Source organism: Streptomyces ovatisporus, from assembly GCF_042653885.1.
GTDB classification, from domain to species: domain Bacteria; phylum Actinomycetota; class Actinomycetes; order Streptomycetales; family Streptomycetaceae; genus Streptomyces; species Streptomyces ovatisporus.
The window spans coordinates 1-55,193 of record NZ_JBHSFH010000015.1; the positions used below are offsets into that span (position 1 = coordinate 1).

The 55,193-nt window shown below is 70.9% G+C and carries 56 protein-coding genes and 1 riboswitch (1 of these 57 running past the window's edge); of the genes, 25 read left to right on the top strand and 31 right to left on the bottom strand.

Annotation, left to right across the window (positions count from 1 at the left end; genetic code table 11):
• Positions 1-237 precede the first annotated feature (237 nt).
• Positions 238-933 (bottom strand): DNA-3-methyladenine glycosylase, encoded by a 696-nt coding sequence (locus tag ACFPA8_RS24070; protein ID WP_386451769.1) that lies wholly within the window; start codon positions 931-933, stop codon positions 238-240.
• 176 nt (positions 934-1,109) lie between these two features.
• Between ACFPA8_RS24070 and ACFPA8_RS24075 the strand changes: the two genes are divergently transcribed.
• Positions 1,110-1,892 (top strand): sporulation protein, encoded by a 783-nt coding sequence (locus ACFPA8_RS24075; protein ID WP_386451771.1) that lies wholly within the window; start codon positions 1,110-1,112, stop codon positions 1,890-1,892.
• A gap of 47 nt (positions 1,893-1,939) precedes the next feature.
• On the opposite strand, the gene ACFPA8_RS24080 is transcribed toward ACFPA8_RS24075, so the two are convergent.
• Entirely contained in the window at positions 1,940-2,380 is a 441-nt protein-coding gene (locus ACFPA8_RS24080) for a barstar family protein (protein WP_386451773.1), read from the bottom strand.
• Positions 2,381-2,492: 112 nt separating this feature from the next.
• Here ACFPA8_RS24080 and ACFPA8_RS24085 point away from each other — a divergent pair, with 112 nt between their 5' ends.
• Positions 2,493-3,032: a YbhB/YbcL family Raf kinase inhibitor-like protein gene (locus tag ACFPA8_RS24085; protein ID WP_386451775.1), complete on the top strand. Its 540-nt coding sequence runs from the start codon at positions 2,493-2,495 to the stop codon at positions 3,030-3,032.
• Positions 3,033-3,504: 472 nt separating this feature from the next.
• Positions 3,505-4,044, top strand: coding sequence for an HNH endonuclease (locus tag ACFPA8_RS24090; protein WP_386451777.1), 540 nt, complete (start codon positions 3,505-3,507; stop codon positions 4,042-4,044).
• Between the two features lie 34 nt (positions 4,045-4,078).
• Here the strand turns inward: ACFPA8_RS24090 and ACFPA8_RS24095 are convergent, their stop codons facing one another.
• The 4 genes from ACFPA8_RS24095 to ACFPA8_RS24110 form a co-directional block, all read right to left on the bottom strand.
• Positions 4,079-4,846 (bottom strand): sulfite exporter TauE/SafE family protein, encoded by a 768-nt coding sequence (locus ACFPA8_RS24095; RefSeq protein ID WP_386451779.1) that lies wholly within the window; start codon positions 4,844-4,846, stop codon positions 4,079-4,081.
• Positions 4,847-4,949: 103 nt separating this feature from the next.
• Entirely contained in the window at positions 4,950-5,906 is a 957-nt protein-coding gene (locus ACFPA8_RS24100; protein WP_386451781.1) for an SPFH domain-containing protein, read from the bottom strand.
• Between the two features lie 107 nt (positions 5,907-6,013).
• Entirely contained in the window at positions 6,014-6,439 is a 426-nt protein-coding gene (locus tag ACFPA8_RS24105; RefSeq protein ID WP_386451783.1) for an NfeD family protein, read from the bottom strand.
• Between the two features lie 21 nt (positions 6,440-6,460).
• Complete coding sequence (locus ACFPA8_RS24110) at positions 6,461-7,252, bottom strand: ABC transporter ATP-binding protein (protein WP_386451785.1); 792 nt, start codon at positions 7,250-7,252, stop codon at positions 6,461-6,463.
• Positions 7,253-7,359: 107 nt separating this feature from the next.
• On the opposite strand from ACFPA8_RS24110, the gene ACFPA8_RS24115 reads away from it, so the two are divergent.
• Positions 7,360-8,226: a hypothetical protein gene (locus ACFPA8_RS24115; RefSeq protein ID WP_386451787.1), complete on the top strand. Its 867-nt coding sequence runs from the start codon at positions 7,360-7,362 to the stop codon at positions 8,224-8,226.
• A gap of 61 nt (positions 8,227-8,287) precedes the next feature.
• Here ACFPA8_RS24115 and ACFPA8_RS24120 read toward each other — a convergent pair whose 3' ends face one another.
• Both ACFPA8_RS24120 and ACFPA8_RS24125 read right to left on the bottom strand, forming a co-directional pair.
• The gene (locus ACFPA8_RS24120) at positions 8,288-8,926 is read right to left on the bottom strand and encodes a response regulator (protein ID WP_386451789.1); all 639 of its coding nucleotides are present in this window, start codon (positions 8,924-8,926) and stop codon (positions 8,288-8,290) included.
• Positions 8,919-10,091: a GAF domain-containing sensor histidine kinase gene (locus tag ACFPA8_RS24125; RefSeq protein ID WP_386451791.1), complete on the bottom strand. Its 1,173-nt coding sequence runs from the start codon at positions 10,089-10,091 to the stop codon at positions 8,919-8,921. Before ACFPA8_RS24125 ends, ACFPA8_RS24120 begins: the two co-directional genes overlap by 8 nt.
• A gap of 369 nt (positions 10,092-10,460) precedes the next feature.
• Here ACFPA8_RS24125 and ACFPA8_RS24130 point away from each other — a divergent pair, with 369 nt between their 5' ends.
• Complete coding sequence (locus ACFPA8_RS24130) at positions 10,461-11,159, top strand: aggregation-promoting factor C-terminal-like domain-containing protein (RefSeq protein ID WP_386451793.1); 699 nt, start codon at positions 10,461-10,463, stop codon at positions 11,157-11,159.
• Positions 11,160-11,289: 130 nt separating this feature from the next.
• Here the strand turns inward: ACFPA8_RS24130 and ACFPA8_RS24135 are convergent, their stop codons facing one another.
• Complete coding sequence (locus ACFPA8_RS24135) at positions 11,290-14,013, bottom strand: ABC transporter ATP-binding protein/permease (RefSeq protein ID WP_465270242.1); 2,724 nt, start codon at positions 14,011-14,013, stop codon at positions 11,290-11,292.
• Between the two features lie 260 nt (positions 14,014-14,273).
• On the opposite strand from ACFPA8_RS24135, the gene serB reads away from it, so the two are divergent.
• The gene (gene serB, locus ACFPA8_RS24140; RefSeq protein WP_386451795.1) at positions 14,274-15,611 is read left to right on the top strand and encodes a phosphoserine phosphatase SerB; all 1,338 of its coding nucleotides are present in this window, start codon (positions 14,274-14,276) and stop codon (positions 15,609-15,611) included.
• A 121-nt stretch (positions 15,612-15,732) separates the two neighbouring features.
• On the opposite strand, the gene ACFPA8_RS24145 is transcribed toward serB, so the two are convergent.
• From ACFPA8_RS24145 to ACFPA8_RS24160, 4 genes are all read right to left on the bottom strand, one after another.
• Positions 15,733-16,260: a SixA phosphatase family protein gene (locus tag ACFPA8_RS24145; RefSeq protein WP_386451796.1), complete on the bottom strand. Its 528-nt coding sequence runs from the start codon at positions 16,258-16,260 to the stop codon at positions 15,733-15,735.
• A gap of 77 nt (positions 16,261-16,337) precedes the next feature.
• Complete coding sequence (locus tag ACFPA8_RS24150) at positions 16,338-16,586, bottom strand: hypothetical protein (RefSeq protein WP_386451798.1); 249 nt, start codon at positions 16,584-16,586, stop codon at positions 16,338-16,340.
• Between the two features lie 183 nt (positions 16,587-16,769).
• Positions 16,770-16,886: an SGM_5486 family transporter-associated protein gene (locus ACFPA8_RS24155; protein ID WP_386451799.1), complete on the bottom strand. Its 117-nt coding sequence runs from the start codon at positions 16,884-16,886 to the stop codon at positions 16,770-16,772.
• A 17-nt stretch (positions 16,887-16,903) separates the two neighbouring features.
• The gene (locus ACFPA8_RS24160) at positions 16,904-18,367 is read right to left on the bottom strand and encodes a CynX/NimT family MFS transporter (protein ID WP_386451801.1); all 1,464 of its coding nucleotides are present in this window, start codon (positions 18,365-18,367) and stop codon (positions 16,904-16,906) included.
• A gap of 101 nt (positions 18,368-18,468) precedes the next feature.
• Here ACFPA8_RS24160 and ACFPA8_RS24165 point away from each other — a divergent pair, with 101 nt between their 5' ends.
• Positions 18,469-19,161 (top strand): FadR/GntR family transcriptional regulator, encoded by a 693-nt coding sequence (locus tag ACFPA8_RS24165; protein ID WP_386452331.1) that lies wholly within the window; start codon positions 18,469-18,471, stop codon positions 19,159-19,161.
• Positions 19,162-19,336: 175 nt separating this feature from the next.
• Here ACFPA8_RS24165 and fabI read toward each other — a convergent pair whose 3' ends face one another.
• Both fabI and fabG read right to left on the bottom strand, forming a co-directional pair.
• Positions 19,337-20,107: an enoyl-ACP reductase FabI gene (gene fabI, locus ACFPA8_RS24170; RefSeq protein ID WP_386451803.1), complete on the bottom strand. Its 771-nt coding sequence runs from the start codon at positions 20,105-20,107 to the stop codon at positions 19,337-19,339.
• 2 nt (positions 20,108-20,109) lie between these two features.
• On the bottom strand, positions 20,110-20,829 hold the full coding sequence (gene fabG / locus ACFPA8_RS24175; protein ID WP_386451804.1) for a 3-oxoacyl-[acyl-carrier-protein] reductase: 720 nt from the start codon (positions 20,827-20,829) through the stop codon (positions 20,110-20,112).
• 279 nt (positions 20,830-21,108) lie between these two features.
• Between fabG and tyrS the strand changes: the two genes are divergently transcribed.
• Positions 21,109-22,521, top strand: a complete 1,413-nt coding sequence (gene tyrS / locus ACFPA8_RS24180) for a tyrosine--tRNA ligase (protein ID WP_386451806.1) — start codon at positions 21,109-21,111, stop codon at positions 22,519-22,521.
• 174 nt (positions 22,522-22,695) lie between these two features.
• Here the strand turns inward: tyrS and ACFPA8_RS24185 are convergent, their stop codons facing one another.
• Entirely contained in the window at positions 22,696-22,977 is a 282-nt protein-coding gene (locus ACFPA8_RS24185; protein WP_386451808.1) for a GlsB/YeaQ/YmgE family stress response membrane protein, read from the bottom strand.
• A 253-nt stretch (positions 22,978-23,230) separates the two neighbouring features.
• Between ACFPA8_RS24185 and ACFPA8_RS24190 the strand changes: the two genes are divergently transcribed.
• The gene (locus tag ACFPA8_RS24190) at positions 23,231-23,587 is read left to right on the top strand and encodes a DUF3099 domain-containing protein (RefSeq protein WP_386451810.1); all 357 of its coding nucleotides are present in this window, start codon (positions 23,231-23,233) and stop codon (positions 23,585-23,587) included.
• Positions 23,588-23,791: 204 nt separating this feature from the next.
• On the top strand, positions 23,792-24,049 hold the full coding sequence (locus tag ACFPA8_RS24195) for a hypothetical protein (protein WP_386451812.1): 258 nt from the start codon (positions 23,792-23,794) through the stop codon (positions 24,047-24,049).
• Here the strand turns inward: ACFPA8_RS24195 and moaA are convergent.
• From moaA to ACFPA8_RS24210, 3 genes are all read right to left on the bottom strand, one after another.
• A complete protein-coding gene (moaA, locus tag ACFPA8_RS24200) occupies positions 24,032-25,021 on the bottom strand; it encodes a GTP 3',8-cyclase MoaA (RefSeq protein WP_386451814.1) in 990 nt (329 codons plus the stop codon). The genes ACFPA8_RS24195 and moaA overlap by 18 nt on opposite strands.
• A gap of 130 nt (positions 25,022-25,151) precedes the next feature.
• Complete coding sequence (locus ACFPA8_RS24205; protein ID WP_386451815.1) at positions 25,152-26,795, bottom strand: solute symporter family protein; 1,644 nt, start codon at positions 26,793-26,795, stop codon at positions 25,152-25,154.
• Positions 26,792-27,151, bottom strand: a complete 360-nt coding sequence (locus tag ACFPA8_RS24210; protein ID WP_386451817.1) for a DUF485 domain-containing protein — start codon at positions 27,149-27,151, stop codon at positions 26,792-26,794. The genes ACFPA8_RS24205 and ACFPA8_RS24210 overlap by 4 nt, the downstream gene beginning before the upstream one ends.
• A 242-nt stretch (positions 27,152-27,393) precedes the next feature.
• On the opposite strand from ACFPA8_RS24210, the gene ACFPA8_RS24215 reads away from it, so the two are divergent.
• A complete protein-coding gene (locus ACFPA8_RS24215) occupies positions 27,394-28,932 on the top strand; it encodes a S8 family peptidase (protein WP_386451819.1) in 1,539 nt (512 codons plus the stop codon).
• A gap of 81 nt (positions 28,933-29,013) precedes the next feature.
• On the opposite strand, the gene ACFPA8_RS24220 is transcribed toward ACFPA8_RS24215, so the two are convergent.
• A complete protein-coding gene (locus ACFPA8_RS24220) occupies positions 29,014-29,928 on the bottom strand; it encodes a sterol desaturase family protein (RefSeq protein WP_386451821.1) in 915 nt (304 codons plus the stop codon).
• A gap of 278 nt (positions 29,929-30,206) precedes the next feature.
• Between ACFPA8_RS24220 and ACFPA8_RS24225 the strand changes: the two genes are divergently transcribed.
• The 3 genes from ACFPA8_RS24225 to ACFPA8_RS24235 all read left to right on the top strand — a co-directional run bounded on the left by ACFPA8_RS24225 (position 30,207) and on the right by ACFPA8_RS24235 (position 33,168).
• Complete coding sequence (locus ACFPA8_RS24225) at positions 30,207-31,352, top strand: DEDDh family exonuclease (RefSeq protein ID WP_386452333.1); 1,146 nt, start codon at positions 30,207-30,209, stop codon at positions 31,350-31,352.
• A gap of 18 nt (positions 31,353-31,370) precedes the next feature.
• Entirely contained in the window at positions 31,371-32,345 is a 975-nt protein-coding gene (locus tag ACFPA8_RS24230; RefSeq protein ID WP_386451823.1) for an SURF1 family cytochrome oxidase biogenesis protein, read from the top strand.
• A gap of 61 nt (positions 32,346-32,406) precedes the next feature.
• On the top strand, positions 32,407-33,168 hold the full coding sequence (locus ACFPA8_RS24235) for an SDR family oxidoreductase (protein WP_386451825.1): 762 nt from the start codon (positions 32,407-32,409) through the stop codon (positions 33,166-33,168).
• A 6-nt stretch (positions 33,169-33,174) separates the two neighbouring features.
• On the opposite strand, the gene amaP is transcribed toward ACFPA8_RS24235, so the two are convergent.
• From amaP to ACFPA8_RS24260, 5 genes are all read right to left on the bottom strand, one after another.
• A complete protein-coding gene (gene amaP / locus ACFPA8_RS24240; RefSeq protein ID WP_386451827.1) occupies positions 33,175-33,780 on the bottom strand; it encodes an alkaline shock response membrane anchor protein AmaP in 606 nt (201 codons plus the stop codon).
• Between the two features lie 5 nt (positions 33,781-33,785).
• Positions 33,786-34,469, bottom strand: coding sequence for a DUF6286 domain-containing protein (locus ACFPA8_RS24245; protein ID WP_386451829.1), 684 nt, complete (start codon positions 34,467-34,469; stop codon positions 33,786-33,788).
• Positions 34,466-34,834 carry an Asp23/Gls24 family envelope stress response protein gene (locus ACFPA8_RS24250; protein WP_386451831.1) on the bottom strand — a complete coding sequence of 123 codons (369 nt, stop codon included), beginning with the start codon at positions 34,832-34,834 and terminating at the stop codon, positions 34,466-34,468. The genes ACFPA8_RS24245 and ACFPA8_RS24250 overlap by 4 nt, the downstream gene beginning before the upstream one ends.
• Before the next feature lie 12 nt (positions 34,835-34,846).
• Positions 34,847-35,035 (bottom strand): hypothetical protein, encoded by a 189-nt coding sequence (locus tag ACFPA8_RS24255; RefSeq protein WP_045864332.1) that lies wholly within the window; start codon positions 35,033-35,035, stop codon positions 34,847-34,849.
• Positions 35,036-35,101: 66 nt separating this feature from the next.
• On the bottom strand, positions 35,102-35,599 hold the full coding sequence (locus ACFPA8_RS24260) for an Asp23/Gls24 family envelope stress response protein (protein ID WP_386451833.1): 498 nt from the start codon (positions 35,597-35,599) through the stop codon (positions 35,102-35,104).
• A 185-nt stretch (positions 35,600-35,784) separates the two neighbouring features.
• Here ACFPA8_RS24260 and ACFPA8_RS24265 point away from each other — a divergent pair, with 185 nt between their 5' ends.
• Positions 35,785-36,660, top strand: a complete 876-nt coding sequence (locus ACFPA8_RS24265) for a nucleopolyhedrovirus P10 family protein (protein ID WP_386451834.1) — start codon at positions 35,785-35,787, stop codon at positions 36,658-36,660.
• Between the two features lie 65 nt (positions 36,661-36,725).
• Here ACFPA8_RS24265 and ACFPA8_RS24270 read toward each other — a convergent pair whose 3' ends face one another.
• From ACFPA8_RS24270 to ACFPA8_RS24280, 3 genes are all read right to left on the bottom strand, one after another.
• On the bottom strand, positions 36,726-37,505 hold the full coding sequence (locus ACFPA8_RS24270; RefSeq protein ID WP_386452335.1) for an enoyl-CoA hydratase/isomerase family protein: 780 nt from the start codon (positions 37,503-37,505) through the stop codon (positions 36,726-36,728).
• A gap of 75 nt (positions 37,506-37,580) precedes the next feature.
• On the bottom strand, positions 37,581-37,802 hold the full coding sequence (locus ACFPA8_RS24275) for a helix-turn-helix domain-containing protein (protein WP_045864328.1): 222 nt from the start codon (positions 37,800-37,802) through the stop codon (positions 37,581-37,583).
• 366 nt (positions 37,803-38,168) lie between these two features.
• A complete protein-coding gene (locus ACFPA8_RS24280) occupies positions 38,169-39,767 on the bottom strand; it encodes an ABC-F family ATP-binding cassette domain-containing protein (protein WP_386451836.1) in 1,599 nt (532 codons plus the stop codon).
• Between the two features lie 207 nt (positions 39,768-39,974).
• Here ACFPA8_RS24280 and ACFPA8_RS24285 point away from each other — a divergent pair, with 207 nt between their 5' ends.
• Positions 39,975-40,376 carry a VOC family protein gene (locus ACFPA8_RS24285; protein ID WP_386451837.1) on the top strand — a complete coding sequence of 134 codons (402 nt, stop codon included), beginning with the start codon at positions 39,975-39,977 and terminating at the stop codon, positions 40,374-40,376.
• Positions 40,377-40,433: 57 nt separating this feature from the next.
• On the opposite strand, the gene ACFPA8_RS24290 is transcribed toward ACFPA8_RS24285, so the two are convergent.
• From ACFPA8_RS24290 to ACFPA8_RS24300, 3 genes are all read right to left on the bottom strand, one after another.
• Positions 40,434-41,942 carry a hypothetical protein gene (locus ACFPA8_RS24290; protein WP_386451839.1) on the bottom strand — a complete coding sequence of 503 codons (1,509 nt, stop codon included), beginning with the start codon at positions 41,940-41,942 and terminating at the stop codon, positions 40,434-40,436.
• A gap of 204 nt (positions 41,943-42,146) precedes the next feature.
• Complete coding sequence (locus ACFPA8_RS24295; RefSeq protein WP_386451840.1) at positions 42,147-43,343, bottom strand: alpha/beta hydrolase; 1,197 nt, start codon at positions 43,341-43,343, stop codon at positions 42,147-42,149.
• A 208-nt stretch (positions 43,344-43,551) separates the two neighbouring features.
• Positions 43,552-44,193: a class II aldolase/adducin family protein gene (locus tag ACFPA8_RS24300; protein ID WP_386451842.1), complete on the bottom strand. Its 642-nt coding sequence runs from the start codon at positions 44,191-44,193 to the stop codon at positions 43,552-43,554.
• Between the two features lie 242 nt (positions 44,194-44,435).
• Between ACFPA8_RS24300 and ACFPA8_RS24305 the strand changes: the two genes are divergently transcribed.
• The 9 genes from ACFPA8_RS24305 to ACFPA8_RS24345 form a co-directional block, all read left to right on the top strand.
• Positions 44,436-45,743, top strand: a complete 1,308-nt coding sequence (locus ACFPA8_RS24305) for an inorganic phosphate transporter (protein ID WP_386451844.1) — start codon at positions 44,436-44,438, stop codon at positions 45,741-45,743.
• A 125-nt stretch (positions 45,744-45,868) separates the two neighbouring features.
• Positions 45,869-46,087 carry a hypothetical protein gene (locus ACFPA8_RS24310; protein ID WP_386451845.1) on the top strand — a complete coding sequence of 73 codons (219 nt, stop codon included), beginning with the start codon at positions 45,869-45,871 and terminating at the stop codon, positions 46,085-46,087.
• A 174-nt stretch (positions 46,088-46,261) separates the two neighbouring features.
• Positions 46,262-46,393, top strand: a riboswitch (cobalamin riboswitch).
• A gap of 198 nt (positions 46,394-46,591) precedes the next feature.
• Positions 46,592-47,572 (top strand): cobalamin biosynthesis protein, encoded by a 981-nt coding sequence (locus ACFPA8_RS24315; RefSeq protein ID WP_386451847.1) that lies wholly within the window; start codon positions 46,592-46,594, stop codon positions 47,570-47,572.
• On the top strand, positions 47,569-49,254 hold the full coding sequence (locus tag ACFPA8_RS24320) for a cobyric acid synthase (protein WP_386451849.1): 1,686 nt from the start codon (positions 47,569-47,571) through the stop codon (positions 49,252-49,254). Before ACFPA8_RS24315 ends, ACFPA8_RS24320 begins: the two co-directional genes overlap by 4 nt.
• Positions 49,255-49,259: 5 nt before the next feature.
• On the top strand, positions 49,260-51,551 hold the full coding sequence (locus ACFPA8_RS24325; protein ID WP_386452337.1) for a magnesium chelatase subunit D family protein: 2,292 nt from the start codon (positions 49,260-49,262) through the stop codon (positions 51,549-51,551).
• Positions 51,551-52,150, top strand: coding sequence for a cob(I)yrinic acid a,c-diamide adenosyltransferase (gene cobO, locus ACFPA8_RS24330; RefSeq protein WP_386451851.1), 600 nt, complete (start codon positions 51,551-51,553; stop codon positions 52,148-52,150). The genes ACFPA8_RS24325 and cobO overlap by 1 nt, the downstream gene beginning before the upstream one ends.
• Before the next feature lie 166 nt (positions 52,151-52,316).
• On the top strand, positions 52,317-53,747 hold the full coding sequence (locus ACFPA8_RS24335; RefSeq protein ID WP_386451853.1) for a cobyrinate a,c-diamide synthase: 1,431 nt from the start codon (positions 52,317-52,319) through the stop codon (positions 53,745-53,747).
• Positions 53,744-54,340 (top strand): cobalamin biosynthesis protein, encoded by a 597-nt coding sequence (locus ACFPA8_RS24340; protein ID WP_386451854.1) that lies wholly within the window; start codon positions 53,744-53,746, stop codon positions 54,338-54,340. The genes ACFPA8_RS24335 and ACFPA8_RS24340 overlap by 4 nt, the downstream gene beginning before the upstream one ends.
• Positions 54,337-55,193 carry the 5' portion of a sirohydrochlorin chelatase gene (locus ACFPA8_RS24345; RefSeq protein ID WP_386451856.1) on the top strand. It continues 55 nt past the right edge of the window, so the window shows 857 of its 912 coding nt (coding positions 1-857); its start codon is at positions 54,337-54,339; its stop codon lies off the right edge, out of view. The genes ACFPA8_RS24340 and ACFPA8_RS24345 overlap by 4 nt, the downstream gene beginning before the upstream one ends.

Below are 55,193 nucleotides of genomic sequence, written 5' to 3' on the forward strand. Positions count from 1 at the left end.
AAGAACGAACGCTTCCATCACGACCCTTTCACAGGCCACTCCGGGCGCTTCCCTCTCGGTGTCACTACTTTAGCGGATTTCCTTCTCGACTCCTAATCGGAGTCTTCCCAGTCGTTTTGGCATGCCAATTAACGACCCGTTTGGGAAATCGTAGGTAGTGTTTGGCCGCTTCCGGATGCATCCGCCCGGCTTGAGAGCCTGATGACGACCTGCCCGGTTTCAGCGACTCGGTCAACGTTAGACCTTGGGGCCATCAGAGTCAAGTGACCTTTGGCGTCGCCTGGATTGGTGAGGGCGGTAGGGGCTGACTGTGGGGTCGCCGTCGGCCCAGTAGCGCCACGGATGAACCGCCCCGGCGCCGCCCACGCCCGTTCGCGGACCGCTGCGCACGGCCTCGTGAAGCACAGGTTCGCCGGTCAGGATCCCGAGCGGGGCACGCTCGTCGTCGCCGCAGAGATCGCTTCCGTTGAGAGCCTTGTCCACGTCCAGCGCCGTGGCGAGACGGGCGGGTCCCTTGGCCAGCTCCGCGTCCTTGCGCGATTTCGGGCGGCGCTTGCGGGCCAGGTCGGCGCCGGACAGGATCTCGCCGGCACGCAGCAGGACACCGCTCGCGTGACCCTCCGGACCGCACACGAGGTTCAGGCTGAACCACATGCCGTAGATGAAGTAGACGTACGCGTGGCCGGGCGGTCCGAACATCGATGCGTTGCGCCGGGTGCGGCCGCGGAAGGCGTGCGATCCCGGGTCGGCCTCCCCCGCGTATGCCTCCACCTCGGTGAGGCGCAGGACGATGCTGCCCTCGGCGCTCGTACGGACCAGGTAGCGGCCCAGCAGCTGCGGGGCGACCTCCAGTACCGGGCGGTCGAAGAAGGAACGGGGCAGCGGTGTGTGGCTGTCGTCGTTCCTTCGCGTACGGTCTCGGCCAGCGATCATGCCGCCCGAGGGTAACCGAACCGGCGCACGGGCTTCCGCCGCACCAGGAGCGTGACAAGAGGGGCGGTATCCGGAGCAGGACGGAACCGTCGGCCGTCGTCGGGCGTACTGGTAGCGAGAGCACGCACGAGTGATCGGCGATGACACACAGGCAGCGCCTGGGAGGGACTGGAGAGATGGGTTTCAAAAAGCTGTTCGCGAGTCTGGGCGTAGGCAGTGCGTCTGTGGACACCGTTCTGCACGAGCCGAACGTGGTGCCGGGCGGGGTGGTCCAGGGTGAGGTGCACATCGAGGCGGGCTCCGTCGACCAGCAGATCCAGGGGCTGTCCGTCGGTCTCATGGCGAAGGTCGAGGTCGAGACGAACGACGGGGAGATGAAGCAGAACATCGAGTTCGGCCGTCAGCAGCTCGGCGGTGCGCTCGAACTGAAGGAGGGCGCCAAGCACACGGTGCCGTTCCAGCTGGAGGTGCCCTGGGAGACGCCCGTCACGATGTTCATGGGGCAGCAGCTGACGGGCATGAGCATCGGCGTCTCCACCGAGCTCGCGATCGCCCAGGCAGTCGATTCGACCGACATCGACCCGGTCAACGTGCACGCCCTCCCCGCTCAGCAGGCGATCCTCGACTCCTTCGGGTCGCTCGGCTTCCGCTTCAAGTCGGCGGACATGGAGAAGGGGCGCATCCGCGGCACGCGTCAGCAGCTGCCCTTCTACCAGGAGATCGAGTTCCTGGCGCCGCAGCAGTACCGGGGGCTCTCGCAGGTGGAGCTCTCCTTCGTCGCCGACGGCAGGGAGATGGACGTCGTCATGGAGATGGACAAGGCGCCCGGTCTCTTCACGGGCGGCAGCGACTCCTACCGGGCGTTCCAGGTGAGTCTGACCGACTTCCACCAGACGGACTGGACCGCGTTCATCAACCAGTGGCTGACGGAGGTCGGGGGCCGGCGCAACTGGTTCTGATCCTTCGTTCCGGGGGCGGTGGGCGTCTTTCCTGCCGCCCCCGCCGCTCAGCCCAGCAGCACGGTGAGGGGTGCGCTCCGCACCGTCCAGTAGCCGACCGCGGCGGTGAAGACGTTGACGGCGGTGGCGGCGGCGGCGGGATCGGCCTCCTCGAAGCCCGGCCAGCCCGCCGTCATCAGCATGTAACCGTTCGTCTCACCCCACCAGGACAGGTCGGTGAGGGAATCGGCCAGGGCGTCCCAGTTGCGTCCGAACCAGTCGGGAAGCTCCAGGCCCGTGACGCAGCGGTCCATGAACTCGGCCTTGGTGGTCACGTCGCTGAGGTCGATGACCGCGCCGATCCAGTTGGCGGCCTCCGCCTGCATGAGGACGTCGGGTCCCACGGAGTCGCAGCGGTACACACCGGGCGGGACGGTGCCCTCGAAGAGGCCCGGCAGCCCTTCGCCGGGCAGTTCGGGGAGTTCGGGCAGGTCCACGGGACTGGTCATCGTCGCACCACCGCTTTGCAGGTCTCGTCGTGGGTCCCATGGTGACAAAGTCCGGGACATTGGCTCGTTAGGCTGGCCGGTGCAGCGATTCGCGCCATCAGGAGGTTCCCACGTGACCGAGCAGAAGCAACCGCCGCTCCCCCACGACTTCCACCCGCCCGTGGCCTCGTTCGAGGTGGTGAGCGGCGACGTCTCCGAGGGCGGACGGCTTCGCCCGGAACAGCAGTACGCGAAGGGCAACGTCTCGCCGCATCTGCGCTGGGACGGCTTCCCGCCGGAGACCCGGAGCTTCGCCGTGACGTGCTTCGACCCGGACGCGCCGACAGGCAGCGGTTTCTGGCACTGGGTGGTGTTCGACATCCCCGTGGCCGTGACCGAGCTGCCCGCCGGGGCCGGTACGGGTGAGATGGCAGGGCTGCCCGAGGGGGCCGTGCACGTGCGGAACGACTTCGGGACGCGCGACTTCGGCGGTGCCGCACCGCCCCCCGGTGACGGTCCGCACCGCTACGTCTTCACCGTCTACGCCGTGCAGGAGGAGAAGCTGGGCCCGGACGCCGACGCCACTCCTGCTTTCGTCGGGTTCAACCTGCGCTTCAAGACCATCGGGCGCGCCCAGCTGATCGGCCTCCATGAGGAGCCCGCGGGCAGCTGAGGCCGGGCCGTTCCGCGCGGGTGCGCGGAAAAATCCTTTGCGCCTCGTCGTCCCCGAAAGCACAGTTGTCGCCGGGCAGTCGGCACCGCAGTGCGGGGACGGCGAGGCGCTCGTGTCTGCGCCAGCTGTCCGTCGGAGGCCGGCCGGGGGCCGGGCGACCGCGTCGGCTGCCCCTGTTCTTCGTACGGCGTGCTGCGTTCGGTCCGCGGATGGCTTCCCCGCATGTTCCGGCGCCAGGCCGACCTTGGCTTTGCTGGCTTTCCTGGCTTCCTGGTTTCTTGGCTTCCTGGCTTTCCTGCCGCATTCGTCCCCCCTGGTGCTCTGTTCTCCATTCCCCTGCTGTCTTCGCCGTTGCGGAATGCGGCAGCCATCTCCCGTACGCCGCGCGGTAATTGCGTTGTTCCCGTACCCGGGCAACGGCACAGTGGAGCCACCGCCACCGGGGCGGAAGGGAATCGGGGAGGTGGAGGGGATGCGGGAGACGCTGATCCTCAATGCGAGCTTCGAGCCGCTTTCGACGGTTTCGCTGCGGCGGGCCGTGGTGCTGGTCATGCAGGACAAGGCCGTCGTCGAGCAGTCGCACCCCGGTCTCCGCGTGCGCGCGGCGAACATCGACCTCCCGGTGCCGCAGGTCGTCAGGCTCCGCAGATACGTCCGGGTCCCGTTCCGACAACGGGCACCGTGGTCGCGGCGCGGCGTCCTCGTACGGGACCGGCACCGGTGCGCGTACTGCGGGCGCCGAGCGACCACGGTGGATCACGTCGTACCGCGGTCCCGGGGCGGTACGGACACCTGGCTCAACACGGTGGCGGCGTGTGCGGCGGACAACCACCGCAAGGCTGACCGGACGCCCGCGCAGGCAGGCATGGCTCTGCTGGTGAAGCCGTTCGAGCCCACGCCCGCCGACGCGCTGCTCCTGGCTCTGGGCCGCACGGACGGTGCGGCGCTGCCGGAGTGGCTGACGGTCTCCCGTGCCGCGGGCTCCGCGGCGGAGCTGCCTGCCACGGCGTGACGGGAGTCGGGGTTTCCGGGCTCGACTCCCCGCGTCAGCGGACCAGTTGATGGACGAGCGCCGCGACTCCCACCGTCACGATGATGACGCGGAGGGTGGTGGGCCGCAGCTTGCGGCCCACCACGGCGCCGAACACGCCGCCGACCGCTGAGCCTCCGGCGATCAGGAGGACGGCCGTCCAGTCGAAGTCCGCGACGAAGAGGAAGAACACCGCTGCGGCGCCGTTGACCAAGGCGCCGAGCACGTTCTTCACGGCGTTGATCCGCTGCAGGTTCTCATCGAGCAGCAGCCCCATCAGGGCGAGGTAGATGATGCCTTGCGCCGCACCGAAGTAGCCGCCGTACGCGCTGGCGAAGAGCAGACCGCCCGGCAGCAGGACACCACCGTGAGGACGCGCGGCGGCCCCCTTCCGCTCACGGCGCCGCTGGACGGCCCGCGCAAGCCAGGGCTGGAAGGCGACGAGCAGCAGTGCCACACCGATGAGCACGGGCACGATCGTGTCGAAGGCACTGGACGGCAGGACGACCAGCAGCGCCGCGCCGGTGAGGGCGCCGACCAGTGCCACGCCGCCGAGCAGCAGTACGCGCCGCAACTGCCCGCGCAGCTCACGCCTGTAGCCGATGGCCCCGCTGACGGAACCGGGTACGAGCCCCAGGGCGTTGGAGACGTTGGCCGTCACGGGCGGCAGGCCGACGGCGAGCAGTACCGGGAAGGTCAGCAGGGTGCCCGAGCCGACGATGGTGTTGATGGCGCCTGCGCCGACACCGGCGACGCAGACGGCCACTGCCTCCCAGATGGTCACTCGAAGCCCCCAGCTGATCAGTGCCGTACACACTGATCATGCCCGAGCGGCATTCGGCGTGCGTATCCGGGTCCCGTTCGGTCCCGGTCGGTCCCGCTCCGTCTCAGTCGATCTTCGGGCTGTCCCGCCGGGGGGGCTTGACCATGCTCGCGGCGTCGCCGGCGCTGCCGCTGTTTCCGCCGCCGCCGGGCCGGAAGCCGTCCAGGGCGCCGCCGAGGCCCTTGAGGGCGTCGCCGATCTCGCTGGGGACGATCCAGAGCTTGTTGGCGTCGCCCTCGGCGATCTTCGGAAGCATCTGGAGGTACTGGTACGACAGGAGCTTCTGGTCCGGGTCACCGGCGTGGATCGACTCGAAGACCGTACGGATGGCCTGCGCCTCGCCCTCTGCGCGGAGGGCCGCCGAGCGGGCTTCACCTTCCGCGCGCAGGATGGAGGACTGCTTCTCGCCCTCGGCGGTGAGGATCGCCGACTGCCGTACGCCCTCGGCCTGCAGGATTGCCGCGCGCTTGTCGCGGTCGGCCCGCATCTGCTTCTCCATCGAGTCCTGGATGGACGTCGGCGGCTCGATGGCCTTCAGCTCGACGCGGTTGACGCGGATGCCCCACTTGCCGGTGGCCTCGTCGAGCACGCCGCGCAGTGCCGCGTTGATCTCCTCGCGGGAGGTCAGCGTCCGCTCCAGGTCCATGCCGCCGATGATGTTGCGCAGCGTGGTCACCGTGAGCTGCTCGATCGCCTGGATGTAGCTGGCGACTTCGTACGTGGCGGCGCGGGCGTCCGTCACCTGGTAGTAGATGACGGTGTCGATGTTGACGACGAGGTTGTCCTGCGTGATGACCGGCTGCGGCGGGAACGGGACGACCTGTTCACGCAGGTCGACCCGGTTGCGGACGGTGTCGATGAAGGGCACCACGATGTTCAGGCCCGCGTTGAGGGTGCGGGTGTACCGGCCGAAGCGCTCGACGATGGCGGCGCTCGCCTGCGGAATCACCTGAATCGTCTTGATGAGTGCGATGAAGACAAGCACCACCAGGATGATCAGGACAATGATGATGGCGTCCATCGCCGTCCCCCTGCACGTATGTCACTGGATTGACGTCTGTCAGACGGGAGAAGTAACCCCGGCGCAAGCAACTCGCCCTGCACACAAGGCTGTTACCCGCCTCGTGGCTATCCCATCACGACCGCGGTGGCTCCGTCGATCTCCACCACGTCGACCTGGCTGCCCGGTTCGTAGGCTGCGTCCGTGTCGAGAGCGCGGGCCGACCAGACCTCGCCCGCCAGCTTGATCCTGCCGCCCTGCCCGTCGACCCGCTCCAGCACCGTCGCCTGGCGTCCCCGCAGGGCGTCCACGCCGCTGCTCATGGCGGGTGCCTGGCTCCTCGAACGGCGTGCGATCGGCTGCACGACGATGATCAGCGCGGTCGAGACGACTGCGAAGACGAGGACCTGCGCGACCATTCCCCCGCCGAGACCGGCCGTGACGGCTCCGGCCACACCCCCTACCGCCAGCATTCCGAACTCGGGCATCGCCGTGAGGACGAGTGGAATCCCGAGCCCCACCGCGGCTATCAACCACCACACCCATGCATCCACACGGCCATGGTAGGCCCGCGATCAGCCGAGCGGCAGCCCTTGAGCGGTCCAGCGGTCGCCGCGTTCCTCCACCACGAGCGGAAGTCCGAAGCAGCGGGAGAGATTTCGGGAGGTCAGCTCGGTCTCGAGAGGGCCGGCCGCGAGCACCTGCCCCTGACGGATCATCAGCACGTGCGTGAATCCCGGTGCGATCTCCTCGACATGGTGTGTCACCATGATCATCGAGGGGGCGTACGGATCGCGTGCGAGGCGGCCGAGTCTGCGCACCAGGTCCTCGCGGCCGCCGAGGTCGAGTCCTGCCGCCGGCTCGTCCAGCAGCAGCAGTTCGGGGTCGGTCATCATGGCGCGCGCGATCAGGGTGCGCTTGCGTTCTCCCTCGGAGAGGGTGCCGAACCTGCGGTCCAGATAGTCGCTCATGCCGAGGCGGTCGAGGAAGGCGCGGGCCCGCTCCTCGTCGATCGCCTCGTACTCCTCCTGCCAGTGCGCCGTCATGCCGTACGCGGCGGTGAGCACCGTCTGCAGGACGGTCTGGGAGCGGGGCAGCTTCTCGGCCATGGCGATGCCGGCGATGCCGATGCGGGGACGGAGCTCGAAGACGTCGACGGCGCCGAGACGTTCACCGAGGACGGTGGCGGAGCCCGAGCTCGGGAAGAGGTAGCTGGAGGCCATGTTCAGCAGGGTGGTCTTGCCGGCACCGTTCGGCCCGAGGATGACCCAGCGCTCGCCCTCCTTGACCGACCAGGAGACGTCGTCCAGCAGAGCGTGGCCCTCGCGGACCACTGATACGTCCACCAGCTCCAGTACTTCGCTCATGAGCGCGTTGTCTCCCATAGCAGTCGCCGTTTCCCGTGCCTTGTGAGCACAGTCCCCAGTCAAAACCTACGCCACGCGTTCGACGGCCCGTTCCTTAGGCTGTGCACATGCTCGAAGAACCTCGTTCAGGGCGGATGGCCGCCTGGGGAAATGCACTCTTTGCCGGGCTGATCTCGCCCGACGAGGCCGCGGAGCGGATCGTCGGCGAGGACGCCGTCCACCGCGTGGCGCGGCTGCCGTCGTCCACGGCTCCCGGCGCGGAGCCCGAGCCCGGTCACGTGGGGCTCACTCTCGCACTGGGCCGGCTGCGGTCGCTGGGCACGGCCGGTCTGCGGGTGGCGCTCCCCGCACCCGGGCATCCGCTGGGTCTGAGCGGGCCGCCCGAGCTCAACTCCCGTGCCCTGGACGCGGGCGAGGCCGTGCTGGCACCGGGGGCGGGTCTCGGTCTCGTGCCGGAGCTGTTCGAGGCGGGGCCGGAGGGTGACGTACACGTCGAGGTGACGTGGCACTGCCTGCCGATGCGGGAGGGCCCGCCCGCGGACGTGCCTTCCCTGAGCGAGGCGGAACGGGAACTGGCGGAGGCGATGCGGGACGCCACCGTCGTGCTCACGAAACTGGACGTGGCCGGTTCGGGCCCCGTGGCGGACGCGGCGCTCGAGGCGTACAGGGCACGGATGGAGGCGGGCAGGCAGCTCCTGGCACCGGGCTATCCGCCGCGTGCGGTGCGCGTGCTGGAGCTGGCTCAGCGGGTGCGGGCGCTGGTGGGCATCGCGCACGGGGACGGGCCCGGCACCGGCGGGACGAGTACCGGCGGGACAGGCGCCGGCGACGGCCGGGAGCACGGCGGCGCCGTGAGCTCGTCCGAGATCGCCGCCCGGTCCGAGGCGCTGCGGCCGGTGGAGCGCACGGCGAGACGAGCGCAGGTCGCGGCCTACAACGCCTACGCGGAGGAGCTCGAGCGCAAGGGGATGTGATCCGTCCGGGTCCGCCTGCCGACGGGCGGGCCGCTCGAACCGTGCCCTGGCCGCGGGTGCTTCAGTGCGTGAGCCCGTGGCGTACGGCCCACAGCGCCGCCTGGGTGCGGTCGGCGAGGTCGAGCTTCATCAGGATGTTCGACACGTGGGTCTTCACGGTCTTCTCCGAGAGGACGAGCGTCCGGGCGATCTCCCGGTTGGACCGCCCGTCCGCTATCAGCTCCAGCACCTCGCGTTCGCGTTCGGTGAGCGTCGTGCCGCGTCCGGCACTCACACCTGTGCCCTCGGAGAGCAGCGCGCCGGCGACTTCGGGCTGCAGCAGCACGTGGCCCGCGTGTACGGAGCGGATGGCTCCTGCCAGGGCGTCGGGGTCGACGTCCTTGTAGACGTAGCCCGCAGCTCCCGCACGGAGTGCCGGGACGACGGTGCGCTGCTCGGTGAAGCTCGTGACGACGAGGACGCGTGCGGGATTGCCGAGCTGTTCGAGCTGCCTCAGCGCCTCGATCCCGTCGGTGCCGGGCATCTTCACATCCATCAGGACGATGTCCGGGCGCAGTTCCTCGGCGCGGGCCACGCCCTCGTCGCCGTCGGCCGCCTCGCCGACCACCTCGATGTCCTCCTGGATCTCCAGGAAGGTGCGCAGTCCGCGACGTACGACCTGGTGGTCGTCGACGATGAGGACACGGATCGGATCAGCCACCGGGCACCTCCAGCTCGATCACGGCACCCTTGCCGGGCTCCGACTCGACGGTCAGCCTGCCGCCCACACAGCCCGCCCTGTCGCGCATCGAGACCAGCCCCAGGTGGCGTCCCGCCTTGCGCACGGCTTTCGGGTCGAAGCCCCGGCCGTCATCGGTGACGCGCAGCCGGACGCCGGTTTCGCCGAAGGTGAGGACGACGTCGACGTGGCCGGCAGACGCATGACGGAGCGCGTTGTGCAGGGCCTCCTGAGCGACGCGCAGCAGCGCCTCCTCCTGCGCGGCGGGCAGGGCCCGGGGGCTGCCCCCGGTGGAGAAGGCGACTTCGGCCGAGTGGGCTCGGTGGAGCACCCGGGCCTGGGTTCGGAGGGTGGCGACGAGCCCGTCCTCGTCGAGTGCCGCGGGACGCAGTTCGACCACCGCGGCCCGCAGTTCCTCCGCCGCCTCGGCCGTCAGCCGGTCGATCTCGTGCAGTTCGGCCTTGGCACGGGCCGGGTCGCGGTCCACGAGGGCCGTGGCGGCCTGGGCGGTGAGCCGCAGCGAGAAGAGCTTCTGCGCGACCGCGTCGTGCAGGTCGTGGGCGATGCGGGCCCGCTCGCCGGCGATCGTCAGCTCACGGCTCCGCTCGTACAGGCGGGCGTTGGTGAGGGCGATGGCCGCGTGCTGGGCGAGGAGACGCAGCAGCCGCTCGTCCTCCTCGGAGAACGCGCAGCCGCGTGACGCGCCTGCGGACTCCTGCGCAGGGACGCGGGTGGGCGGGCAGCGCTTGTTGGCGAGGAAGAGCGCGCCGAGGACCTCCTCGCCGTCGGCGATGGGCATGCCGAGGAAGTCGGCCAGCTCGGGGTGGGCGCTGGGCCATCCCTCGAAGCGGGGGTCGGCGCGTACGTCGGCGAGACGCTGCGGTGTGGCCTCGTGGAGCATCGCCGCGAGGATGCCGTGCTGCCGGGGCAGCGGGCCGATGGCCTTCCACTGCTCGTCCGAGACGCCGTCGACCACGAACTGGGCGAAGCCGCCGTGGTCGTCGGGTACTCCGAGTGCCGCGTACTCCGCGTCCAGCAGCTCACGGGCGGAGGCGACGATCGTCTGCAGTACGTCGCGCACTTCGAGCTGCCGGTTCATGGCGAGCAACGCGGCGCTGACAGCGGCGAGCCCGGAGCTTTGGAGCATGCGGTCACGGTACCGGCGGGAGCCTGCGGCGGTATCGGACGGACGCCCGGGAGACGGGGGCCGGAGGACCTAGGACCCAGACCCAGCTGCGTGACTCTGCGTTTATAGCTTCTACACACTGCGTAAATGTAATCGGTATGCGGTGTGAGTCGCCGCATAGGACGCAGATCACGTACGAGCTTGCTTAGTAGTAGTTGCCCACAGACCGGACGTGCAGCGCAGACACGTCAAGGCCTCCGACCTTATGCCGATCCACTATCAAGGTTAGTAATGGTGATTTTTGCTCGGTGACTGACGGCAGCTGAGAATTGCTGCCGCCGTAGCGGCCACTGTCGCTGCGGTCCGCAATCTGGAAGAGGTTTCCTCCCTATGAGCGTTCCCACTCCCGAACGCCACGGCAGGCTGTCCCGTCTGCACAAGATCTCCGCGGCCACAGGTGCCGCCGCCGTCGGCGTGACGGCGATCGCGTTCAGCGTCGTGCCAGGGCAGAAGGACAGCGGAAACGAGACCGCCGGATCGGAGCCGGCAGCCAGGCCGATCGCACTGCAGACGGCCGTCGACAGCCCCGCCGCCCAGAAGGTGGACATCGACGCCCAGACCACGGCCGCCGACGGCCGGGCACGGACGGACGCCGAGGACGAGGCCCGCAAGAAGGCAGAGGCACGGGCCGAGGCACGGCAAGAGGCGGCCGAGCAGGCCAAGAAGGCCGAGCGGGAACGTCAGCGCAAGCAGGCAGCGAGCCGCTCCGCCGAGCGCAGCAAGTCCGCGTCCGCGGCGCCCTCGGGTTCTCCGAAGCAGATCGCGCGGCAGATCATCGGTTCCGAGCAGCAGTTCCAGTGCTTCTCGAACATCGTCGAGCGCGAGAGCGGCTGGGACGTCCACGCGCAGAACCCCAGCGGCGCCTACGGCCTGGTGCAGGCACTGCCGGGCTCCAAGATGGCCTCGGCCGGCCCGGACTGGCGGAACAACGCCGCCACACAGATCAAGTGGGGCCTCGGCTACATGAAGGACCGCTACGGCAGCCCGTGCGGAGCCTGGTCCTTCTGGCAGGCCAACAACTGGTACTGAGCCGGCAGTCACGGGGGGCCGGGCAGCACGAAGGATTCCCGTACAGCACGGAAGGCGGCGGCACCCGCGAAGGGTGCCGCCGCCTTCCGTTCTGCCGCAGCCGGGGCACGGACGGTGTCCGGCACCGGCGCTACTTGCGCATGACCTCCGGCTCGTGACGGCGCAGGAGGCGGGCGACGACGAAGACCAGGACGACGCCCAGTCCCAGCAGGACCGCCATGTCCAGCACGTAGATGCCGGCCGTGTGCTCCCACAGCGGGTCGGGGTTGCCCTTCTCCCACGGCAGCAGCGTGTTCATGTCGGCCGTGGCGCCCATCGCGGCGACAGCCCACCGGGACGGCATCAGCCAGGAGAACTGGCCGACCCCGGGAGTGTCGAACAGCTGGAAGAGCACGCCGGTGAAGACCACCTGGACGATGGCGAACATGACCAGCAGCGGCATGGTCTTCTCGGCCGTCTTCACGAGCGAGGAGATGATCAGGCCGAACATCATCGAGGTGAAGCCGAGCGTGATGACGGCGAGCGTCATCTCCAGGGCGGGGAGGTTCTCCGCGACGACACCCTCCGCCGGGAGTTCACGCGGGGCGAATCCGATGGCGGAGATGATCACGCCCTGCACGGCGGTGACGATGCCGAGCACGAGCACCTTGGACATCAGATAGGCCGACCGCGAGAGGCCGGTGGCCCGTTCGCGCTCGTAGATGACACGTTCCTTGATCAGTTCGCGTACGGAGTTGGCGGCTCCGGAGAAGCACATGCCCACCGCGATGATGAGCATGATCGTACTGGCGTCCCGGTTCGTCCGGCCCTTGTTCAGGGGGCCGTAGCCGAGTCCGTAGTCGCTCGGGATCAGGGTGCTGACGCCGCCGAGGACGAGGGGCAGGATCACCGTGAGCGCCAGGAAGCCCTTGTCGGAGGCGATGACGGAGACGTAGCGGCGGACCAGCGTCCAGAACTGCGAACCCCAGCTCTGCGGTTTGCGCATCCGCGTCGGCGGGGCCTGGACCTGCTGGGCCTGCTGCGGGCCGACGGAGTCGAGGTCGGCCGCGTACATCTGGTAGTGCTGCGAGCCCTGCCAGCGGCCCATCCAGTCGTAGTCGCGGTAGTTCTCGAAGGCGGAGAAGACGTCCGCCCAGGTGCTGTAGCCGAAGAAGTTCAGCGCTTCCTCGGGAGGCCCGAAGTAGGCCACGCCGCCGCCGGGCGCCATCACCAGCAGCTTGTCGCAGAGGCCGAGTTCCGCCACGGAGTGCGTGACGACCAGGACCGTACGGCCGTCGTCGGCCAGGCCGCGCAGCAGCTGCATGACGTCGCGGTCCATGCCCGGGTCGAGGCCCGAGGTGGGCTCGTCCAGGAATATCAGCGACGGCTTCGTCAGCAGCTCCAGCGCGACCGAGACGCGCTTGCGCTGCCCGCCCGAGAGCGAGGTGACCTTCTTGTCGGCGTGGATGTCGAGCTTCAGCTCGGCGAGCACCTCCTCGACACGGGCGTTGCGCTCGGCGACGGCGACGTCGCCGGGGAAGCGCAGCCGGGCCGCGTAGCGCAGTGCGGTACGGACCCTCAGCTCCTTGTGGAGGATGTCGTCCTGCGGGACGAGGCCGATGCGCTGCCGGAGCTCGGCGAAGTGCTGGTAGAGGTTGCGGTTGTCGTACAGGACTTCGCCGACGTCGGCGGGACGGTAGCCGGTCAGCGCGCGCAGCAGCGTGGACTTGCCGGAGCCGGACGGGCCGATGACGCCGATCAGCGACTTCTCCGGTACGCCGAAGGTGACGTTGTTGAGGATCACCTTGCCGTTGTCGACCTTGACCGTCAGGTGGCGGGCCGAGAAGGAGACCTCACCGGTGTCGACGAACTCCTCCAGCCGGTCGCCGACGAGGCGGAAGGTGGAGTGGCCGACGCCGACGGTGTCCTGGGGCGATATCACCGCGGAGCCGGACTTGGGCAGCAGCTGGCCGTTGACGTACGTGCCGTTGTGGCTGCCGAGGTCGTGGATCTCGAAGCGTCCGTCGGGGGAGGCGTGGAACTCCGCATGGTGCCGGGAGACCTGAAGGTCGGAGACGACCAGCTCGTTCTCCAGGGCGCGGCCGATGCGCATCACCCTGCCCAGCGCGAGCTGGTGGAAGGTCGTGGGGCTGCGGTCGCCGCCCCGGTGCGGCGCTCCCCCGGCCTGGGGCTGGAGCCGCGGAGCGCCCTGCTGGAGCCCGTGGCCCTGCTGCGACTGCGGCTGCTGGTGCGCGTACGGCTGAGCCTGAGGAGCGGCCTGCTGGGGCACGTACTGCTGCGCGCCAGGTCCGGCCGGATAGGCCTGACCGCCGTCCTGCTGGGGCGGGACGCCGGGCTGCTGCTGCCAGCCGGGGTGTTGCTGCGGCTGCTGTTGCTGCGGCTGCCCGCCCCAGCCCGGAGCGGCCGGGGAGCCCTGGCCGCTACCCGGACCACCGGCACCGCCCGGGTGCTGCGGCGGCGCCTGCGCGGCCCGCGCCTGAGACGGGTGGGGCGCCTGCTGCTGATGGGGCGTGGCGGCAGATGCGCTCCCGCCCCCGCCGGCGGGCGTCCCCGAGCTTGAGAGCTTCAGGTGCGGGCCGTCGGTCGCGTTGCCCAAGTGCACGCTCATGCCCGGGCCGAGCTCCATATGCTGGATGCGCTGCCCCTGGACGTACGAGCCGTTGGTGCTCCCCCGGTCCTCGATGACCCAGCTGCGTCCGCCCCACTTGATGGTGGCGTGCCGCCAGGAGACCCTGGCGTCGTCGATCACCACGTCGCCCTGCGGATCGCGTCCCAGGGCGTATGTCCTGGACGGATCGAGCGTCCAGGTTTGTCCGTTCAATTCCAGTACGAGTTCCGGCACTCCATGCCCCACAAAGTTGTCCCCCGAGTGACTCCCTTCCTGCGGGAGCCTAGGGATGGCGAACATCGTCTGGAACTATTTCAGGCCCGGTCCCCCGACAGGAAGTCGGCCCATGTCACAACCCCGATCCGTCTGTGACCGGCCGGGAACATCCGGGGCTCCGGCGGGCGCGACGTTGCCGCTCATGACCGCCCGCGACCAGCGAAAGGATCCGGACGGAGGAGAGCCCCCGGCAGGTGCCACCCGCCTCGCAGCGATACCGTAAGAACATCATGACCACATCGCCGGCCATCCCGCCTTCGTACGCCGACACCCCCACTCTCCTGGTCAAGATCTTCGGCAAGGACCGGCCCGGCATCACCGCCGGCCTGTTCGACACCCTTGCCGCCTTCACCGTGGAAGTCGTCGACATCGAACAACTCGTGACCCGTGGACGCATAACTCTGTGCGCACTGGTGACCTCGCCCGGCGCGCGCCCCGGACCGGGTTCCGGCTCCGGCCGCGACGCCGGCAGCGGCTCCGGCAGCGGCCAGGGCTCCGCCGGCGAGGGCGAGCTGCGGGCCACGGTGCACAGCTGGGCGGAGTCGATGGGCCTCGAGGCCGAGATCATCTCCGGGGTCGGCGACAACCGGCCGCGCGGCACCGGCCGTTCACACGTGACGGTGCTCGGTCAGCCGCTGACCGCTTCCTCGACCGCCGCCATCGCGGCCAGCATCACCGCGACGGGCGGCAACATCGACCGCATCTTCCGGCTCGCCAAGTACCCGGTCACCGCAGTCGAGTTCGACGTCTCGGGCACCGGGACCCAGACGCTGCGCACGTCCCTCGCGCTGGAGGCGGCGAAGCACGGCGTGGACATCGCCGTCGTCGCCTCCGGGCTGCAGCGCCGTGCACAGCGGCTGGTGGTGATGGACGTCGACTCCACCCTCATTCAGGACGAGGTGATCGAGCTCTTCGCGGCCTATGCGGACTGTGAGGCGGAGGTGGCCGAGGTCACCGCCCGTGCGATGCGCGGGGAGCTGGATTTCGAGCAGTCGCTGCACGCGCGGGTGGCCCTGCTGAAGGGGCTGGACGCGTCTGTCGTGGACAAGGTGCGCAAGGACGTACGGCTCACGCCCGGCGCGCGCACGCTCGTACGTACCCTCAAACGCCTCGGCTACCAAGTCGGCGTCGTCTCCGGGGGCTTCACCCAGATCACGGACGCGCTCAAGGTGGAACTGGGACTCGACTTCGCGGCGGCCAACACACTGGAGGTCGTCGACGGCAAGCTCACCGGTCGCGTGACCGGCGACATCGTCGACCGGGAGGGCAAGACGCGGCTGCTGCGCCGCTTCGCGTCCGAGGCGGGCGTTCCGCTGCTGCAGACCGTCGCGATCGGGGACGGCGCCAACGACCTGGGGATGCTCAACGCGGCAGGTCTGGGGGTGGCGTTCAACGCGAAACCCGTCGTACGGGAGGCGGCGCACACCGCCGTCAACGTGCCCTTCCTGGACACGGTCCTCTATCTGCTCGGAGTGACGCGGGAAGAGGTCGAGACCGCCGACGGCTCGGCCGGGGACGACGACCACGACGCGGACGGCGAACGACTGTTGGGCGCCCCGGCCTCCTGAGCGGGGGTACGCGGCCCGTCGGCGCGCGCTCACCCGCGCGCTCACCGGTGGCCCGCACCCAGGAGCTGTGCGGGCCACCGGTGAGGCTCAGCGGTTCAAGAGTCTTCGGGCTGCCGGGCGTTCACTCGTGCGGCTCGTGCGGCGCCCAGTAGTCGGTCAGTGTGGCCGAGCCCGGCTCGACGGACTTCCACGACCCGTCGAAACGCAGCACCGCGACCGCCGAGGTCGGGAAGCCGTTGCGCTGCATCCGCTCCAGGGCGTCGCCCTCGGTACCACCGGTGAGGGCCTCGGCGACTCCCTGCAGTCCGGGGTTGTGTGCGACGACCAGCAAGTCCTGGACGTCCTCGGACACATCGTTGATCACTGCGATGATCTCGCCGGGAGAGGCGTCGTACAGCCGCTCCTCGTACACGGTCTTGGGGCGCTGCGGAAGGTGGGGTGCGGTCAGCTTCCAGGTCTCACGGGTGCGGACAGCTGTCGAGCAGAGGGTCAGTCCGGGGGCGATGCCGTGGGCTGCAAGCCACTCACCGACGGCCGGGGCGTCCTTGCGGCCCCGGTCCGCGAGGGGACGCTCGTGGTCTGCCACTTCCGGCCAGTCGGCCTTCGCGTGCCGGACAAGGACGATACTGCGGGGCACATCGACGCTCATGCCTCCCAGCTTCGCACGAAACCCTGTGCCGGGCGGAGGGTGTTGACAGTGCACAGAGGGCTGACGTCTCCCGTTCGTCAGCCCAGCAACGCCTGCGCCACGCGCTCCAGGATCGCCGCGAGGAACTCCGTACCGGGCTGATGCGCCGCCGCGTTCGCGTCTCCTCCGCCGAGCAGCAGGCTCAGCAGCAGTGCGAAGGCGAGGACGGGGAGGACCGCCGCCCACCAGGGCAGCAGCGACCGGCCGGAGCGGTCGGGGGGCGGGGCCTGCCGCCGGGCGGCAGTCACGCCCGGTGAACAGTCGTCACGGGCACGGGCCGTCGTCATGGGCTCGCCTCTCCCTGCTTCCGTGGAGCGTCCGGCGGTGTACTCCGAGACGCTACGGAAGGACGGGCAGGCGTCCCATCCGGTGATCCACCCACTTACCCCTGAGCCAGACCCCCTAGGGATGGTGGGGTCAGCACCACCATCGGCCGGACGGAGGGCGCGCGTCCCGTCCCGGGGCGCTGCTCAGGGAGCGGCGATACTCGCGATCACGCCGATGACGACCATGATGCCGAAGATCGCTCCCATGATCAGGAGCAGCTTCTTCTGTCCGTTCTGCGGGGTGGGTTCGAGCACTGGCATACCGGACAGTGTCGCACTCACCGGCCGTCCTCGATCACGCGGTCCCGTCCGGCCAGTACGCCCACGGCCGTCTGCGCCAGCAGCAGCGCCGTCATCAGGATCAGGGGGACGTGCCAGCCGCCGCTGACGTCGTGCAGGACACCGACGAGGAGCGGTCCGGGGATGGACAGCAGGTAGCCCGTGCTCTGCGCGAACGCCGACAGCTGGGCGACGCCGGCGCTCGAACGGGACCGCAGGCTGATCATGGTGAGGGCGACGGGGAAGGCGCAGTTCGCGATGCCCAGCAACACCGCCCACAGCCAGGCACCGGCTCCCGGCGCGAACCACAGACCGGCGTATCCGGTGAGCCCGCACATGCCGAGCCCCACGATGAGCGGGCCCTGGTGACGCATCCGGGCCGCCGCTCTCGGAACGACGAAGGCGAGGGGCACGCCCATGCCCATGGTGACGGCGAGCATCAGACCGGCGGAGGAGGCGGGGACGCCGGCGTCCCGGAAGATCTCCGGCAGCCAGCCCAGCACGATGTAGGCGGCGGACGCCTGGAGGCCGAAGAAGCCGCCCAGTGCCCATGCCGTGCGTGAGGTGCCGATGCGGATGCGGTCGTCGCCGCGGCTGTCGCTCCGGTCATCGCCGTCGACGCGGACGTCAGGGCCCCTGTCGACGTCGCGGTGGCCGCGGACCTCCCCGCCGCAGGGCAGCGGGCGGTCCGGCGCGGGGCGCGTGCCCGGGATGCCACGCCGACGGCCGGGTCCTCTCCGCTCCGCCGCCGGCCGGGCCTGGCGCCGGGTTGCCGGATCCTTCAGCACCACGGCCCACGGAACCGTCGCAAGCACTCCCAGCAGCGCCCAGGAACCGAGTCCCGCTCGCCAACTGCCGTCCATGGCACTCGTCATGGGCACGGTGACGGCTGCCGCTCCGGCCGTGCCGAGGGCGAGACCCATCGAGTAGAGACCGGTCATGGACCCGATGCGGCCGGGGAACCACCGCTTGACGACCACGGGCATCAGGACGTTGCTGACCGCGATACCCGCGAGGGCCAGCGCGCTCGCCGCGAGAAAGACCGCCGTACCGCCGGCCAAGGGGCGCAGCGCGAGCCCCGAGGTGATCGCGACCATGCCGCCCAGCACCACCGGTGCAGGACCGCGCCGGCGGGCCAGCCGCGGCGCGAGGCTCCCGAAGACGGCGAAGCACAGTCCGGGCACCGAGGTCAGCAGCCCGGCGACCGCACCGCTCATACCGAGGTCGGCGCGCACCTCCTTGAGGAGCGGTCCGAGTGCGGAGATGGCGGGACGGAGATTCAGCGCGGCGGCGAGCAGACCCACCACGAGCAGGCGTACGACCCAGCGCGGGACGGCGGCTGCCGGAACGGCCGCGGGTACGGCAGGGCCGCCCCTGGCGCCCGCTCCGCGGCGGGCGAGCGGGGGCGGGGCGGACTCGGCGGGGAGCTCGTTGCGCTGCAGGTCGTCTTCCGTCATGGGCATGGACCCATCATAGAATCATGGGATGAATAGCTGCCAACGCGTATCCTCCCCTCCACAGAAGCCGACGGGAAGAGCCCGTGGCCGACGCATCCGGGAGAGAGATGACCCTTCCCTCGCCGCAACGCTCCGCCCTGGCAGACCAGGTGATCTCGGCGCTGCGCTCTGCCATCACCTCGGGCGAGTGGCCGGTCGGCACCCGCATCCCCACGGAGCCGGAGCTCGTGGAGCAGTTGGGAGTGGCGCGCAACACCGTCCGGGAGGCGGTACGGGCTCTCGCGCACAACGGGTTGCTGGACATCAGGCAGGGGTCCGGCACGTACGTCGTCGCGACGAGTGAGCTGGCAGGCGTGATGCACCGGCGGTTCGCCGACGCCGATCCGCGTCATGTGGCCGAGATGCGTGCCGCGTTGGAGACCTCAGGTGCACGGCTGGCAGCGCTGCGACGCACGGACAGCGACCTGACGCAGCTCGACGCGCTGCTGGAGCGGCGCGAAGCGGCGTGGGATTCGGGGGTGGTGGAGTCTTTCGTGGAGGCGGACGCGAGTCTCCACCTGGGCGTGGTCGCCGCCTCGCACAACGACGTACTGACCGCGGTCTACGCGGACTTGGGGGAAGTGATGCGCGACTTCCTCCGCTTCGACGTGGGCGGCGAGCTGCGTCCCGGGAACCACATGGACCACGCGGGGCTCATCCGGGCGATCCATGCCGGTGACGCGGAGGCCGCAGCGCGGGAGGCCGCCTCACACACGCAGGAGTGGGGCTGCGGAGTGCGCGCGGCGACGCAGGGCACCTGACGCACCTGACGTCCAGCGTACGTCACGCCACGCTGCCGCCCGGCGCCAGTGGCTCCGGCATGCCGGGGTCACTGGCACGGGCGGCGCGAACTCCGCCCCCGCGCACGTCACTTCGGGATCATGCCCGGGAGTCGGCGGGGGCGGAGGCGGGACTGCCGGGGTTCCGGGGTTCCGTTCAGGCGCCCATCATGTGCACGCCGCCGTCGACGTGGACGATCTCTCCGGTCGTCTTCGGGAAGAAGTCGGACAGCAGGCCGACGACGCCACGTCCGGCAGGGTCCGGGTCCGTCAGCTCCCAGCCGATGGGGGCCCGGTGGTTCCAGACGTCGGCCAGCTCCTCGAAGCCCGGAATGGACTTGGCGGCCATGGACTTGACCGGCCCCGCCGAGATCAGGTTGCACCGCACGTTCTTCGCGCCCAGGTCACGAGCGAGGTAGCGGTTCGTCGACTCCAGTGCCGCCTTGGCCACGCCCATCCAGTCGTACTTGGGCCAGGCGATCTGCGCGTCGAAGGTGAGGCCCACGACCGACCCGCCGCGCGGCATCAGCGGAAGGCACGCCATCGTCAGCGACTTGAGCGAATAGGCGGAGACGTGCACGGCCGTGCCGACGTCCTCCCAGCTCGCTTCGAGGAAGTTGAAGGCGCCCTGCGGGCCGAAGGCGATGGAGTGGACGATGCCGTCGAGTCCGGCTCCCTCACCCAGGTGTTCGCCGATCTTGCCGGCGAGGGAGTCCAGGTGCTCCTGGTTCGTCACGTCAAGCTCGATGACGGGTGCTTCCTTCGGGAGCCGCTTGGCGATCCGCTGGACCAGGGAGAGCCTGCCGAATCCGGTGAGTACGACCTCCGCGCCCTCCTCCTGCGCGATCTTCGCGGCGTGGAAGGCGATCGATCCCTCGGTGAGGACGCCGGTGACAAGGATGCGCTTGCCGGCCAGGATTCCGCTCATCTTCAGTGGCCCATGCCCAATCCGCCGTCGACAGGAATGACGGCTCCGGTGATGTACGCGGCTTCCTCGGAGGCGAGGAAGCGGACGGAGGCGGCGATCTCCTCCGGCTGGGCGTAACGGCCCAGCGGCACCTGCCCGACGATGTTCGCGCGCTGCTCGTCGGTGAGCGCCTTCGTCATGTCGGTGTCGACGAAGCCCGGCGCGATCACGTTGCAGGTGATGTTACGGGAGCCCAGCTCACGGGCGAGCGAACGGGCGAAGCCGACCAGCCCGGCCTTCGACGCCGCGTAGTTGGACTGCCCCGCCGAACCGAGCAGGCCGACCACGGACGAGATGAGGACGATCCGGCCCGTCCGCGCCCGCAGCATCCGCTTCGTCGCCCGCTTCACGACGCGGAAGGTCCCGGTGAGGTTGGTCTCGAGCACCGAGCTGAAGTCCTCTTCGGACATCCGCAGCAGCAACTGGTCCCGGGTCACACCGGCGTTGGCGACGAGGACCTCGACCGGGCCGTGCTTCTCCTCGATCTCCTTGTAGGCCCTCTCCACCTGTTCGTGGTCGGTGATGTCGCAACGGACTGCCAGAGCACCGCTCTTGATGAGGGACTCGGGCGGCTCGCCCGAGCGGTAGGTGAAGGCGACCTGGTCCCCTGCGTCGGCGAAGGCCCGGGCGATGGCGAGGCCGATGCCGCGGTTGCCTCCGGTGACGAGTACCGAGCGGCTCAAGGTAGGACCACCCTTTCTGCGGTCTCCGCTGTTGTCGCGTACGCGCTGCGCACAGCGAGGAAGCGGCCGATGTCTGTCCGTACGAAACTATCCGCCGGGGCCGCTCCAGCGGGGATCGGGCAGCGACAGGGGCCCGCACGAGGCACTGTGGGATCCCTACACATTCCGCGGGCCGCGAAGCCCTCCCGGAGCGACCGGCAGGACGGGCACACCGCGCCGCCCCCGCACCCGAATAGACTCTGGGGCGACCCTTGTCCGCTCCGATCTCCAGGACAGAACGTGACACGCCTCGGCGACTCCGTACAGCGCGCCAGCCAGCTGCTGGCGCAGGACCTCTCCTCCGACGAGACCGTCGAGCGGCTGCTCGCGGAGACGGGGTCGCGGCGGTATATGGATCTGAGCGACCTCCCGGCGAAGGAGCAGGCCGCACTGATCGGGGCACGTGCGGTCGAGGTGCTGCCCTCGGTGGAGAAGCTCGCCGAGGACATCGAAGCGAAGACGGCCGTCGGGAAGGGCCTGCACGTCAAGCTCGGGATCGACCCCACCGCGGCGGACGTGCACCTGGGCCACGCCGTGCAGATGATCGTCCTCAGCCGCTTCCAGCGGATGGGGCACGACGTGACGCTGATCATCGGTGACTTCACCGCGAAGATCGGCGACCCCTCCGGACGTACGGCGGAGCGCCCCGCGCTCACCGACGAGGACATCGCGGAGAACCTGGCCGGCTACCAGGACCAGGTCCGGCCGTTCTTCGACTTCGAGAACGTGAGCTTCCGGCGCAACAGCGACTGGCTCGGAAAGATCGGCTTCGCGGAGCTGATCTCCCTGCTCGCCCAGGTGCCCGCCTCGGCGCTGCTGCAGCGCGAGGACTTCCGCAACCGTCTCGCCCAGGGCTCGGGCCTGACCATGTCGGAGCTGATCTACCCCGTGGCGATGGCTCTCGACTCTGTCGAGCTGGACTGCGACATCGAACTGGGCGGCGTGGACCAGTTGTTGAACATGCAGATGGGCCGCCGTCTGATGGAGCTGCACGATCAGCGGCCGCAGATGATCGCCGCCATGCCGCTGATCGAAGGCACCGACGGCTCGGGCGCCAAGATGTCCAAGTCCAAGGACAACTACATCGGACTGACCGCCGCGGCGGACGACGTGTACGGCAAGATCATGTCCATTCCCGACCGGCTGATGGTGCCGTACCTGCGCGCCTGGACGGAGTGGACCGACGCCGAGATCGACCAGGTCACCGCCCGCTGCGAGGCGAAGACCCTGCACCCGATGGACCTGAAGAAGGTGCTGGCGGGAGAGGTCGTCGCGGCACTGCACGGAGCGGAGGCGGCGAAGGCGGCACGGGCCGGCTTCACCGCGCAGTTCAGCAAGAAGTCCTTCGGCGACGTGGGGACGCTGCCGGTCGTGGACGCGGCCGAGCACGGCGGTGAGGGCATCGCGGCGATCCTCTCGCGGGTGCTGGAGTTCACCCCGAGTGCGTCGGCGGCGCGGCGCATCGCCAAGCAGAACGGGCTGAAGCTGGTCGTCGAGACGGAGAGCGGCGATCAGCACTCCATCGTGCTGCCGGAGGCGGAGGCTCTGCGTCCGCTCGGCGAGGTCGTGACGGAGAAGCTGGCCGAGGCGGACGTGAGCGGGACGCTCTACCTCAAGGCGGGCCGCAAGATCGCGCAGATCCAGGGGCTCTGAGACGGCCGGCCCCGCCCTCACGCGTACCGTACGGACGCGCCGGACGCGGCAGGGCGGGGCCGTGGCCGGCCGCTTACCCGGCCCTTCCTGCCATGTCGCCTGCCGTGCCTGCTGGCCTGCCATGCCTGCCGGCCTGTGCCCCCACTGGCTCGCCGACTGCGGCCCCCGGGAGCTTCAGACGCGCTGGCGCCGCCGCCTCCCCCGGATCGACTCCCACAGGGGCGTGCCCAGAGCGACGATGAGTACCGCACCTCCCAGCTGAAGTCCGTGCCGGATCCAGTCGAACCCTCTGGTGACACCGACGCCCGCCCACGACGCGACGGCATTGCCCAGGATGGCGCCGAGTAGCCCGAAGACCGCCGTCAGCCACAGGGGGATGTGCTGCTTGCCGGGCATGATCGCCCGCGCGAGCACGCCCAGTACCAGCCCGACGATGATCGCCCACAACCAGTTCATCGTGCCTCCGTAGATCGTCTGTGCCCCGGAACCGGCGTCGTCGACGCCCGGGTGCACGCTGCGCCGTCAGCTTGGCGCCGGGCGTCCTACGCCGCATGGCGGACTGCTCCGTACGGGCTGCGCCGCACGGGCGCCCCGCTCCACGCCCGGGCGGCCCGGCCTCGTGGACGACCGACCGGGGGCGTACCGTGAAGAGGGCTCGCAGACCTGGTGGCGGGCCGTCGCCGACCCGGGGTGAAGGTGGTGGAGAGTGATGCGGAAGCAGCGCGAAGCCGAGGTCTTCCGGATCACGGGTGCCCGTCAGGGTCTGGCGGACGACGTGCGCGGCAGGCAGCGCCGGTATGTGATCTCGATGCTCATCAGGACGCTCTCCGTGCTGCTGACCGTCGTGCTGTGGAACGTGCAACGCCCGCTGGCCATCGTGACTCTCGTGGTGGGCGCGCTGCTCCCCTACGTCGCCGTGGTGATCGCCAACGCGGGCCGGGAGAACGCGCCTTCGGCTCCGTCGTCCTTCATCGAGCCGCCCGTCCGACCGGCGATCGGCCCGGCGGACACCGTTCCGGAACCGCGTCACAGCAGGCCCGACGGGCCTGTCGCCGACCACAGTTGACCCCTCCCGCAGTGGGCGGCACGCGACATCCTCAAGAAAAGCTCAGATCAATCATGTTGTTCCGCTGCACCTCGCACGGGTCCCCATGCCATACTTCTTAGGCGCTCCGCATCCCCCGTCGGAGCGACAAGACCGACGCCGGGCGGCTCCCCCCGTGGCTGCCCGGCGTCGTTTGTTTGTCCGGGCGGGGTGTTGGATGGGGGTGTGTTTCCCTCCGACGAGAACTCCGAGAGCACCGAGAGCCCCATCTGTTCCGCCAAGGGCTGCCGCACACCGGCGGTATGGGTGCTGGCCTGGAACAATCCCAAGCTGCATACGCCCCAGCGCCGTAAGACGTGGCTGGCCTGCGAGGAACACCGGGAGCATCTGTCGTCCTTCCTGGACATGCGCGGGTTCCTCAAGGACGTCGTCCGTCTCACCGAGTGGCAGGACGGCGCCCGCGGCTCAGCCGCCGATGGCTGACATCGGACGGTCGGGCTGCACGAAGGACGGATCGTCGATGCCCGCGCCCGCCTTCTTGCCCCACATGGCGAGCCGCCAGCGCGCGGCGATCTCGTCGTCCGACGCCCCGTCGCGCAACGCGCCCCGCAGGTCGGACTCTTCGGTGGCGAACAGGCACGTACGCACCTGACCGTCGGCCGTCAGGCGCGTACGGTCGCAGGCGCGGCAGAAGGGCCGGGTCACCGAGGCGATGACGCCGACGCGGTGCGGGCCGCCGTCCACGACCCAGCGCTCGGCGGGGGCGGAACCGCGCTCGTCCTCACCCTCCGGGGTGAGGGTGAAACGGGTGCGCAGCGACTCCAGGATGTCCCCGGCTGTGATCATCCCGTCGCGCTGCCAGCCGTGTTGGGCGTCCAGGGGCATCTGCTCGATGAAGCGGAGTTCGTAGCCGTGGGCCACGGCCCAGGCGAGCAGGCCGGGTGCCTCGTCGTCGTTGAGCCCGGGCATCAGGACGGAGTTGACCTTGACGGGAGTGAGGCCCGCGTCCTGGGCCGCGGCCAGTCCGCGAAGGACGTCCGCGTGCCGCTTCCGCCGGGTCATCCGCTGGAAGACGTCCGGACTGAGCGTGTCCAGGGAGACGTTGACCCTGTCCAGACCGGCGTCCCGCAGAGCCGGAGCGGTCCGTTCCAGGCCGATGCCGTTCGTCGTCAGCGAGAGCTTCGGCCGCTTCGGGAGGGCGGCGCAGCGCTCGACGATGCCGACGAGCCCGGGCCGGAGCAGGGGTTCGCCCCCCGTGAAGCGCACCTCCTCGACGCCGAGTTCGTCGACGGCGATGCGCACCAGGCGCACGATCTCGTCATCGGTGAGCAACTCCGGCTTGGCCAGCCACTGCAGACCCTCCTCCGGCATGCAGTAGGTGCAGCGCAGATTGCAGCGGTCGGTCAGCGATACGCGCAAGTCGGTGGCGACTCGGCCGTATGTGTCGAGCAGCATGCGGCGGCCCTCCCACGGTTGTGCCAGTTCTCGCAGCGTACGGGACGCCACCGACATTCAACAGAGCGTTGAAGTCGGTGGCGTCCCTCCGCGGGGCGGCGGAGGTGCCGCCACTCGGATCCGGTGTCCGTCAGTGCGCGCCGAAGCCCGTCATGGAGCGGACCTCCAACTCGGCGTGCTTCTTGACGGCTTCCTCCTCCTTGGCGATGACGGAACCGATCCAGCCGAGCAGGAAGCCCAGCGGGATCGAGATCAGGCCGGGGTTCTCCAGCGGGAACCAGGCGATGTCCGCCTCGGGGAACATCGAGGTGGGCTTGCTGGTGACGACCGGCGAGAAGAGCACCAGCACCACCGAGGAGATGAGTCCTCCGTAGATCGACCACAGCGCGCCCTGGGTGGTGAACCGCTTCCAGAAGAGGCTGTAGAGGATCGTCGGCAGGTTGGCGGACGCCGCGACCGCGAAGGCGAGAGCGACGAGGCCGGCCACGTTCAGCCCGCCGGCGAAGATGCCGAGACCGATCGCTACGGCGCCGATGATCACCGAGGAGATGCGCGCGGCACCGACCTCCTCCTTGTCGGTCGCCTTCCCCTTGCGGATGACGTTGGCGTACAGGTCGTGCGCGAACGACGACGAGGAGGCGAGGGTGAGCCCCGCGACCACGGCCAGGATCGTCGCGAAGGCGACGGCCGAGATCATGGCGAGGAGGATCGCCCCTCCGGTCGAGTCGGCGCCGCCGCCGATCTCCTGGGCGAGCAGTGGCGCGGCGGTGTTCCCCGCCGCGTCGGAATCGGTGATCGTCTTGGGTGAGAGCAGTGCCGCCGCGCCGAAGCCCAGCGCGATCGTCATCAGGTAGAAGCCGCCGATGATCCCGATGGCCCAGTTCACCGACTTACGGGCGGCCATGGCCGTCGGGACGGTGTAGAAGCGGATCAGGATGTGCGGGAGTCCGGCGGTTCCGAGGACGAGCGCGAGGCCCAGCGAAATGAAGTTGATCTTCGAGGTGGTGTCCACCCCGTACTTCAGGCCCGGCTCCAGGAAGGAGCTTCCCTTGCCGCTGTTCGCGGCGGCGGCGTCGAGCAGGGTGGAGAGGTTGTAGTTGAACTTGTGGAAGACCAGCGCCGTGACGACGAGCGTCCCGCCGATGAGCAGTACAGCCTTGATCATCTGCACCCACGTGGTGCCCTTCATGCCGCCGATCGTCACGTAGAGGATCATGACGACGCCGACGAGCACGACGATGAGGTTCTTCCCCGCCTCACCGGAGATGCCCAGCAGCAGGGCGACGAGGGCACCCGCTCCGACCATCTGGGCCAGCAGGTAGAAGATCGAGACGATGATCGTCGAAATACCGGCGGCCGTACGGACCGGGCGCTGGCGCATCCGGAAGGCCAGCACGTCGCCCATGGTGTAGCGGCCGGAGTTCCGCAGCGGTTCGGCGACGAGTACCAGGGCCACCAGCCAGGCCACCAGGAACCCGATGGAGTAGAGGAAGCCGTCGTATCCGGACAGGGCGATCGCACCGGCGATACCGAGGAAGGACGCGGCGGACATGTAGTCGCCGGAGATGGCGAGTCCGTTCTGGAATCCGCTGAATTCGCGTCCGCCTGCGTAGAAGTCCGTGGCGTCCTTGGTCCTGCGGCCGGCCCAGACAGTGACGCCGAGCGTGAGCAGGACGAAGACCGTGAAGAGTGTGACGATCAGAGTGCGGTGCTGACTGGCACCCTCAGCCGCGAGCTGCAGCTGCCCCGAGGCCAGTGACTGAGTGAGGCTCATGCGTCACCCTCCAGTCGGTTCTTGATGGCCGCAGCCTTGGGGTCGAACTTGGAGGCGGCGAACCGGGAGTACCACACGGCGATCAGGAAGGTGGTGAGGAACTGTGCGAGGCCCAGGACGAAGGCCACATTGATGCTCCCGACCACCTTGGTGGCCATGAACGAGGCGGCGTAGTTCGAGAGCAGGACGTACAGCAGATACCAGGCGATGAAGCCGACGGTCAGCGGAAAGGCGAATGATCGGTAGGTGCTGCGCAGCTCGCCGAACTCGGCGCTCTCCTGCACCTGGGTGTAGTCCGTGCCGTCGGAAGGGCCGGACCTCTCGCTCTCGGGTGCTGAATCTGGTGCTGAGTCCACGGGAACTCCAGTCGATGTGGTTGCGCTGTGAGGAAAATATGCAGGTAGGGGTGTACGTACTAGCTGTCCGGTGCCGCGCATCGTAGATCTTCACAAGGGCCGTGCAACAGGGGTCGGTCGTTGAATCACGAAAGAGGGATCACGGGCAAACCCGGGCCATCTTCAGGAAAGCGTTGCTGAGCTGGTCCGATCAGCGCTAAGTTCCCAGCTCTGTGGTCAATTTCAAAGAACATGGAGACCCCATGGATTCACAACCTTCCAGACGGTGGCGCAAGTTCGCGATGCCGCTGGGACTGGTTCTGACCGCCTCACTCGGCCTGGCGGGCGCCGCCGTGGCCAACGGTCAGGATGAACCCGCCTCCTCGAAGAAGGACGGCGAGACGCTGAGCTACGTCGTCAACACCGAGGCGGACGCCGGCACGATCAAGCGCGTGACGAAGGAGATAAAGAAGGCCGACGGCAAGGTCGTCACCGCGTACAAGCAGATAGGCGTCATCGTCGCCCACTCTGCGAACGCCGACTTCGGTGACAAGATGCGCGCGGTCAAGGGCGTCGACACGGCGGGCGCGACCCGTACCGCCCCCCTCAAGGCCGCAGGCACGACGGACGTGGGCAAGCCCGAGTTCGTGAAGGTGCCCAAGTCCGCGACCGGCGCGCAGGCCGTGGCGAAGGCGAAGGCCGAGGGCAAGGAGCCGCTGGAGTCCCTGCAGTGGGACAAGCGGGTCATCCGTGCCGACAAGGCCAGCAAGATCAGCGAGGGCAGCAAGGACGTCACTGTCGGTGTCATCGACACCGGTGTGGACGACACGCACCCGGACCTGCAGCCCAACTTCGCCGCCGGCCAGTCGGCCAGCTGCGTGGGCGGCAAGGCCGACACCTCGAAGGGCGCATGGCGTCCGTTCGACCCGGCGAACGACTACCACGGCACGCACGTCGCGGGCATCGTCGCCGCTCCGCGCAACGGAGTCGGCGTCGCCGGCGCCGCGCCGGGCGTGAAGGTCGCGTCGCTGAAGGTCTCCGAGGAGGAGACCTCGCTCTTCTACAGCGAGGCCGTCGTCTGTGCGATGGTCTTCGCCGCCGACAACGGCGTCGAGATCACCAACAACAGCTATTACACCGACCCCTGGCTCTTCAACTGCGCCGACCACGAGGACCAGGCGGCCATCGCCGACGCGGTGAACCGGGCCACCAAGTACGCCACGGACAAGGGCGTCACCCACGTCTCCTCCGCGGGCAACTCCTCGCACGACCTGGCCGCGAGCGAGATCGTGGACGACACGAGCCCCAACGACACGAAGCCGGTCGAGCGCACTGTCGACCCGGCCGAGTGCCCGGACCTGCCCAGCATGCTGCCCGGCGTGACCTCGGTGTCCTCGACCGGCGCGGAGGACGGCAAGTCCTACTTCTCCAACTACGGCCTCGACGAGGTCGACGTCTCCGCCCCCGGCGGTGACCGCCGTTACCAGACGCCGGAGGACCCGGCCAAGGACGGCGGCGTCCTGTCCACGATGCCCGAGGGCGACTACGCCTACCTGCAGGGCACTTCGATGGCCGGACCCCAGGTCGCGGGTGTCGCCGCGCTCATCAAGAGCAAGCACCCCGAGTCCACCCCGAAGGAGATCGCCTGGCGTCTGAAGGCCCAGGCGAAGAGCGTCACCTGCCCCGAGGAGTACGACCCCGACGGCAAGGGCACGTACAAGGCCGACTGCACGGGCCTCAAGGGCAACAACAGCTTCTACGGCCACGGCATCGTCGATGCGCTCGCGGCCGTCAAGAAGTGACGCCGACGCGGGACTCTCTCGCGGAAGCACAACCGCAGTGACGCCGTACGGCGTCGAGGCGCTCGCCGACCGGCCGGAAGGTCAGGACGTGACGCGCTGAGCCGGCGGATCGGCCGGTGAGGGGCCGGGTTGCTCAGGCAGCCCGGCCCCTTCCGTCGAGCCCTCCTCGGGGCGCCAGCCAGGCCCGCGGAAGACCCTTCCGGCGCGCTCACGCCAATTGCGCGCCGACCGCAGATCGCGTCCGATCGCGGCGTATTCGTGGGTGGCCACCCGCAGCGGGTTGTACGTCGAGATGTTCTTGGTGAGCCCGAAGACGCACGGCTCGGTCTCCGGCGTGAACGACCCGAAGAGCCGGTCCCAGACGATCAGGATGCCGCCGAAGTTCCGGTCCAGGTAGCTGCCTTGAGAGGCGTGGTGGACACGGTGGTGCGAGGGCGTGTTGAACACGAACTCGACGGGACGCGGGAGCTTGCCGATCCGTTCCGTGTGGATCCAGAACTGGTAGACGAGGTTCACCGAGGAGCAGAAGGCGAGCGCCGCCGGGTGCACGCCGAGCGCGATCAGCGGCACGTAGAAGGGCCAGACCGTCCAGCTGGTCCAGGGCTGGCGCAGCGCCGTGCTGAGGTTGAACTTCTTGCTGGAGTGGTGGACCACGTGGCAGGCCCACAGGATGCGGATGACGTGGTGGCCCCGGTGCGACCAGTAGTAGAAGAAGTCCTGTGCCAGCAGCATCAGCAGCACGGTCCACCACAGCACGGGGACGCGCAGCGGGGTCAGTTCGTAGACCGCCGCGTATACGGCCACGATCGGGATCTTCCACAAGGCGTCGAAGACGAGGCTGCCCAGCCCCATCCCGATGCTCGTCGCGGCGTCCTTGGTCTCGTATCCGGCGGCGTCCTCGTCCGGATGGAGGCGGTAGCTCACGATCTCGATCACCGTGAGCAGGATGAAGGCGGGTATCGACCACAGAACGACATCGGGCAACTGAGACGGCATGTCAGCAAGGTAAAGGCGGACGCGGCCACCCGCCAGGGGTTGTTACCGACTAGTACAAAATGAGTGGCCGTCATTTCCTCCGGCGGCCGGCTCCGAGGACCTGATCCGGGGACCCGTTCCGGGGGCGTCGCGGACGCTGCCGGGGCGGCTCCGCGCCTTCCTCCGCCCCTCGTCCCGGACGCCCAATCGGACGCGTGCGGTGGGACATTGACGACTCTTCGGCACGTCTGCGCCCGCGGCACCGGAGCTGTCAGTGCCGCACCGTATTCTCTGTGACCATGCTCGAAGACCAGACGGCACGGCCCGACGAGCCCGCGGACGAGACCGACCAGCCTCCCCGCATCCCGGTTCAGTCACCCGCCGTTCAGGCCCCGGCTCCCCTGCCGCTTCCCCTGGAATTTCCCGTTCCGCAGGAGCACCGGCCGCCTCCCCCGACGGCCCCGGAGGAGGACGCGGGCTGGCCCGAGAGCTACCCGCAGGGCTATGCGGTGGTCGACGTGGAGACCACGGGCCTGGCCCGCCACGACCGCATCGTCTCCGCCGCGGTCTACCGTCTGGACGCCAGGGGCGAGGTGGAGGACCACTGGTACTCCACCGTCAATCCGCAGCGTGATCCCGGTCCCACGTGGATCCACGGCCTCACCGCCGAAGTCCTCGCCGACGCACCGCTGTTCACGGAGATCGCGGATGCCTTCGCCGACAGGCTGGCCGACCGGGTCCTCGTCGCGCACAACGCGGTCTTCGACTGGTCGATGATCGCGCGTGAGTACGCCCGGGCGGAGCGGACCCCTCCCGTGCGGCAGCGGCTGTGCACCATCGCGCTGGCCAAGCAGCTCTCGCTCCCGCTCCCCAACCACAAACTGGAATCGCTCGCCGCGCACTACGGCGTCGCCCAGCGGCAGGCACACCACGCTCTGGACGATGCCCGCGTGCTCGCCGAGGCGTTCCGCCCCAGCCTCCAGCTCGCCGCCCGGCACCGGGTGCGGCTGCCGCTGCTGAGCTGCCAGCCGCTCTCGGAGTGGTCGGAGGGCGGTTTCTCCGGCGGCGGTGGCCGCAGGGATCCGGGCGGGGGCGGCTACCGGTCGTACGGACGCAGCTGGCGCCCCGCACGGAAGCGGCCGGCCTGCCCCTACCCGAATCCGGGAAGGTACGAGCCGGGCGGCAGGCTGGTGCAGGGCATGCGGGTGGCCATTTCGGGCGACACCTCTGTGGACCGCGAGCTGCTGGAGGACCGTGCCACCGAGGCGGGCCTCCACATCGCCTCGCAGGTCTCGCGGCTGACCAGTCTGCTGGTCACCAACGATCCCGACTCCCTCACCTCCAAGATCGTCAAGGCGCAGGCCCACGGGACCCCCGTGGTCGACGAGGCGGCCTTCGGGCAGCTCCTGCTGGACGTGGCCCCCGCTCCGGGCTCCGGAAGCTGAGGGGTAACGTCGTCAGACGTGTACCGCTTCCTGTTGTCCCGGCAGTGGGTGATCCTCACCCTTCTCGGTGTCGCGCTCGTGCCCGTGATGGTCGAGCTGGGCTTCTGGCAGTTGCACAGGCACGAGGCGCGCGTCGCGCACAACGAGCTGATCAGCTCCAGCCTCCGGGCACGGGCGGTACCGTTCGCGCAGCTCAGCCGGGGTGAGCGCGGGCCGGCGGAGGACGACCAGTTCCGTACGGCCACCGCGACCGGACGATACGACACCGGGCACGAGGTCGTCGTACGGCAGCGCACGGGCGCCGACGAGCACTCGATCGGCTACTTCGTCCTGACGCCGCTGGTCCAGCGCGACGGCAAGGCCGTACTCGTCAACCGCGGCTGGATCGAGGCGGACGGCGACCTGACCCGTTTCCCCGACGTCCCCGCCGCACCGCGCGGTGAGGTCACCGTCACGGGCAGGGCCATGCTGGACGAGACCAGCGAGGCCAGCGGCATCAAGGACAAGCAGGGGCTGCCGCCGCGGCAGGTCATGCTGATCGACAGCCGTCAGCAGGCCGAGGCCATGGACAGTCCGGTGCTGGGCGGTTACCTCCAACTGACGGCCACCTCGCCCGATCCCCCGGGCGACCAGCCCGAAGAGGTCGCCGAGCCGGACCACAGCAGCATCGGCCCGCACATGGCCTACGCCGTCCAGTGGTGGCTCTTCGCGGCGGCCGTGCCCGTCGGCTGGGTGGTGCTCGTACGCCGCGAGCACCGTGACCGGCTCGCGGCAGAGCTCGCGGAGTGCGAAGGCACGGGCGCGGGCGAAGGGTCCGCGAAGGGCGGCGGGGACTCCGCTCCTGCGGACTCCCCCGCCGGGATCGAGGACGCCGGGATCGAGAACGGCGCGGGCGAGGACGGCGCGGGCGAAGTCGGAGAGTCCGGACAGGTGGGCGAGCCCGGCAAGGCCTCCCCCACCACCAGCGCCGCCGGTCCGCCCTCCGCAGGCTGACCGCCCTGCAGCCTCCCCCCCTGCGTGCACGCGCCGCGGGCGGTGGCGCACACTGTGAGCCATGGATCTTGGGCTGAAGGACCGCGTATACGTCATCACCGGCGCCACTCGTGGCCTCGGCTTCGCCGCCGCCGAGCAACTCGTCGCCGACGGAGCCCGGGTGGTCGTCACGGGCCGTACGGACGAGGCCGCCACGGAGGCCGCCGCTCAGCTCGGTGCAGGCTCGGCCGTCGGAATCGGGGCGGACAACGCCGCACCGGAGACCGCGGAGCGTCTCATCGAGACGGCCAGGTCGCGCTTCGGACGTTTCGACGGCGTACTGATCAGCGTGGGCGGCCCGCCCGCCGGCGTACCGGCCGGCGAACTGACCGACGAGCAGTGGCAGTCCGCGTTCGAAACCGTCTTCCTGGGCGCGGTGCGGCTGGCCCGCACGGCCTCCGCGGAGCTCGGCGAGGGCGGCGTCATCGCCTTCGTGCTCTCCGGTTCGGTGCACGAGCCGATCCCGGGCCTCACCCTCTCGAACGGTCTGCGTCCGGGACTCGCCGGATTCGCCAAGAGCCTCGCCACCGAGGCGGGACCGCGCGGCATCCGGGTCCTCGGACTGCTGCCCGGCCGTATCGCGACGGAGCGCCTGCAGTACCTCGACTCGCTCTCGGGCGACGGCGAAGCGGCCCGCCGGCGCAACGAGGCGACGATTCCGCTGCGCCGCTACGGGACTCCGGAGGAGTTCGGACGTACCGCCGCGTTCGCTCTCTCACCGGCCGCCTCCTATCTGACCGGAGTCATGCTGCCCGTCGACGGCGGGGCCCGGCACGGTTTCTGAGGGGCGTCAGAGCGCCCGCTCCGGGCGGTGCTTCACCGTACGCAACTGCACCTCGGCGGGGATCTGTTCCAGCGCCGCCGAGCTGCGGGCGTGTTCGAGCGCTTCCTCCGTGAGGCGGCCCAGCACCGGGCCCGGGGCGGCGTGCGGCTCCAGCCGGAGACCCATGACCGCCTGCGGCGCGGTGCGCCGCCCGGTGAGCCGGACCGCTGCCCGGTCCACCCCCGGCAGGCCGGCCGCCTCCGCTTCGAGTACCTTCTCCAGCGCGCTGCCCCGGAGCAACGCGCCCTCGCCGTCGCCGGTTTCGACCAGGACCTCCCGAAGTCTGCGCCGCCGCAGCTGCGACAGCAGCCACCACAGCAGCAGGATCACCAGCAGCGAGAGCGCTGCGATGACGGCCGGCCACCACCAGCTCTCGGAACGCCAGCGGGTGCGCTCCGCGTCCGTGAGCAGTACGTCGTCGGTAGCCGTCCACGGCCAGTCGGCGGGAAGCGCGAAGTTCAGGTGCCGGGGCAGGTCGAAGCCGGCGACGAGCACCGCGAGCCCGAGCGCGAGCAGCAGCAGTCCGGCCAGACCGAGCAGCACCCGGTTCACGGAACGCAGGATTCCGCCCACACCGCTCACCCTCTCTTCGGGCGTCGTACTTGTACGGACAGGCCCGGCTGCCGTGCGAGACCGAGCTGCCGGATGCCTTCTTCGAGGGCGGAGTCGAGATCGCCCCGGACTTCGTGCAGGTCCCTGAAGTGCGCGCGGGCCCGCGCCCGTACCTTTCGCCGTCCCACCGAGACGTCGACCGACTGGACTCCCGTCACCTGCATGGCACGGTCCCTCAGCACCAGGCCCGCCGCCGAGCGCTCCAGTCCGGCCCGTACGTGCGGGTGCTCGCGGCGCATCGGAAGCAGCCCGCGGTGGCCGGGCGTCACGGCCAGGGTGATCAGCCACACGCCCAGCAGCGTGACGACGCAGGCGGCGGCGAGAACCTTGGCGTCGTTCACGGCGGTGCCGGCCAGCTCTTCCGCGAGGGTGCGCCGCCAGCCCATCGCGGACTCTCCGGCCCGCACGGCGACGACGTCGTAGAGCAGCACCCCCGCTGCTGCCAGCGTCAGCAGTGCGACGATCCCGGCAGGCACGCGCCGCAGCGACCAGAAGCGGCCGGCGCGGCCCTGCGCCTCCCGGGGGCCGCCCGGATCGTACGCGGCAGCCGATGCCGCCTGTTCCAGGCCGTTGCCGCCGCCTCCCCCCGAATGCGCGGGTGGGGGCGTCTTCTCGAGCGTCGGCATCTGCTGGGTGCGCTCGTCGCTCACCGGACCCTCCCGGGTCTCTCGCTGTCCAGCTGCTCGGAGTGCAGCCGCTCCACGCCCACGGCGACCTCCGGCACGTCCATGCCGACCAATTCCTTTACACGTGAAGCGACTTGCCGGCGCACCGCAGCACACTGCGCGCCGATGTCGGAAGGGTAGCCCAGCTCGACGACGACCCGGACCCGTGCGGTCCGGTCCCTGAGCGACGCCGATGCCCGGGGCGCACGGAGAGGTCCGCGGGGCACCTTGAAGGCGGCGGGTACGGTGCGCAGTGCTTCCCTGGCGGCCTGCGCCGCGACCTTGGCCACGACCCGCTCGACGATCGTGGTCGCTCCCCGTTCGGGTACGGCCACTTCGGTTGCGGTCACTCTCTCACCCCCTCACCGACGCCGGCTCTCGTCGCGGATACGGAAGATGTCCTCCGCCTGCAGGTCACCGTCCAGGAAGCGGCCCGCCACGAAGCCGAAGCCGCCCAGCGCCGCCACCAGCAGGAAGGCACCGAAGCCGCCGAAGTAGCCGGCGAAGCCCAGCGCCATCCCTGCGATCAAGCCGATCACGGCCATACTCATCGTGAGCTCCTTCGCTCAGTGGACGTCGTGTGTCGCCCCCTCGTCCGCCGGACTGCCACTGCCGCGCTACTGCACGCGTGTACGGCCCGACTCCTCGTCCTCGTCCTCCTCCTCGGGCAGCTTCACGTCGCTGACCGCGATGTTCACCTCGACGACCTCGAGGCCGGTCATCCGCTCGACGGCGTTGATGACGTTCTCCCGTACGGAAGCGGCGACATCGGCGATCGCGACGCCGTACTCGACGACGATCTCCAGGTCCAGCGCGCTCTGCACGTCGCCGACCTCCGCGCTCACCCCGCGCGACGCGGACTTGCTGCCTCCGGGGACGCGGTCGCGCATCGCACCGAACGTGCGGGCCATGCCGCTGCCCATCGCGTGCACACCGTCGACGTCGCGCGCCGCCATGCCGGCGATCTTCTCGACGACGCCGTCGGCGATGGTGGTGCGTCCGCGGCTGCCCCGGTCGCCCATGGGCCGACGGGTCTCGGACCTTCCGTCGTGGGGCGCCGTGCTCGAGCCGCGTCCCGGAGTTTCGAAGCGGTTGCCGGGCTTGGTGTCCGTCATCGTCCTCACCCTTCAGCTAGGGAGCGTCCGACGGCATCTGAAATGCCGCTCTTATGCCACATTAGGTGGGTTCGCAGCAACTCGCCCTGCGTACGCCGAGCCTTCGGCCCACGACGGGTGGCGGGGCGAGCGGCACCGGCGAGCACCCTTCAGGCACCGACGCAGACAACGACAGGGAGTGACGCATGGTCGCCGATCAGCTGGCACAGGGCGTACGGCATCAGCTCGGACTCGGGAATCTCCTGCCCCTGGGGGACGCCGGAGACGGAGCATGGCTCGCGGAGTCCGCCGCGGTCGCCGCCCTGCGCGCGGCGGCATCGCAAGCGGTGCCGGAGGTACGGCTGGACGGGCTACGTCTCACGCAAGCAGCTCCGGACGAGGCCGTGGCGCCCGCCGTCCCGGCGCCTCCGACGGCCCTGCCACCCGGCGCGCTGCGACTGGAAGCGGACTTCGCCGCCCCCGCGGACGCCCCGCTGACGACGGTCGCGGACCGCCTTCGCGCCGCTCTGCTCACTGCGGCCGACCGGCGGCTGGGACTCGACGTCGCGTGGGCCGACCTGCGGGTGACGGATCTGCTGGACGGACCGGCCGGAGCCGCTCCCGGCGACAGCGACCGGGACGCGGCTCCCCACGGGACGGCGGCCGCCACCGGGCCCCAGCCGCACGGGGCCCACGAAGCCCGTGAAGCCCACGAGGCCGAAGAGCACCCGCCCGCCCCCGCGGACCATCCCCGGGCGACGGCGACGGCGGAGACCGTCATCGCCGTGCCCGGGGTGACGCGGCTCGCGCCGGTGCTCGGACCGCTGCTGGGCGGGCGTACGGCGGACGCGGTGAGCGTCACGGACGTCGAGGAGGAGTCCGGAGTCCGCAGCCGGCATCTGCGGATCCAGATCGGGGTGGACAGGAACGCCCGCGCCCTGGACGTAGCACGGGCCGTCCGGCAGGCGGCGGCGAAGGCCGCCGCCTGGGACGCTCCGGAGCCGGCGCCGTCCGTGACCGTCGCCGTGGTGGTCACCGCGATCGACCCGGCCATCGGCTCCGGCGGCGAACGGACCGCGTGAAGCCGCCGGCTCCGGGTTCCGAGCCCTGAGCGGCGGACGGCAACCGGATCCCGGCGCCCGGCCGATCAGTCGCCGATGCCGGCGAGGTCGCGCAACCTCCGCGTCTGGGCGGCACGTTCGGCGGCCAGCTGCTCCTCGTACGTCCGGGTGACCGCCCCCGCGAGGAGGGCCTTCGTCTCGACGACGGCGTTGCGCGGCGCGGCGAGCAGGGCGGCGGCAAGATCGGAGACGGCCCCGTCGAGATCCTGGGCGGGAACCACCAGATTGGCCAGCCCGGTCCGTTCGGCCTCGGCGGCGTGGACGAATCGCCCGGTGACGCAGACCTCCAGCGCGCGTGCGTAGCCGAGGATCTGCACGAGAGGGTGGGTGCCCGTGAGGTCGGGCACGAGGCCGAGACTCGTCTCGCGCATCGCGAACTGCACGTCGTCGGCGCACACGCGCACGTCGGTGGCGAGAGCCAGCTGGAATCCCGCTCCGACGGCATGCCCCTGCACGGCGGCGATGCTGACCAGGTCGGGACGCCGCCACCAGGTGAACGCTTCCTGGAACGCGGCGATCGTCTCGTCGACCTCCTGGTCGGAGGCGCGCGCGAGATCGGCGAAGTTCAGCTCGCCGTCGATGCCCTCGGGAGCGAACGCCTGCCTGTCGAGGCCCGCGGAGAAGGACCGGCCCTCGGCGCGCAGCACCACCACCCGGGCATCGCCGGGCACCATGCGGCCCGCTTCGGTCAACGCCCGCCACAGGGCGGGCGACTGGACGTTGCGCTTGGCCGGATTGGTGAGCGTGACCGTGGCCACGGCGCCGTCCACGGCGAGACGCACGCCGTCCTTGTCCAGCAGGGTCATCGACATCCTCCGGTGGTTACTCAGCAGTCATGTGACTGAAGAGTAACCACCGGAACGGGATGCCTGGAAGTCCCGTCAGGCCGAGGCGGACTTCTTGCCTCGCGTGGCCCCGCCGCGACCCCGCAGGGTTACACCGGATTCACTGAGCATCCGGTGCACGAATCCGTAGGAACGACCTGTCTCTTCGGCCAGCGCCCGGATGCTCGCGCCGCCGTCGTACTTCTTCTTGAGGTCTGCCGCGAGCTTTTCGCGCGCGGTGCCGGTCACCCGGCTGCCCTTCTTCAGAGTCTCGGCCACCCGTGCCTCCTCATGGGAAGTGCGCTTCGTGACTCTCATGATCACCCCTCCCCCTGCTTCTGGCCACCCATTCGGCAAGGTCCATCGGGGCGCCGTGACCGGAGGGCTACTGTCCGTTTACAGCGAAGTGCAGGATTCCAGTGGCTTGATCCTTTGCCCTGCGACCTGGTTCGCAGCGAACTTCCAGGTCAGGGAGGTTCGCGCCCAGCAACACAGCAAACGGCGCAGGGCATGCCACAGCCGTCCGGGCCGGCCGCGCGGGCACGCCGCGATACGAGCCGCTCTCACTCAGATGAAGGATCAACCGTCGGCCGAATGATCCAGAAGAGGTTGATCAAGAAGCGCGGCTCCGGCAGCCGCGGCGGATCACGCCAGCGCGACGAGGTCGGCGTAGTCCTCGCTCCACAGGTCCTCGACACCGTCCGGGAGCATGATGATCCGCTCCGGCTCCAGCGCCTGGACCGCACCCTCGTCGTGGGTGACGAGGACGACGGCTCCGGTGAAGGTGTGCAGGGCGCCCAGGATCTCCTCACGGCTGGCCGGATCGAGGTTGTTGGTCGGCTCGTCCAGCAGGAGGACGTTGGCGGAGGAGACCACCAGGGTCGCCAGAGCCAGACGGGTCTTCTCGCCGCCCGAGAGCACGGCCGCGGGCTTGTCCACGTCGTCGCCCGAGAAGAGGAAGGAGCCCAGCGTCTTGCGGATGTCGACCAGGTCCATGTCGGGCGCGGCCGAGCGCATGTTCTCCAGCACGGTGCGCTGCGGGTCGAGCGTCTCGTGCTCCTGGGCGTAGTAGCCCAGTTTGAGGCCGTGGCCCGGGACGACCTTGCCCGTGTCGGGCTCCTCGATGCCCGACAGCAACCGCAGGAGGGTCGTCTTCCCCGCACCGTTGAGTCCCAGGATCACGACACGGGACCCCTTGTCGACGGCAAGGTCGACCCCCGTGAAGATCTCCAGCGAGCCGTAGGACTTGGAGAGGTCCTCCGCCATCAGCGGTGTCCTGCCGCAGGGCGCGGGGTCGGGGAAGCGCAGTTTGGCGACCTTGTCGGAGACGCGTTCCGCCTCGAGACCGGAGAGCAGCTTCTCCGCACGCCGTGCCATGTTCTTGGCCGCCACCGCCTTCGTGGCCTTGGCGCGCATCTTGTCGGCCTGCGAGTTGAGCGCCGCCGCCTTCTTCTCGGCGTTGGCGCGCTCCCGCTTGCGGCGCTTCTCGTCGTCCTCGCGCTGGATGACGTACTGCTTCCAGCCCATGTTGTAGACGTCGATCGCCGCACGGTTGGCGTCCAGGTAGAAGACCTTGTTGACGACGGTCTCGATGAGGGCCAGGTCGTGGGAGATCACGATCAGGCCGCCGCGGTAGGTCTTGAGGAAGTCGCGCAGCCACACGACCGAGTCGGCGTCGAGGTGGTTGGTGGGCTCGTCGAGGAGCAGGGTGTCGGCGTCGGAGAAGAGGATGCGCGCCAGTTCGATCCGGCGTCGCTGACCGCCGGAGAGGGTGTGCAGCGGCTGGGTCATCACCCGGTCGGGAAGGCCCAGGCTGGCCGCGATCGTGGCGGCCTCCGCCTCCGCGGCGTAACCGCCCTTGGTGAGGAACTCGGTCTCCAGGCGCTCGTACTTCTTCAGCGCCCGCTCGCGGGTGGCGCCCTGGCCGTGTGCGATGCGCTCCTCGTTCTCGCGCATCTTGCGGATGACGGCGTCCAGGCCGCGGGCGGAGAGGATGCGGTCCCTGGCGCTGACGTCGAGGTCCCCCGTGCGCGGATCCTGCGGCAGGTAACCCACCTCACCGCTGCGGGTGATGCTTCCCCCGGCGGGGTTCGCCTCACCGGCGAGGCACTTGGTGAGGGTGGTCTTCCCGGCTCCGTTGCGGCCGACGAGGCCGATGCGGTCGCCCTTGGCGACGCGGAAGGCGGCGGATTCGATCAGAATGCGGGCGCCGGCGCGCAGCTCCAGGCCGGTGGCGGTGATCACGGACTACTCCAGGCATGGGTGACGGGCGTACGTACGGACACGGAGGCGGACGTACGGCGCTAATGCGTGCGGGAAGTAGCCATGCCCATCAGTCTAACGGCGCCGCGCAACGGGTTTGTCTCCGGCGATTGTCAGTCCCCGCTGGAAGACTGCGGAGCACGCGAGGACGGCCCGTCCGGCGGGCCCCGTCGAGGAGAGGCGACTGCCATGAGTGACGCACCGACCCTGTACCCGACGCTGGTCTACAGCGACGCGAAGGCGGCCATCGCACAGCTGGAGAAGGCGTTCGGGTTCAAGCGTTCCGCGCTGTACGAAGGGGAGGACGGCACGGTGCTGCACGCCGAACTCACCTACGGCAACGGCGCGGTCATGCTGGGCACGAAGAAGACGGAGGGCGTCTTCGCCGAGGCGATGAGCCAGGCGGGCCCCACCGGGGTGTACGTGGTGGTCGAGGACGTCGACGCGCACTGCGCCCGGGCCCGTGAGGCCGGTGCGGAGATCCTCATGGAGCCGACCGACCAGGACTACGGCTCGCGTGACTACATGGCCAGGGACCTGGAGGGCAACGTCTGGAGCTTCGGCACCTACGTGCCCTCGCCGGGCGCGTAGGGCTTCGGCGGAGGCCCGGGGGCGCCGAGGCGCGCCGGGGAGCCCGGGGGCACCGCCTCACAGACCCCCGGTGTGGACCTGGAAGGCCGCACGGCGCACTGCCTTGGCGAGGGCCGGGTCTGGGTGTGCGGCGGCGAGCGCGACCAGCACCTGCACGGTGCGGGGGTGACCGATGGCGCGTACCTCCTCCAGCAGCTTGGGGACGGTGCCCTGCACGGCCGTCTCCAAGTGGTCCACGAGCAGGCGCTCCTCACCGTGGTCGGTGACGGCTGCCGCGGTGTCCACCCACAGCCAGGTCGCCTCCTCCCGGGTGAGGACGCCGGGGGCGCCGCCTGCCAGGTCCTCGGGGTCGGCACCCTCGTGCTCGGCGAGCCAGAGCAGCGCGTACGGACGCAGCGTCGGCTCTGCGGCCGCGACCCTCACGTCTGGCTCCGCCGGGGCGCCGACGACGCGCAGCGCTTCGAAGGCGAGCCCCCGGATGAGGGCGTCCTCCCCGCGGGCGGCGCCCAGCAGTTCGGTGATGGCGGTGCCCGTGGAGCGGGCGGCCAGCCAGGCGCGGTACTCGTCGCGCGCGGGGCCGGGGCTGAGACGCGCGCATCCGCGCAGCATGTCCTGTGCGGGCTGCTCGATGTTGCCGGCGGGGCTCTGGGCGGCGACACAGATCTGTTCGAGCTTGGTCCACACCGCCCAGTTGCCGAGCGGGGTGAGGACGGCGGAGCCCTGACGTACGCCCGTCCCGCCCGGCTCCGTACGCCCTCCGGGGTCCGCGGTCCGTGGCACTGCGGGCGCTTCGACGTCGGAGCAGCGGGTGAGGGCTCCGACGGCTGCGAAACCGTCGAGAGCCCAGTCGAGCAGGCCCGGGAGCGAGACCTCTGCGGCGGCGACCGCCGCCGGGCCGTCCGGCGCCCCCTCGGGGCCCTCCGGCGCGGTGCCGGTCCCCTCGGACTCTCCGTCGGCTGCCGCCTCGTGGGTCGCGTCGCGCTCGGCCCGCAGTTCCGTGACGCGCTGGGCGAGCAGATCGTGCAGATCGGGGAAGGTGAGCGGCCCGGCCGTGAGATGCATGACGGACAGCAACTGGGGCGCGGCCTCGACCACTTCGGCGACCAGACCCGGATCGGCGGGCGTCGGTGCGGGGTAGGCCAGGGACCACGCGTCGAAGAGGGCGACCCAGCCGCGCAGTACGGCGCTGTCGTCCCGTTCCCAGGCACGCAGGCGCCAGCCGGGGCGGGCCGTTCCGTCGTGGAGCTCGATGAGGCCGGCGAGGCGTGCGCGGTCCCACTGGGTACGGACGTGCGAGGCGGGCATCCGCAGCGCGGTGGCGGCTCGTTCGGTGTCCGGCCCGCTGCCGGGGTGCGCCTCGTGCCGCTCCGCCCACCGGGCGAGCAGCACGGCGTCGGCCAGCGCGGCTCTCGCCTGACGTGCGAGCGCCTCACGGGGCGGCAGGCCCTCGGGCGGCGGCGGCGCGGGGCGCGCACGCCGGGCGGTCACCGTGCGCCTGGCAGCGGCGATCGGCCGCGTGGGGACGAGGCGGAGCGGGTTGTCTCGCGGGTTACGGGACGGCGTCACAGGAGCAGTCTTCATGGTCTGTGGCGCAAATCCCAAACGGGGTCCCGGAATTCCGCACTCCGATTGTCGTACCTGAGCCCGACTACCCTGTTCTGACCGGGAGTTGAGGCCCTTCCGAGGCGACTGGAAACTCTGCCGGTCCGCCTGCTGACCGGCCCCCGCCGCCGAGGTCGGGCGGCCCGCGCTCCCCGGCGCGGACCCGGCTCACAGCAGCGGCGTCAGGAAGCGGCGCAGCCTCTCCTCGTACTCGGCGGGATCCGCGTTCCACATCGCGGCGTGCGGGGCGTGCGGAACCGGGTACAGGCTGACGAGTTCCTCACGGGCGGCGGCGAATGCCGTGGAGGCCTCCCAGGGGGCGATCACGTCGTTCGGGCCGTGGACGATCAGGGTCGGCACCGCCAGGCGGGCCGGGTCGGTGACCGGAGCGAGCCGTTCTGGTTCGGCCACGCGGGCTCGTCCTTGAGCGGCCCGCACGGCCAGCGGCAGCAGCGGGCGCGGTACGTGCCGCGCAGCGGCGAGCGCGCGCAGGGTGGCCCACCAGTCCAGCACCGGCGAGTCGAGTACGAGGCCGCTGATCCTCCCCACGGCACTGCCCTCCCCCGGCTGGACGCCGGGCCTCCGCCGCAGCTCGTCCGCGGCCCGCAGTGCCATGGAGGCCCCGCTGGACCAGCCGTGCAGAACGACCTGTGCGGCCCCCTGCCGGACGGCGTGGCGCACAGCTGCCGCGACGTCGTGCCACTCGGTGTCGCCGAGATGACGCACACCGCCGGGCGGAGCGGGGGCACCGGGATCGCCGCGGTAGGAGAGCCCCAGCACGGGGAGCCCCTGAGCGGCGTAGAAGGGGAGGAGGGGCAGCGGCTGTTCCGGGCCCGCTCCGAGGCCGTGCAGCGCCACGACCCAGATGTCACGCCGGCCCGGCACGAACCAGGCGGGCAGCGGCCCGAGTTCGCCGGGGACTTCGGTCTCCGTGCGGTCCACGCCGAGCGCGTCGCCGGGCCCTCCCGTACACACCTGCGGCGTGAGCCACACCTTGGTACGGGGAGTCAGTTCGCCGTACGTGATCCGCTCCAGGCGGCGTACGACGGTGTCGGCGGCGGCCCTGGCCTGGTGCTCGCCGCCCAGCACGGGGCCGACGACGGCATGGCAGCCGCGTCCGACGAGACCGTACGTGCCGGGGAGCCGGGCGGTCAGCGAGCGGGTGAGCGCGATGTGTCCGGCGCCCACCTCGTGCACTGTGAGGGAGGGGCCGCCGAAACCGGCGGGCAGGTGTCCACGCCCGGCCGCCGGCGCCGAGCGGGCCGGCCGCAGAGCGGCGTCGGCGGCGTACCGGCCCGCGGCCACGGCGGCCACGCCGGCACCGAGTGCGGAGGTTGCGGCCACTGCCGCCGTACGCAGACGCATCCAGCCAGTGTCGGGTCACGGATACGGGTGCGGCCAGTGGGCGGCGTCGCCCGGGTGACCGCCGGGGCGGGCGGCCGGTGCGGACACGGCGGCGGGCTCCGGGTCGCCGCGAGGCGTCCGGGCGGCAGGAGGGACGGGACGGGCAGGGCGGGACGGGCATGGCGGGGCGGCGCAGGGCAGGGCGGGCAGGGGGTGCCCCCTGCGGCGCTCACCCGGGCGGCTTCTGGCCGTATCCGCTCAACTTGTCGGCCACGCGCCGGAGTTCGTCCTGCGGGATCAGCGTCGGAGTGCGTCCCGGGACGGAGGACGCCGTCAGCCACAGACGGCACATCCATTCGAGCTGCGCGGTCCTGTCGTACGCCTGGTCGAGATCGTCCCCGTAGGCGATGGTGCCGTGGTTCCGCAGCAGGCAGGCGCTGCGTGCGTCGAGGGCCTCGATCATGTGGGCCGCCAGCTCGTCGCTGCCGTAGGTGGCGTAGGGGGCGACGCGGACGGGGCCGCCGAGGGCCGCCGTCATGTAGTGCACGGCGGGGAGTTCGGTGACGAGCGTGGACACCGCCGTGGCGTGCACCGCGTGGGTGTGCACCACGGCGCGGGCGCCGGTGTGCCTGTACACGGCGAGGTGCATGGGGAGTTCGCTGGTGGGCTCCAGGCAGCCCGCGGTGCGCCGCCCTTCGAGGTCCACGGCGCACAGGTCGTCGGGGCCGAGCCTGTCGTAGGGAACGCCGCTCGGCGTGACGAGCACGTTCTCACCGACGCGTACGGAGACGTTCCCCGAGGTGCCCACGACGAGCCCCTCCGCAGCGGTACGGCGGGCGACGGCCACCAACTCATTCCAGGCGCTGAGCACTTGAGAACCTCCGGACGGTCCGGACCCCGTCGGAGTCGGAGGCGACTGCGGGACGGACCCGGGAATCGGGACGGAAGGGGCGGGGCGTGCGGGAAAGGAGAGGGAGACGGAACCGGCTGTGACACCGCTCACAACAGACGGCGGGGAGCGACACCCTGCTGCCCGCCGCAGTTCATCTTCCGTTCACCCACCGTCCCTACGTTCAACGAGTCATTAACCTTCGACTGATTGTGCCTGGGTGAATGGAACACATCACGCTTCTCATCGGGATCGTGATCGTCACGGCCTTGGTGTTCGACTTTACGAACGGCTTCCACGACACGGCCAACGCCATGGCCACCACCATCTCCACCGGGGCACTGAAGCCCAAGACCGCGGTGGCGATGTCGGCGGTCCTCAATCTGATCGGCGCGTTCCTGTCCGTCGAGGTCGCCAAGACCATCTCTTCGGGAATCATCGACGAAGGCTCCGGGATCCAGCCTGAAGTGATCTTCGCCGGCCTGGTCGGCGCGATCATCTGGAATCTCCTGACATGGCTCGCGGGGCTTCCCTCCAGTTCCTCCCACGCGTTGATGGGCGGTCTCCTCGGCGCCACGGTCGCATCCGTCGGCTTCGGCGCCGTCAACGGCGGAACCGTGGTGATGAAGGTCCTCATCCCCGCTCTCGCCGCCCCGCTCGTCGCCGGACTCGCCGCTCTCTTCGCGACGCGTCTGACCTACCGGGCCGCACGCAAGGCCGACGAGCAGCAGACCGCCAAGGGCTACCGGGCCGGGCAGATCACCTCGGCCGCTCTCGTCTCCCTCGCGCACGGCACCAACGACGCGCAGAAGACCATGGGTGTCATCACCCTGGCGCTGATCACCGGAGGCGCGCTGGCCCCCCAGGCCGACCCGCCGACCTGGGTGATCGTCTCTGCGGGTCTGGCCATCGCCCTCGGCACGTACCTGGGCGGATGGCGGATCATCCGCACCATGGGCCGCGGGCTGACCGAGATCAAGCCTCCCCAGGGTTTCGCGGCGCAGACCAGCGCGGCCGTGACGATCCTGGCCTCCTCCCACATCGGCTTCTCCCTCTCCACCACGCACGTCTGCTCCGGCGCCATCATGGGCTCGGGGGTCGGCCGCAAGGGCGGCGTCGTGCGCTGGTCGACGGCGGCCCGCATGGTCATGGGCTGGGGTCTGACGCTGCCGGCAGCCGGGCTCGTCGCCGCTCTCGCCGCCCTTCTGGCCGGGCAGGGCACCTGGGGCGTCACCACGGTCGCGGTGCTCGCGCTGGTCATCAGCGGCGGCATCTGGCTGCTCTCGCGGCGCCAGCCCGTCGACCACACCAACGTCAACGACACGACGGTCCCGGGCGAGACGGCCGGGCAGGAGCCCGCAGGCGTGGTCACGGCCGCACTGCAGGCCGTCGCACCGCCGCCCCCGGCGAAGGCCGGAGCGGACGGCGCGCTGCCGGGTGCGGGTACTCCGCCGTCGCAGGGCACCCGGACGACCGAGCCGGCGGCCGAACCCGAGACGGAACGTCCCCGGGCAGGCTCCACGCTCGGCTAGTCAGGGCCTGGGGAGCCGGCAGACCGAATCCCACGGACCGGACCGCACATTTCAATCCGCAGACCGAACCGCACAGCAGACCGGCGGCAGCCGGACTTCTGCCGGACCTCAGACAGGGAAACGCTATGGACATCGACTGGGCAGCGCTCGGCCAGGTATTCGGCGTCAGCCTCGTGGCCACGGTCGGCCTGGTGGGCGTGTTCACGCTCGGCATCGTGAACGGCTCCGCCGGGAAGAGCCACGGCGGCAGCGCGTCGGCGCTCGCACGCACCGGGGCGTACGCCTGCTACGCGCTGTGCGCCGCCGCGGTGGCGTACGGCATCTACATCATCACCGCACCGTGAACTCCCGCCCGCCGGCGGGCTTCTAGGCACCACGGGCAACACGGAGAAGGGGTACGGGCATTCGCCCGTACCCCTTCTCCGTGTGTCTGCTCACAGTCTTCCGCCGCAGGTCAGCGGCGAGTTGACGCCCCCTCCCGTACGTGGTGGACTGCCCGTTGCCCAACGGCGGCTGGAGAGGAAGCCGGTGAGAATCCGGCGCGGTCCCGCCACTGTCACCGGGGAGCGAACCCCAAGCGAAGGTCACGGCCGAGAGCAACAGCAGGCCGGAAGGCCGGGGGACGCTGCGATCCGGGAGCCAGGAGACTCTCGCCGCCGGTACGTCGAGCCAGGGCGAGGACCCTGAGTGAGGACTCCGCCATGCGTGGCTTTCCGGCCGCAGCTCTGCCCGTAGTCGCCCCCGCCGGTCCCGTACCCGGACTTCCGCGCCCACGCCTTCCTCGTGCCGGCCGCCCCGGACTCCGTGCGGCCGGCCCCGTCCGCCGGGACCCGACGGCGCGCTGAGACATGCGAGTTCATCGCGCGTACGCCGGGGGCGCGGTCCTCGGCTACCTGGGTGACATGCTTCTGGGCGACCCGCGCACCGGACACCCCGTCGCCGCGTTCGGACGGGCCGCTGCCGCTGCGGAGCGCGCCCTGTGGCGCGACTCCCGTGCGGCGGGCGCGGCTTACGCGGCACTCTGCGTCGCGGGCCCGGCCGCGACCGCGGCGCTCCTCACGCGCGGTGTCCGCCGGACCGGCCGGACCACCGCCTTCATCTCGCTGTCGGCGGCGGTGACATGGACCGCGCTGGGCGGCAACGGGCTGAGCACGGCGGCGCGTTCCGTCGAGGCGGCCCTGGAAGCGGGAGATGTGCCGAGCGCACGGCGCCTGTTGCCGCAACTGTGCGGCCGTGACCCGCAGTTGCTGGACGCGGAGGGGATCGCCCGCGCCGTCGTCGAGTCGGTGGCGGAGAACACCTCGGACGCCGTCGTGGGCGCTCTCGTGTGGGGGGCGCTCGCGGGCGTCCCCGGCATGACGGCCTTCCGCGCCGCCAACACGCTCGACGCCATGGTGGGTCATCTCTCCCCGCGCCACCGGAAGTTCGGCTGGGCCGCGGCGAGGCTGGACGACGTGGCCGGGTGGCCCGGCGCGCGTCTGACATCCGCACTCGCCGCGTTCGCCGGACCGTGCCCGCGCGGTGCCGTACGCGCCTGGCGGAGCGACGCGCGCAGGCACCCCAGCCCCAACGCGGGCCCGGTGGAAGCCGCGTTCGCGGGTGCGCTGGGTGTACGGCTGGGCGGCACGCTCAGCTACGGCGGACGCACCGAGCACAGGCCGGTGCTCAACTCCCCCGGACGGGCCGTGCGTACCGGGGACATCGCACGCGCCGTGCGGCTCTCGCGGCGCGTCGGGCTCCTCTCGCTGGCCTTCACCACGGCCGTGGGCGTGGCGGGGCGGCTCGCCGTGGCGGGGACTCGTACGGACGGGAGGAGTCGGACGACGTGACGGGTACGGAGAGACCGCGCGGGGGTGCGGGCAGCGGTACCGGGAGCCGGGGCGGTGGGCTGCTGGTCGCCGGCACGACGTCCGACGCGGGCAAGAGCGTGGTCACGGCGGGCATCTGCCGCTGGCTGGCACGCAAGGGCCTGAAGGTCGCACCGTTCAAGGCCCAGAACATGTCGCTGAACTCGTACGTGACACGGGAGGGCGCCGAGATCGGACGGGCCCAGGCCATGCAGGCCGCGGCCGCCCGGACCGAGCCGACCGCGCTGATGAACCCCGTGCTGCTCAAGCCGGGCAGCGACCGCAGCAGCCAAGTGGTGCTGCTGGGCAGGGCAGTCGGTGAACTCAGCGCACGTGGCTACCACTCGGACCGGCAGGAGAGGCTGCTGGGGACGGTCACCGACTGCCTGGAGGAGCTGCGGCGCACGCACGACGCGGTGATCTGCGAAGGCGCGGGGAGCCCTGCGGAGATCAACCTGAGGCGCACCGACATCGTCAACATGGGGCTGGCACGCAGCGCTCGTCTGCCCGTCGTGGTCGTCGGCGACATCGACCGCGGCGGGGTCTTCGCGTCCTTCTTCGGTACGACGGCGCTGCTCGCGGCAGAGGACCAGGCCCTCCTCGCGGGCTACCTGGTGAACAAGTTCCGCGGCGATGTGTCGCTGCTGGAGCCCGGGTTGGAGATGCTGCGCGGACTCACCGGGCGGCCCGTGCTGGGGGTTCTGCCCTGGCAGCACGGCCTGGGAATCGACGAGGAGGACGGGCTGCGCATCTCCCTGCGCGGCACCGTACGGGAGTCGGCGGCGGACGGACCGCACGGAACGGACGTGCTGCGCGTCGCCGTCGTACCGCTTCCGCTGATGTCGAACTTCACCGACGTCGACGCGCTGGCCGCCGAGCCGGGTGTCGTCGTCCGGTTCACCGACCGTCCCGAGGAACTGGCCGACGCGGACCTGGTGGTGCTGCCCGGCACCCGCGGGACCGTACGGGCGCTGGAGTGGCTGCACGCGCGTGGGCTCGCGAACGCGCTGCGGCGGCGGGCCGCGGCGCAGCGGCCCGTGCTGGGCATCTGCGGCGGGTTCCAGATACTCGGTGGACGCATCGAGGACGAGGTCGAGTCGCGGGCGGGAACCGTGGACGGCCTCGGGCTGCTGCCCGTCCGCGTCCGCTTCGCCGCCGGGAAGACCCTCGCCCGCCCGTCCGGTTCAGCTCTCGGTGAGCATGCGGAGGGGTACGAGATCCATCACGGTGTCGCTGAAGTGCTGGGCGGAGAAGCCGTGTTCAGCGACGGACGAGGCGAGCCGCTGGACGGCTGCCGGGCCGGGACGGTGTGGGGGACGCACTGGCACGGCTCGCTGGAGAGCGACGGCTTCCGGCGCGCGTTCCTGCGCAGGATCGCCGACGACGCGGGCCGTACGGGCTTCGTCCCCGCGCCCGGCACGAGCTTCGCGGCCCTGCGCGAGGAGCAGTTGGACCGCCTGGGCGACCTCGTGGAGGAACACGCCGACACGAATGCGCTGCTGCGGCTGATCGAGTCGGGGCCACCCGCCGGCCTGCCGTTCGTCGCACCCGGGGCGCCGGGAGATTTCCACGATGCCGGAGACGGCCAAGACAGCCGAGACGGCCGAGACGGCCGAGACGGCCGGGACAGTCGAGACTGCCGAGACGCGGGAGCGAACTCATGAGCACCATACGGAGCCCCTACCCCTTCTCAGCGATCGTGGGCATGTCCGACCTGCGGCTGGCGCTGCTGCTCAACGCCGTCTCCCCGGCCGTCGGCGGCGTGCTGGTCCGCGGTGAGAAGGGAACCGCGAAGTCGACGGCCGTGCGCGCGCTGGCGGCGCTGATGCCGGAGGTCGCGGTCGTACCCGGATGCCGGTTCTCCTGCGACCCGGCCGGGCCCGACCCCGACTGCCCCGACGGGCCGCACGAGCCCGGCGGCGGAAGCATGCGGCCCGCGGCGATGGTGGAGCTGCCGGTCGGCGCCTCCGAGGACCGTCTGGTGGGTGCGCTCGACATCGAACGGGCGCTGTCGGAGGGGGTGAAGGCCTACCAGCCGGGCCTGCTGGCCGACGCGCACCGCGGCGTGCTGTACGTGGACGAGGTCAACCTCCTCCACGACCACCTCGTCGACCTGCTGCTGGACGCCGCCGCCATGGGCGCCTCCTACGTGGAGCGTGAAGGGGTGTCCGTACGGCACGCCGCACGGTTCCTGCTCGTCGGCACGATGAACCCCGAAGAGGGCGAGCTGCGGCCGCAGTTGCTGGACCGGTTCGGGCTGACCGTCGAGGTGACCGCCTCGCGTGACACCGCCGAACGTGTGGACGTCGTACGCCGGAGGCTGGCGTACGACGCGGATCCGGCCGGGTTCAGGGCGGGTTGGGCCGAGGAGGAGCAGTCGCTCCGCGAACGCATCGCAGCGGCACGGGAGTTGCTGCCCGAGGTACGGCTCGGCGATGCGGCGCTGCGTCAGATCGCGGCGACGTGCGCAGCCTTCGAGGTGGACGGCATGCGCGCCGATCTGGTCATGGCGCGTACCGCGACCGCCCTGGCCGCCTGGGCCGGACGTACCGACGTCGTGGCCGACGACGTACGGCAGGCCGCTCTGCTGGCGCTCCCGCACCGGCGCCGGCGGAACCCCTTCGACGCTCCCGGCCTGGACGAGGACAAGCTCGACGAGACCCTGCGTCAGCACAGCCAACCGGACGACGGCGGCGACGACGACGGCGGCGACAACGACGACGACCCAGACGACACCGGCGGCACCGACGACAGCGGGGGTGGCGGCCCGGACGACGACGGCGGCGGACCATCGGGCGAGGACGCCCCCGACGAGACCCGGGACGGCGCGGAGGAACCGTCGCTCCCCGAGCCGCGTCACGCCGAGGACCAGCCGCGGGAGCCGTCCCCCGCCTCCGGTGAGTCCCCGCACGAAGGCGCGGACGACGGGCAGGACACGGAGGACGGGACCGGCGGGCAGCCGGCCGCCCGGCCCGGTGAGAAGCCCCCGGCCCGGGCGGCCGAGCCGTTCCGGGCCCGGACGCTCTCCGTGCCCGGCCTGGGCGAGGGCGCCGCAGGCCGCCGCTCCCGCGCGCGCACCGCGCACGGCCGCACCACGGGTGCCCGGAGGCCCCGGGGCACGCTCGGCCGGCTGCATGTGGCGGCCACCGTGCAGGCCGCGGCGCCGCACCAGCACGCCCGCGGACGGAGCGGACGCGGGCTGGTCCTGCGGCGCGACGATCTGCGGGAGGCCGTGCGCGAGGGGCGCGAGGGCAATCTCGTCCTGTTCGTCGTGGACGCCTCGGGCTCGATGGCCGCCCGCAGACGGATGAGCGCGGTCAAGGGAGCCGTGCTGTCACTGCTGCTGGACGCGTATCAGCGGCGCGACAAGGTGGGCATGGTCACCTTCCGGCGCTCCGGCGCGGAGGTCGCCCTGCCGCCGACCTCGTCGGTGGAGGCCGCCGCGGCCCGTCTGGAGTCGCTGCCCACCGGCGGACGCACCCCGCTGGCCGCCGGGCTCCTCAAGGCCCGCGACGTGCTGAGGGTGGAACGCATGCGCGACGCGGCGCGCCGTCCGCTGCTGATCGTCGTCACCGACGGGCGGGCCACCGGCGGCACCCGGCCGGCCCTGCAGGCGCAACGGGCCGCACGTCTGCTGGAGGCGGACGGCACGGCGTCGGTGGTGCTCGACTGCGAGGCCGGGCCCGTACGGCTCGGGCTGGCCGGTGAACTCGCCCGCGACCTCGGGGGAGCCGCGGTGACGCTCGACGAACTGCGGGCGGACGCCGTCACCGATCTCGTACGGCACGCCACCGGCTCCCGGCCCCGTGCCCGGACGGAGGCCGCACCCCCGCAGCAGCAGCGGACGCCACGGGACCGGGCCGGGAACCGGACTCACGACCAGAGGCAGGCCGGGGACCCGGCCCGGACACGAACAGGGACACGGGCGGGGACACACGCCCGGCCAGGGAGGACCGCGTAATGCCGAAGGGACAGCCGAGCACCGTACCCGAGGACGGCCTGACCACCCGGCAGCGCCGCAACCGCGCCCTGGTGGCCGTGCACACCGGAACCGGCAAGGGCAAGTCGACCGCCGCGTTCGGTCTCGCGCTGCGGGCCTGGAATCAGGGCTGGCCGATCGGGGTCTTCCAGTTCGTGAAGTCGGCCAAGTGGAAGGTCGGGGAGGAGCGGGCCCTCCGGGTGCTGGGCGAGAGCGGTGAAGGCGGCCCGGTGACCTGGCACAAGATGGGCGCGGGCTGGTCCTGGATCCAGCGGGACGGCGAGATGGACAGCCAGGAGGCCGCCCGCGAGGGCTGGGAGCAGGTCAAGCGCGACCTGGCCGCGGAGACGTACCGGCTGTACGTCCTCGACGAGTTCGCGTACCCCCTGCACTGGGGATGGATCGACACCGGCGAGGTGACCGGCGTACTGCGGGACAGGCCCGGCACCCAGCACGTGGTCATCACCGGGCGCAACGCTCCGCGGGAGCTTCTCGACGCGGCGGACCTGGTCACCGAGATGGCCAAGATCAAGCACCCCATGGACGCGGGCCAGAAGGGCCAGCGGGGCATCGAGTGGTGAGCGGCGGCACGGCACGCGCCGTGGGCGGGGTGTCCGCGGCCTCCGGGGTGCCGGGGGCGTACCGCCCAACCGGTCGTGGGCGTACGGCAGTCGGCGCACGCATGCCGCAAGTGTCCCCCGATGCACGTCGGCCGGGCGCGCCGCCCGCGACGGGAACGGCGCGGACATGGGCAGCGTGAGCATTCCGCGTCTCGTCCTCGCGGCCCCCTCGTCCGGCAGCGGCAAGACGACCGTCGCCACCGGCCTCATGGCCGCGTTCGCAGACGCGGGCGTGTCCGTGTCCCCGCACAAGGTCGGGCCGGACTACATCGACCCCGGCTACCACGCGCTCGCGACCGGACGGCAGGGCCGCAACCTCGACGCCTATCTGTGCGGTCCGGAGCGGATCGCGCCGCTCTTCGCGCACGGCGCGGCAGGAGCCGGACTGGCCGTCGTGGAAGGGGTGATGGGCCTCTTCGACGGTGCGGCCGGAGCCGGGGAACTGGCGTCGACCGCACACGTCGCGAAGCTGCTGCGGGCTCCCGTCGTACTCGTGGTGGACGCCTCCTCGCAGTCCCGCTCGGTCGCCGCGCTCGTGCACGGCTTCGCGTCCTGGGACCCGGAGGTACGGGTCGCCGGCGTACTGCTCAACAAAGTCGCCTCGGACCGGCACGAGGAGCTGCTCCGCGAGGCGATGGAGGCCTCGGGCGTGCCCGTGCTCGGCGTGCTCCGGCGCGTTCCCGCGCTGGGTACGCCCGCGCGTCACCTGGGCCTGGTGCCGGTGGCCGAGCGTACGGCTGAGGCGGTCGAAGCCGTACGAGGGGCCGCCGCGCAGGTACGGCGGGGATGCGACCTCGAAGCGCTGCTGGCGCTGGCGCGAACGGCTCCGCCGCTCCCCGTGACCCCGTGGGACGCCGCAGCGGAGCTGACCTCGGGACCGGCCGCCGACGCGGACACGCCCGTCGAGCACACCGGCCCACGCGAGGTGCGAGCAGGCGGCCGGCACCGCCGCCCGGTCGTGGCGGTCGCGGGAGGCCCCGCGTTCACCTTCTCCTACGCGGAACACGGGGAGTTGCTGCGCGCAGCGGGGGCGGACGTCGTCCACTTCGACCCGCTGCGGGACGAGGAACTGCCCGAAGGCACACGGGGGATCGTCATCGGTGGCGGATTCCCCGAGGTCTACGGGCCGGAGCTGTCGGCGAACAAGGCGCTGCGCGGCGAGGTCGCACGGCTCGCCGCCGAGGGCGGCGCCGTCGCGGCGGAGTGCGCCGGACTGCTCTACCTGACCCGGGAGTTGGACGGGAACGAGATGTGCGGCGTGTTCGACGCGACCGCGCGGATGACGGACCGGCTCACCCTCGGCTACCGCGAAGCCGTCGCCGTGGGAGACAGTTCGGTCGCGGCGGCGGGGACCCGGGTCCGTGGCCACGAGTTCCACCGGACCGCCGTGACCCCCGGCGCGGGAGCCGAACCGGCCTGGGGGCTGGTGCGGCCCGAGCGTCGTACGGAAGGCTTCCTCGGCGGCGTACGGGGCGATGTCCACGCCTCGTACCTGCATGTGCACTGGGCCGCCGCCCCCTGGACGGCCCGCCGGTTCGTCGAGAGGTGTGCCGCATGAAGAATCCCGTCACAGGAGCCGACACCGCCGAAGGCCCCGAGCAGGGCAGCGATCCGGCCGAAACGGATCGCGAACTCGCGTCGGCGCAGCGGATGTTGACGGTGGGCGTCGGCGCAAGCCGGGGAGTCGCCGGCGACGAGGTGCTCGGACTCGTCAGGCGCGTCCTCGACGAGGGCGGCCTCCCGGCCGCGTGCGTCAGGGAGTTGGCCACGGTGGACGCCAAGGCCGGCGAACCCGGGCTGCTGGCCGCCGCCGACCGGCTGGGAGTACCGCTGCGCACCTATCCGTCCGGCGCGCTCTGCGCGGTCGACGTGCCGACGCCCTCGGAGCTGACGCGTACGGCGGTGGCGACGCCTTCCGTGGCGGAGGCGGCGGCGCTCCTCGCCTCCGGCGAAGGGGGGCGTCTGCTCGTACGCAAGACGTCGTCCGCGGGGCCGGGCCGGGCCGCGATGGCCACCGCCGCAGTGGCCACCGCGGCCATGCCGAGCGCCGTCGGAGCCCCGCTCGCCGTGCCGGCGGGCGGAGCCACCGGCACGTGGGCAGGCGGGGACGGGCGTGGCCGCGGACGGCCCGGCGGCAAGGAGGCGGAATGACATCCCCGCCGGCACTCCTCCTCGTCTGTGACGTCTCCCGCGACCGGGGAGCCGCGGAGGCCTTCCGCTCTTTCGTCGACGAACTCGCAGGCGATCACGCGGACTTGACGGTGGCCGGAGCTCTGCGGGAACCCTCGGGGCCCTCCGTGTCCGACGCCGCCGCGGCACTGGCGGCCGAGGGCGCCACACGTATCGCCGCTGTGCCGCTGACGCTGGTGTCCGACGAGTTCGCCGAACGCGACGTGCCGGCCGCCCTGAGTCGTGCGGAGGAGGAACACGAGGGCCTCTCCTGCACCGGTGGCGCCGCGCTGGGCCCGCAGCCGGCGATGCTCGCGCTGCTGGAGCGGCGGATCGAGGAAGCGCTGAGCCGCGGGGCCGCGAGCGGCGGGGGCTCCGGGAACAGCAGGGACGACGGGAACGGCAGTGAGGACGGGAACGGCATCCCGGCCGCGCGCACACCGGACGACCGTGCCCGCATCACCGTGCTGCTCGTGAGCCCTGGTTCCACCGACGCCCACGCCAACGCCGAGGTGCACAGAGCGGCCCGGCTGCTGTGGGAGGGGCGTGGCTACGAGGGCGTGGAGCCGGCGTTCGTCACCTCCGCCGCCCCCGATGTGGCCTCCGCCCTGGACCGGTGCCGGAAGCTGGGAGCACGGAAGGTGGTCGTGCAGCCCTGCTTCCTGTTCGCCGGGGACCTGTCCGAACGGGTCCGGCAGCAGTCGGAGGGATGGGGCCTGGCCAACCCGCAGGTCGAGGTGGTCGTCGCCGGGGTCGTCGGCGCGGACGCCGCGCTGGCGGAGGTCGTGCTGGAACGCTACCGGGAGACCGTTCGGCGGATGCCGGGGCGGCCGCA

Bases quoted from the DNA above. Each gene is read 5' to 3' on its own strand.
- ACFPA8_RS24070 (WP_386451769.1), bottom strand. From the start codon at position 933: ATGATCGCTGGCCGAGACCGTACGCGAAGGAACGACGACAGCCACACA.
- ACFPA8_RS24075 (WP_386451771.1), top strand. From the start codon at position 1,110: ATGGGTTTCAAAAAGCTGTTCGCGAGTCTGGGCGTAGGCAGTGCGTCT.
- ACFPA8_RS24080 (WP_386451773.1), bottom strand. From the start codon at position 2,380: ATGACCAGTCCCGTGGACCTGCCCGAACTCCCCGAACTGCCCGGCGAA.
- ACFPA8_RS24090 (WP_386451777.1), top strand. From the start codon at position 3,505: ATGCGGGAGACGCTGATCCTCAATGCGAGCTTCGAGCCGCTTTCGACG.
- ACFPA8_RS24100 (WP_386451781.1), bottom strand. From the start codon at position 5,906: ATGGACGCCATCATCATTGTCCTGATCATCCTGGTGGTGCTTGTCTTC.
- ACFPA8_RS24110 (WP_386451785.1), bottom strand. From the start codon at position 7,252: ATGAGCGAAGTACTGGAGCTGGTGGACGTATCAGTGGTCCGCGAGGGC.
- ACFPA8_RS24115 (WP_386451787.1), top strand. From the start codon at position 7,360: ATGCTCGAAGAACCTCGTTCAGGGCGGATGGCCGCCTGGGGAAATGCA.
- ACFPA8_RS24125 (WP_386451791.1), bottom strand. From the start codon at position 10,091: ATGCTCCAAAGCTCCGGGCTCGCCGCTGTCAGCGCCGCGTTGCTCGCC.
- ACFPA8_RS24130 (WP_386451793.1), top strand. From the start codon at position 10,461: ATGAGCGTTCCCACTCCCGAACGCCACGGCAGGCTGTCCCGTCTGCAC.
- serB (WP_386451795.1), top strand. From the start codon at position 14,274: ATGACCACATCGCCGGCCATCCCGCCTTCGTACGCCGACACCCCCACT.
- ACFPA8_RS24145 (WP_386451796.1), bottom strand. From the start codon at position 16,260: ATGAGCGTCGATGTGCCCCGCAGTATCGTCCTTGTCCGGCACGCGAAG.
- ACFPA8_RS24150 (WP_386451798.1), bottom strand. From the start codon at position 16,586: ATGACGACGGCCCGTGCCCGTGACGACTGTTCACCGGGCGTGACTGCC.
- ACFPA8_RS24155 (WP_386451799.1), bottom strand. From the start codon at position 16,886: ATGCCAGTGCTCGAACCCACCCCGCAGAACGGACAGAAGAAGCTGCTC.
- ACFPA8_RS24160 (WP_386451801.1), bottom strand. From the start codon at position 18,367: ATGCCCATGACGGAAGACGACCTGCAGCGCAACGAGCTCCCCGCCGAG.
- ACFPA8_RS24165 (WP_386452331.1), top strand. From the start codon at position 18,469: ATGACCCTTCCCTCGCCGCAACGCTCCGCCCTGGCAGACCAGGTGATC.
- fabI (WP_386451803.1), bottom strand. From the start codon at position 20,107: ATGAGCGGAATCCTGGCCGGCAAGCGCATCCTTGTCACCGGCGTCCTC.
- ACFPA8_RS24185 (WP_386451808.1), bottom strand. From the start codon at position 22,977: ATGAACTGGTTGTGGGCGATCATCGTCGGGCTGGTACTGGGCGTGCTC.
- ACFPA8_RS24190 (WP_386451810.1), top strand. From the start codon at position 23,231: ATGCGGAAGCAGCGCGAAGCCGAGGTCTTCCGGATCACGGGTGCCCGT.
- moaA (WP_386451814.1), bottom strand. From the start codon at position 25,021: ATGCTGCTCGACACATACGGCCGAGTCGCCACCGACTTGCGCGTATCG.
- ACFPA8_RS24205 (WP_386451815.1), bottom strand. From the start codon at position 26,795: ATGAGCCTCACTCAGTCACTGGCCTCGGGGCAGCTGCAGCTCGCGGCT.
- ACFPA8_RS24215 (WP_386451819.1), top strand. From the start codon at position 27,394: ATGGATTCACAACCTTCCAGACGGTGGCGCAAGTTCGCGATGCCGCTG.
- ACFPA8_RS24220 (WP_386451821.1), bottom strand. From the start codon at position 29,928: ATGCCGTCTCAGTTGCCCGATGTCGTTCTGTGGTCGATACCCGCCTTC.
- ACFPA8_RS24225 (WP_386452333.1), top strand. From the start codon at position 30,207: ATGCTCGAAGACCAGACGGCACGGCCCGACGAGCCCGCGGACGAGACC.
- ACFPA8_RS24235 (WP_386451825.1), top strand. From the start codon at position 32,407: ATGGATCTTGGGCTGAAGGACCGCGTATACGTCATCACCGGCGCCACT.
- ACFPA8_RS24255 (WP_045864332.1), bottom strand. From the start codon at position 35,035: ATGAGTATGGCCGTGATCGGCTTGATCGCAGGGATGGCGCTGGGCTTC.
- ACFPA8_RS24260 (WP_386451833.1), bottom strand. From the start codon at position 35,599: ATGACGGACACCAAGCCCGGCAACCGCTTCGAAACTCCGGGACGCGGC.
- ACFPA8_RS24265 (WP_386451834.1), top strand. From the start codon at position 35,785: ATGGTCGCCGATCAGCTGGCACAGGGCGTACGGCATCAGCTCGGACTC.
- ACFPA8_RS24270 (WP_386452335.1), bottom strand. From the start codon at position 37,505: ATGACCCTGCTGGACAAGGACGGCGTGCGTCTCGCCGTGGACGGCGCC.
- ACFPA8_RS24285 (WP_386451837.1), top strand. From the start codon at position 39,975: ATGAGTGACGCACCGACCCTGTACCCGACGCTGGTCTACAGCGACGCG.
- ACFPA8_RS24295 (WP_386451840.1), bottom strand. From the start codon at position 43,343: ATGCGTCTGCGTACGGCGGCAGTGGCCGCAACCTCCGCACTCGGTGCC.
- ACFPA8_RS24305 (WP_386451844.1), top strand. From the start codon at position 44,436: ATGGAACACATCACGCTTCTCATCGGGATCGTGATCGTCACGGCCTTG.
- ACFPA8_RS24310 (WP_386451845.1), top strand. From the start codon at position 45,869: ATGGACATCGACTGGGCAGCGCTCGGCCAGGTATTCGGCGTCAGCCTC.
- ACFPA8_RS24315 (WP_386451847.1), top strand. From the start codon at position 46,592: ATGCGAGTTCATCGCGCGTACGCCGGGGGCGCGGTCCTCGGCTACCTG.
- cobO (WP_386451851.1), top strand. From the start codon at position 51,551: ATGCCGAAGGGACAGCCGAGCACCGTACCCGAGGACGGCCTGACCACC.
- ACFPA8_RS24335 (WP_386451853.1), top strand. From the start codon at position 52,317: ATGGGCAGCGTGAGCATTCCGCGTCTCGTCCTCGCGGCCCCCTCGTCC.
- ACFPA8_RS24340 (WP_386451854.1), top strand. From the start codon at position 53,744: ATGAAGAATCCCGTCACAGGAGCCGACACCGCCGAAGGCCCCGAGCAG.